This is a genomic window from Actinomycetospora sp. C-140 (assembly GCF_054796175.1).
The window spans coordinates 169,043-213,686 of the sequence record NZ_JBTWNF010000012.1 but is presented as its reverse complement, the minus strand read 5'-3'; the positions used below and the strand labels follow the sequence as shown (position 1 = coordinate 213,686).

Here is a 44,644-nt window from a genome sequence, read left to right as displayed (position 1 = left end):
CGGGTCTTGTGCGCTTTGCGGCCCCCAACCCCCCCCCCCACTGCTCACATGCGCGGAGCGCACCGGGAGAACCGCCATGCCAACGCCCGCCCCCGACGCCGTCTACTCGAAGATCACGCGTCGGCTCGTGCCGTTCCTGTTCATCTGTTACGCCGCGGCCTATCTGGACCGGGTGAACGTCGGGTTCGCGAAACTGCAACTGCAGGACGATCTCGCGTTCTCCGACACCGTCTACGGCATCGGCGCCGGCATCTTCTTCGTCGGCTACATCCTCTTCGAGGTCCCGAGCAACCTGCTGCTGCACCGGGTCGGGGCGAAGTGGTGGATCGCCCGGATCATGGTCACCTGGGCGCTGATCTCGGGCGCCATGGCGTTCACGAGCTCGGCGACGATGTTCTACATCCTGCGGTTCCTGCTGGGCGTCGCCGAGGCGGGCTTCATCCCGGGCATCCTGCTGTACCTGACCTTCTGGTTCCCGGCCCACCGCCGCGGCCGGGTGACCGCGATCTTCCTGGCCGCGATCCCCGTCGCCACGATCGTCGGCGGTCCGCTGTCGGGCTGGATCCTCGGCGCCCTCGACGAGGTCGGCGGGCTCGGCGGCTGGCAGTGGATGTTCCTCGTCGAGGCCGTTCCCTCGCTGATCCTGGGTCTGCTGGTGCTGAAGTTCCTCGACAACTCCGTCGACGCCGCGCGCTGGCTCTCCGACGACGAGAAGGAGGTCGTCCGGGCGGACCTCGCCGCCGAGGAGTCCACCCGCGTGGAGGGCCACGGCAGCATCCGCGCGGCGATGACGAGCGGGCGGGTGTGGCTGCTCTGCGGCATCTACTTCACGATCGCGCTGGGCATCTACCTGGTCAGCTTCTGGCTGCCGACGATCATCAAGGGCAGCGGCGTCTCCGACACGCTCACGATCGGCCTACTGACCGCCGTGCCCTACGTCGTCGCGGTCGTGGTGATGATCGCCTGGTCCGCCCACGGCGACCGCACCGGCGAACGCCGCTGGCACACGGTGATCCCCTGCCTGGTCACGGCGCTCGGCCTCGTGCTCACGGCCGTGTTCCTGCAGAGCACCGCGCTCGCGGTGGGCGCGATGGTGCTGGTCGCGGCCGGCGTCTCCACCGCCCAGGCGGCGTTCTGGAGCATCCCGTCGGCCCTGCTCTCCGGCGCCGGGGCCGCGGCGGGCATCGCCCTGGTCAACTCGATCGGCAACATCGGCGGCGCCGTCGCCACCTCGCTCGTCGGCTGGCTCTCCGACCTCACCGGGTCGACGGCGTCGAGCCTCTACCCGTTCGGCGCCGTGCTCCTCGTGGGCGGGCTGCTCGTGCTGCTCCTGCCACGGTCGGTCGACGACGCCCCGGTGCCCGCGCCGCGCCCCGCCGACGACCTACGATCGGCGGGATGAGGTACGAGGTCACCGACGACGACACCGCGGTCGCGTTGAGCACCGGGGACGTGCCCGTCCTGGCCACGCCCCGGCTCATCGCCTGGCTCGAGGCGGCGACCGTGGCCGAGGCGTCCGCGAGCCTGGAGCCGGGGCAGACGACGGTCGGCGCCGCCATCCGGGTCCGGCACCGCCGGCCCACCCCGGTGGGCGGCACCGTCGACGTGTACGCCTCGCTGACCACCGAGGGCGACCGGTTGACGTTCGACGTCAGCGCGATCGACGGCGACGGGCACTACGTCGCCGACGGCGAGATCGACCGCGTCGTCGTCGACCGGGCCGCGTTCACGGGATGATCGAGTCGACGTAGCCGCCGTCGACGCGCACGGCCGCACCCGTGGTGGCCGAGGCCAGCGGCGAGGCCAGGTACGTCACGAGGTGCGCGATCTCCTCGGGCTCGATGAGGCGCTGTAGCAGCGACTGCGGTCGATACTCGATCATGAACTTGCGCTGCGCCTCCTCCCACGGCAGGTCGTCGCCGACGAGCTCCCGCACGAACCCCTCGACCCCGCCGGTGTGGGTCGGGCCGGCGATCACGGAGTTCACGGTGACGCCGGTGCCCGCGGCCTCCTTGGCGAAGCCGCGGGACACGGCGAGCAGGGCCGTCTTCGACATCCCGTAATGGATCATCTCGGCGGGGATGACGACCGCGGAGTCGCTGGCCACGTCGAGCACGCGGCCCCAGCCGCGGGAGGTCATGCCCGGCAGGTAGGTCCGGATCAGGCGGGCCGCGGAGAGCACGTTGACCTCGAAGTAGCGTCGCCAGTCGTCGTCGGCGATCTCCAGGGCCGGCTGCGGGCCGAAGATGCCGAGGTTGTTGACGAGCACGTCGACGTCGGGCTCGGCCGCCGCGAGCGCGTCGGCGCCCTCGGCCGTGGCGACGTCGGCGGCGACACCGACGACCTCGCCGCCGGTCTCCTCGCGGATCCCGGCGGCGGCCTCGTCGACGCGCCCCTGGTCACGCCCGTTGACGACGACCCGGGCGCCGGCGCCGGCGAGATCCGCGGCGATGGCCCGCCCGATGCCGCCGGTCGAGCCGGTGACCAGCGCGGTCCGCCCGGACAGGTCGAGCTGCATGGCATGTCCTCCTCGTCCTCGCTGCGGTGCCGACGGAGCAACCGAGCGATGCGGCTCGAACTTCCCGAGACCCATACCGCGTGGAGCGAAGGACACCCTGGCTGCGTAGGACGCAGCGAGGGACGCCATCGTGCCGACCGGCGACTCCACACCTCGCGGGGGCGAGGGACGCCCTGGGTGCGTGGGTGGCAGCGAGGGACGCCCTCGCTGCCACCCCTGCGCCCCACGCGGCGCCGGCGCAGACCCGTCCCCGACACCCGGGGGGCTGTCCGCGACATCGTGCGGGCCGGACCGGCGCGCGCCGGCAGCGTCCTAGACTGACGGTCATGGCGGGGCGCATCCGGGACGCGGACATCGCGGAGGTCCGCGACCGCAACCGGGTCGACGAGGTGATCGGCGAGTACGTCGCCCTGCGTCGCGCCAGCGCGAGCTCGGTGAAGGGCCTCTGCCCGTTCCACGACGAGAAGACGCCGTCGTTCAACGTCCGCCCGACGCACGGCACGTTCCACTGCTTCGGCTGCGGCGAGGGCGGCAGCGTCATCGACTTCCTCATGAAGATCGAGCAGCTCGGCTTCGTCGAGGCCGTCGAGAAGCTGGCCGACCGCATCGGCTACCGCCTGACCTATGAGGGCGGCGGGTCGAGCGTCCAGAAGGACCGCGGGACGCGCGCGCGGTTGCTGGCGGCCAACAAGCTGGCCGCCGAGTTCTACGCCGAGCAGCTGCGGGCGCCGGGGGAGGCGCAGAAGGCGCGGGAGTTCCTCGCCGAGCGCGGGTTCGACCAGGCGGCCGCCGAGGACTTCGGGTGCGGGTTCGCGCCGAGCGGGTGGGACAAGCTGACCAAGCACCTGGTCGCCCAGGGCTACACGCTCGAGGAGCTGGAGAAGGCGGGCCTGTCGCGGCAGGGGCAGCGCGGGTACATGGACCGCTTCCACCGCCGGCTGCTGTGGCCGATCCGGGATCTCGGCGGCGACGTCGTCGGCTTCGGCGCGCGGCGGCTGTTCGACGACGACCGGATCGAGGCGAAGTACCTCAACACCCCCGAGACGCCCGTCTACCACAAGTCCAAGGTCCTGTTCGGCCTGGACAAGGCCAAGCGGGAGATCGCCAAGAGCCGGCAGGCGGTGATCGTCGAGGGCTACACCGACGTCATGGCCATGCACCTCGCCGGTGTGCACACCGCCGTCGCCAGCTGCGGTACGGCGTTCGGCGACGACCACGTCGCGGTGCTGCGCCGGCTGCTCATGGACGACTCGTTCGACCGCGGCGAGGTGATCTACGTCTTCGACGGCGACGCCGCGGGCCAGTCGGCCGCGCGCAAGGCGTTCGAGGGCGACCAGCAGTTCGCCACCCAGACCTACATCGCCGTCGCGCCCGACGACATGGACCCCTGCGACCTGCGCCAGGCCCGCGGCGAGATGGCGCTGCGCGACCTCGTCGCCCAGCGGGCGCCGCTGTTCACGTTCATCATCCGGGCGATCCTCGACGAGCACGACCTCGGCACCGTCGAGGGCCAGGTGGCGGCGCTCCAGCGCGCCGTCCCCGAGGTGGCCCGCATCCGGCGCGAGGACCTCCGCGACGGCTACGCGCGCCGCCTCGCCGGCTGGGTCGGCTGGACCGACGAGGCCCAGGTCGTGCGCCGCGTGCGGGAGACCGCGGGCGCCCCGACCGAGGCCCCGGCCCGGCGCGCCCAGCAGCGCCGCGCCCCGTCCGGGCAGAACGGCCGCGCCGCCGGCGAGGGGCCCACGTTCCCCGCCCGCGACGACCCGCGGCTACGGGTGCAGCGCGAGGTGCTCAAGGCCGCCCTGCAGGCGCCCGCGCTCGCCGGCCCGGTGTACGACTCGCTGCCCGAGGACGCCTTCTCCGACGACGCCTACCTCGCGATCCACCGGGCCGTGCTCGGCGCGGGCGGCACGTCGGCGGGCTGGTCGGGCTCGGCGTGGATCGCCGCGGTCGGCGAGCAGCTCGCGAGCGGCTACCGGCCGCTGGTCCACGAGCTGGCCGTCGAGCCGCTGCAGACCCGCGAGACCGACGAGCACCGCTACATCACGTCGATGATGAGCGCGCTGCAGGGCACGCTCGTGGAGCGCCAGGTCTCGGAGATCAAGTCACGGCTCCAGCGGCTCTCGCCGATCCAGAACGCCGACGAGTACCACGAGCTCTACGGCGACCTCGTCGCCCTCGAGCAGTACAAGAAGGCGCTGCGCGACCAGGCGACGGGCGCGGTCTCGCTGTGAGCGGGGTGCTCGACCGCCTGCGCGCGCTGCTCACCGGCCGCGAGCCGGTGCCGGAGGGCTTCACCGGCACGCTCGACGAGGGCGAGCGCGTGATCGCCGACGGCCGGGGCCCGCGCGGTTCGATCGTCCTGGCCACCGACCTCGGGCTCTGGTTGCCGCCCGCCGCGTCGGGCGAGGCCGCGCGGCGGATCGCCTGGCACCTCGTCACGAAGGCGACGTGGGCCGGCGGCGCCCTCGAGGTGATCGAGGCGCAGGAGGCCGAGGAGCTCGACGGGGGCGTGGTCCTGCTCGCCGACCTCCCGCCGCGCCGGGTGCCGCTGACCGCCCCGGGCAAGCTCCCAGAGACGGTGCACCGGCGCGTCACCGCCGCGGTGAAGGACAGCCAGCACCACGAGATCTCCGACGGTGGCGCCTGGTTCGTCCAGCGCCGGGTCCCGGGCGCCGGAGTCGTGCTGCACGTGCGTCCCGACGCCGGCACCGATCTCGACGCGGTGCGGTCCGTCGCGGCGGGGGTGGGGGAGAGGCTCCAGGCCGGACGCGAAGCGGAGCGGAGCCGGACCATCGGCGAGGCACGGGGATGAGCGTCAGGTGGGACCCGGAGCTCTACCGGCGTCACGACGACCACCGCGCCCGCCCGTTCCTCGACCTCGTCGCCCGTGTCGGCGCGCCCGCGCCGCGCGAGGTCGTCGACCTCGGCTGCGGGCCGGGCCACCTCACCGCGGTCCTCGCCGCGCGGTGGCCCGGCGCGCGGGTCCGCGCCTCGGACTCCTCGCCGGAGATGGTGGCCGCGGCGCGGGGGGCCGGGGTCGACGCCGAGCTCGCCGACGTCCGGGACTTCCACCCGGGCCCCGAGACCGACGTCGTGGTCACCAACGCGGTGCTGCACTGGGTGCCCGAGCACCGCGAGCTGGTCGCCCGGTGGGCCTCGGCGCTCCCGGCCGGTGGCTGGCTGGCCTTCCAGGTGCCGGGCGCGGAGCAGTCGCCGTCCCACCGGATCGCGCGCGACCTGCTGGCGTCACCCGCCTGGGCGGAGCGCGTCCCCGGGGGCCTGCCCGCGTACGGGGTCGGCACGCCCGAGGAGTACGCCCGCCTGCTCGCCGCGGCGCGCCCCGGCGGCGTCGTCGACTGCTGGGAGACGACCTACCTGCACCCGCTGACCGGCGACGACCCCGTGGGCGACTGGCTCGCGGGGACCACGCTGCGACGGGTCCGGGACGCGCTGGACGACGCCGGCTGGGCGTCGTTGCGCGCCGACCTCGTCCCGCGGTTGCGGGAGGCCTGTCCCCCCGACCGCGCCGGCGTCACCTGGTTCGGGTTCCGCCGGGTGTTCGCGGTGCTCGGGGCTCAGTGATCGGAGCCGTTGGTCGTCGCGCGGCCGGGAGCGCCGGGCGTGCCCGACGCCTCCGACGGGCCGCCGGTCGGTGCCACCTTCTCGCGGGCCATCGACACGCCGGTCTGCACGGCCTCGCCGGCCTTCGCCCGGGCGACGCCGGCGGCACCCTGGACGCTCGGGTGGTCGGCCACCTGGCGGTAGGCACGGGCGATCTGCTCGTAGCGCTCACGACCGGCGCGGGCGCCGAGCACGTACCCGACACCGGCACCCAGCAGGAACGGGATCAACTTCATGCGGTCTCCTCGCCGACGTCTCGGTTCCGTCCATCCTGCCCCACCCGTGCGGCGGGACCGCGGACCCCGTGCGGTAACGTGACACCCGTCCGACGGCGAGATCGGGTCGGGCGCGACGGTCCTCCGTAGCTCAATCGGCAGAGCATTCGGCTGTTAACCGAAGGGTTACTGGTTCGAGTCCAGTCGGAGGAGCCGAGACCCCAGGTCACCACGCTGACCTGGGGTTTTCTCTTTGGCTGATCCCACGGTGACCCGCGCCGCGTCGTTCCCCAGGTCGAGTGAATCCGTGACCGTGTCGAGTGAACCTCGGCGCGGATCCCTGGTGTGGTCGATGTGGCTCGCGGCACTCTTCTCCCCGAGCCGGTGACGCGACCCGGCCTCCGGTGCCCGGGGGCACCGTCCGCGTGGTGGTGGGCCGGATCAGGCAGCTGGGGAGCGGGCCCCGGCCCACCATCATCGCGAGGCCTACGGGCACAGCACCGCCTTGTTCACGATCGCGCTGGGCGTCCCGCTCCAGTTCCCCGCACGCGCCGTGACACGCACGTACATGTCGACCAGGAGCGTCGTCGTCGTGAACGTCGTCGACGTCCCGGTCACCGTCTTCTTCTCGCCCTGGGCGAGGTTCAGGAGGCGGCCCGATTCGACGTAGTACTGCGAGGCACCGGTGACGGATGTCCAGCTCACGTTCACCGTCGCGGTCGTGGTCAGCCCGCTCGTGGTGCAGGTGATCGAACCGATCGTGGCGGTCGGCGCGCCGAGGCTGCCCGCCTTCGCGGTCGCCGTGCCCGCGTTCGACGACCGCCACGCCGCCGTCGCCACACCGCTGCCCGCGAGCAGCAGCGTGACGACGACGGCCGCGACGACCGCGGTCCCCGGACGTCTCACGCGCTGGTGATGGCGACGGTGACGGGGATGGTGAAGGTCGCGTTCTGACACCCGGTCTCCGAGGCGCTCGTCATCGACGCCGCGCCCGCGAGCGTCAGCGTCGTCGAACCGTTCGCGGGGATCGCGGCGCCCGGCGACGCGGTCGTGAGGCTCACGCCGGTCGTCGCGCACGTCCCGCTCCCGCCGGCCGCCGTCGGTGAGCCGCTGGGGCTCACCGACGTGACCGTGACGGGGTAGGTGTTCGGGTTGTTGACGGTGATCTTCACGTCGCCGCTGGACCCGGGGTAGAGCAGGTTCGTGGTGATCGCGGACCCCGCGACCGTCGTGGTCGTCGGGGCCTGCGCCTGCCCGGCCCGGGACGTCGCGGTGCCGCCGCCGCTCGACAGCCAGGCCGCGGACGCGAGGCCCGCGCCGAGCAGCACGGCGACGACGACACCGGTGACCCCGACGGCCGGCAGGCGGCGGATCCACCACCGCCACGAGAGGCGCCGTCCGGATCTCCAGCGGCCGTGACGCGGGGACACCCGCTCAGCCGGCCGCGGAGGCCAGGCTCGCGGTCAGCGGCAGGGAGAAGCTCTGGCCCTGGCAGGAGTTCGCAGGGTCCGCCGCCATCTTGGCCTGGAGGGTGTAGGTCTGCGTGCCGCCCGGGGCGATGGTCCCCGGCGGGTTGGTCAGGCCGGCGGTCGTGACGGTGCCCGCGGGGCAGTTGCCGGCGGTGGCGTCCGAGCTGCCGGGCGAGATCGAGGCGACGACCACGGGGTAGGCGTTCGGGTTGTTGACCGTGACGGTCGCGTTGACGGTCGCGCCCGGGTAGAGCCCGGTCGCGCCGTTCTGCGGTGTGATCGTGGAGTTGATGGCCGTGGTCGAGCTGCCCTCCGCCGTGCCGGCACCGCTCGAGAGCCAGGCCGCGAGCGCGACACCTGCCACGCACGCCAGGGCGATGCCACCGCCGATGGCGCCGAGGCGCCTCTTCGTCGTCGTTTCCACGGTGAACTCTCCTTGTCCGACGCCGGCCGGTGCCGACGCTCGGGGGGAGAAATACGCCAGATGGCCTATTCGCGAATCGGCTAGTGCGTCTCATCCACTCGATCGAGAGGTGTGCCGTTGCCGCGCGACACGGTCGGGCGACGCTGCACCCGGTACAAGCGCTGCGCACCACGGACACCCTTGAACTTGCGCGGTGCCGCGGTGCGGAACCGCAGCGGCGGGTCGTCGCCCGCGACCGCGGCGACCGCGTCGTGCACCGCGGCGGTGACGGTGACCTGTCCGGGACGCGCGGTCTCGGTGACACGGCTGGCGAGGTTGACCGGCGGGCCGAACCAGTCGCCCGCGTGCGGGACGCCGATGCCCTTGGCGATGCCGACGCGCAGCGCCGGGCGGCCGTCCTCCGCGCCCGACCATGCCTCGACCAGCGCGACCGCCGCCCGGACCAGCGCCGTCGGGTCGGGGGACACGAGCATGACCGCGTCGCCGATGGTCTTGGCCAGCCGGACCGGCCAGGCCGAGACCTCGGTGGCGGTGGCCGAGAGCATCTCGGCGACCTCGCTGAGCTCGACCGCCGACACGCTCTCGCCGAGGTCGGTGAAGCCGACGAGGTCGGCGAAGCACACCGTCACGTCCTGGGCGCCCTGCAGCCGTCCGGCGCTCGACTCCTCGACCGCGAGCGCGTGCGACCGGATGCGGTCCGCCAGCCCGGCCGCGACGAGGTGCACCAGGTGCAGCGAGTCCTCCTCGACGATCCGGCGCGCCTCGGTGGCGTAGCGCAGCGCCATCTCCGGCTCGGGCTCGCCGGGGCGGAGCAGCGCCTCGCCGAGCAGCCCGCCCAGCGCGTCGGCGATGTTGAGCACGCCGCGGCCGATCGCGCGGACGACCGGCATCATCTCCTCGTCGGAGAACCCGAGGCTGCGGTAGCGGTGGATCCGCTGCGCGATCTCGACGTCCTCGTCGGTGTAGATCGGCTCCTCGGGGTCCGGCGCGATCGGGCGCCCGAGAGCCTGGAACCAGCGCCGCGCGACCTCGACGTCGACCTCGGCGAGCCGGCAGACGTCGGTGAGCGAGTGCCCGTCCTCGGGACGCAGGGTCCGCTCGAGCAGCAGCAGCCCCAGGCGGTCGCGCGCGATCGCGTCGCGCATGGCGTCGATGTCGACGCCGTCGGCGGCCAGCGACTCCAGCACCGACACCCGCGTGCGCCGTTCGTCGCCCGCGAGGCCGTCGAGGAGCCCGGCGCGGTCGTAGTCGCCCTCCGCCATCACCGACCGGACCCGCGCCGGGATCGGCAGCGATGTGCGGTGGCGGGGCGGCACGGGCTCATGGTGCCAAAGGGGTCTGACATGGACATCTGGAGGGAGACGTGTCACGGCCGGCGCGCCGGTCACCACGGGATCCGTACCGTGAGCCCGAGGAGACAGGGAGGACCCATGAGCGGCGGCCCGCGCCTGCTGGCCACGAGCGACCTGCACGTGAACCGGTCGGAGAACGAGGACCTGGTCCGGGAGCTGCGTCCCACCCACCCCGACGACTGGCTGATCGTCGCCGGCGACGTCGGGGACCGCGTCGCGACCGTCACGTGGGCGCTGGGGGTCCTCGCCGACCGCTTCGCGCGCGTGATCTGGGTGCCGGGCAACCACGAGCTGTGGACCCCGCCGGGCGACGAGGTCGAGCTCGTCGGTCCCGCGCGCTACGACCACCTCGTCGCGGCGGCGCGCGACCTCGGCGTCGTGACCCCCGAGGACCCGTGGCCGGTGTGGGAGGGGGCCGGCGGGCCGGCGCTCGTGTGCCCGCTGTTCGTGCTCTACGACTACAGCGTGCGGCCGCCGTTGATCCCGGCCGAGTGGACCGACGAGCAGGCGCTCGACGCCGCCCGCGAGGCGGGTGTGGTCTGCACCGACGAGATCCTCATGTCGAGCGACCCGTTCGACGGTCCCGCCGCCTGGTGCGCCGATCGTCTCGCCCGCACCGAGGCGCGCCTCGCCGAGCGCCCGGCCGGGATGCCGACCGTGCTGGTGAACCACTGGCCGCTGACCCCGGACCCCACCCGCATCCTGCGGTACCCGGAGTTCGCCCTGTGGTGTGGCACGACCGCGACGGCGGACTGGCACACGCGCCACGACGCCGCCGTCGTCGTCTACGGCCACCTGCACATCCCGCGCACGACGGTCCAGGACGGGGTGCGGTGCGAGGAGGTGTCGGTCGGCTACCCGCGCGAGTGGCAGCGCCACGGGCTCGTCCGCGGCGCCCTGCGCGAGATCCTGCCCGGCGCGGGCGCCGACGGCCCCGATCCCTTCACCGTCTGGGCCGCCGAGCAGCGGGCGTCGTGGGCGCGGTCGTGACCACCGACGTCGCGGCCCTGGACGCCGTCCTGCCCACCGCGGTCGTCACCGCGGCGCGCACCGACGACGATCCCGCGGCCGTGCTCGCGCCGGAGGAGGAGGCGGCGGTCGCGCGCGCTGTCGACACCCGCCGTGCGGAGTTCACGACGGCCCGCGCCTGCGCCCGCGACGCGCTCGCCCGGCTGGGCGCGCCCGCCGTCGGGATCCCGGTCGGAGAGCGGCGTGCGCCGGTGTGGCCAGACGGCGTCGTCGGGGCGATCACCCATTGCACCGGATTCCGCGCGGCGGCGGTGGCCTGGAGCGGGACGGTGCGCACCGTGGGCCTCGACGCCGAGCCCCACGCGGCCCTGCCCGCCGGCGTGCTCGAGGCGGTGTCCGACGCGGGGGAGCGGTCGGTGCTGTCCGCGCTGTTCCGCGACGCTCCCGACGTCCGCTGGGACAAGATCCTGTTCAGTGCCAAGGAGAGCGTCTACAAGGCGTGGTTCCCGCTGACCGCGCGCTGGCTGGGGTTCGAGGACGCCGACCTGCGTCCCGCGGCGGACGGCACCTTCCGGGCGCGGCTGCGCGTCCCGGGGCCGGTCGTCGACGGCGTCGAGGTGACCACGTTCGACGGCCGGTGGGTCGTGCGCGACGGTCTGGTGATCACTGCGATCGCCCTCCCGGCGCGCCCTTCGTAGCCTGGGAGCACCATGCGGGGCGACGGGCAGTGGGAAAGCTACGAGTCGATCGTCGACCGGCGCATCCGCGAGGCGCAGGACGAGGGCAAGTTCGACGGGCTGCGCGGCGCGGGCCGGCCCCTGCGCGGGCTGCACCGGGCCGACGACGAGAACTGGTGGCTGCGCTCCTACCTCGAGCGCGAGAACGTGCCCACCGACGTCCTCCTGCCGACCCCGCTGCGCCTGCGCCGCGAGGTCGAGCGCCTGCCCGGGACCGTTGCCGGGATGGAGACCGAGCTCGAGGTCCGCGCCGCGGTCGCGGAGGTCGCCGCCCGCGTCGCCCAGTGGATGCGCTTCCCGGACGGTCCGCGGGTCGCGGTCCCGATGCCGCGGGCCGACGCGATCGTCGAGGGGTGGCGGGCGGGGCGCGCGGCGGGCGTCGAGGCGCCGCCCGCGGCGCCGGCGTGCGGTGCTCCGCGGGCCCCGTCCCGCTGGAGACGCTGGTGGCGCGCGCTGCGGCGTCGCGCCTGAGCCGGGTCCTCGTGATCAGGGGAGCGTGGTGCACGGCTGGTCGTGGAATCGGGTGGATACCGCGCTCCTGATCTCCGCGCGGTGTGGCACGCGGCGGCAGGTCGGCGTCGTTCCCCGAGATGCTTCGGAAACCGAAGCATCGATGGGGCCTCGTGGGGGTCGGGAGCGCCCGGGGTGGCGCCGGGGGCGGGCGCCCGGCCGGCGCCCCGCGTGTCCGCCCGATCGCCCGGCCGTCGTCGATCAGGAGCGCGTGGTGCACCTCCGCCGGCCACCCGACGTGGATGAGGCGCTCGTGATATCCGCGCGTCAGCCGGCGCGCGGGGCGCGGGGGAGGTCGACGACGGTGCCGGGCGTCGTGGCCGGGGTGCTGTCGGCGGGGTGCGCCGGCTCGTCGCGGGCGTCGGCGCGGTCGGCACCGTCGTCGCCCGGGCGTCTGGACGGGGCGAGCGGGACGACGGTGGCGGCGCCGATGCCGTGGTAGCGCTCGGGGGTGCAGGTCAGCACCACGACCTGCGCGGCGCCCTGGGCGGCGGTGGCCGCGGTGAACACGGCGCCGAGGCGGGCGAGGCGCTCGGGATCGGTGTGTCCCAGGGCGTCGTCGATGACCACGGGCACGCCGTCGGCCGGGTCGACGAGCGCGGCGCAGGCGAGGCGCGCGCACAGCCCGAGCTGCTCCTGGGCGCCGCTGGACAGCGCCCCGAACGCCACCGTGGTGCCGTCGAGCGTGCGGTGGGTGATGCGGAGATCCTCGTCGATCTCCAGGGACAGGGTCGGCCCGAACACGATCCGCGCCAGCCGCTCGACCTGCGCCCGGAACGGCGCGACGTAGGAGCGCCGCACCCGCTCCCGGTGGCGGGCGAGGGTCTCGTGCAGGCGGCGCGCGGCCGCGGCGCGCCCGGCGACGGACTCGTGCACTCGACCCGCGGCCTCGAGCTCGCTGGCCGCGGCGGCGAGCTGGTCGTGCCAGCCCTGCGCACCCGCGGCCTGGAGGCGGCCGGTGGTCTCGGCGTGCTCGCGCTCGAGGCGGGCGACCTCGCCGGTGAGGCGCTCGGCGACCGCGCGGGCGTTGGTGACGAGGAGCTCGACGGTGTCGGGGTCGTCGCCGGCGAGGGCGGCGGACAGGGTCTCGTGCTCGCGCTCGGCCTCGCGGGCCCGGTCGCGCCGCGTCGCCTCGGCCTCGACGAGGGCGGCGTCCGATGCGTCGGCCCGGGCGGCGGCCAGCTCCTCGGCGCGGCGCGCGTGGGCGTGCCGCGCGTCGGCGGCGCGCTCGGTGAGCACCGCCGAGCGCGCCTCGGACTCCCGCACCGTGTCCTCGGCGGTCCGGCACGCCGCATCGGCCTCGTCGGCGCGCCGCGCGGCCGTGCCGGCCTCCTCGCGGGCCGTCGCGGCGGCGGTGCGCAGGGCGGCGACGTCGTCGGTGGTCTCCTCGACCCCCTCGAGCCGTTCACACACCGCGGCGTGGGCGGCGCGCAGGGCGGCGGTGTCGGCGTGCCCCGCCAGCTCACGGGCGAGCGCGGCGCGGTGCTCGTCGGCCCGGCGTGCCGCGTCCTCGGCGGCCCGGCGCGCGGCGCGGGCCGCCTCGAGGTCGGCCACACCGAGGTCGTCGCACGCCCCGGCGAGCGCCCGGGTGGCCTCGCGGACGGCGTCGTCGCGGCCGGCCTCGTCGAGACCGGGACGGACCCGCACGTCGAGGACGCCCGGCAGCGACACCGCGCGGGCGGCGGCGACCGGCAGCGTGCGCCTCTCGCCCGCCGCGAGCGTCAGGGTCTCGCCGTCGACGACGAGGGTCAGCCCGTCGCCGTCGGCGGGCACCGTCAGCTCGACGCGGGCGGCGGCGGCGTCACGGGCGGCCTCGGCGCGCAGCAGGTCGCGGGCGAGGTCCTCGAGCTCGGCGAGGTCGTCGGCGCCCACCGCCGCAGCGGCGAGCGCCCGCTCGGCCGAGGCCAGCCCGGAGGCGGCGTCATCGACCCGGCGCAGACGCTCGGCGAGATCGGCGAGCTCGGCGCGGTCGCGGGCGGCGGACACGGCCCGGTCGGCGGCGTCGGCGGTGTGCCGTGCGCGGGTCGCCTCGGCCCGGGCGTCGGTGTCGTCGGCGCGGCGCCGGTCGCGGTCCTCGCGGGCGGTCGTGTGCTCGGCGTCGTGCGCGTCGCGTGCCGCGGCCGCCCGCGTCGCGGCGTCGGCGTCCGCGGCGACCGCCGTGACCAGGGCGTCGCGGGCCTCGCGCCGTTGCCGCGCCGCGTCGGCGCGCTCGCGGGCGAGCACCGCCTGGTCGCCGGCGGCCTCGACCTCGCGCAGCCGCGACTGCAGCCCGGCCCACCGGTCCTCGAGCTCGGCGACCTCGTCGCCGTAGGCCCGCCGGCGCGCGCGGACCGTGCCGAGGTCGGCGTCGAGCCGGTCGCGGGCGGCGACGTCGCGCTCGGTGGCCTCCAATGCGGCGCGGCAGCGCTCGTGCTCGGCCTCCGCGTCGGCGAGGCGCACCTCGGCGGCCCGGAGCTCGCCGGTCGCCCGCCCGCTCGGGGTGCGGTAGCGGCGCAGCTCCTCCACCGCCCGCTCGACGAGGCCGTCGTCGACCGTGGGGTCGGGCCGCGCCGCCTCGTGCCCGGACGCCGCGCGGTCGAGGGCCCGCGTGAGCGCGTCCTGGCCGCCGAGGTCGGCCTGCCCGACGCCGGTGTGCTGCTCGACGCGCAGCCCGCGCCACAGCACGCGGTCCATCGTCTCGTCGAGGATCGCGGACACGCGGGCGTGCGCGTCGGCGCCGGTCAACTGCTCGGGTGCGGGCGCCGTGACGTGCAGTTCGGTCCGCGGGCGGCGCAGCCACCGCTTGCGGTACGTGAAGCGGTAGGGCCCGGTGGACACCTCGGCCTCCACCTCGGGGCCGGCGTCGACCCCGGCGGGCTGGGCGGCCCGGATCTCCGCGCGCCGCGACGAGTCGGCGGCGTCGAAGAGCAGGTCGAGGGCGGCGAGCGTGGAGGTCTTGCCGACCTCGTTGTCGCCCTGCAGCACGGTGACCCCGTGCTCGGCCAGGGCGACCTCGCGATCGTGCACGCCACGGAAGTCCCGCAGCCGGATGCGGTGCAGCCTCATCGCGACCCCACCAGCCGGTGGAGCAGCCGCAGGGCGTCGCGCGCCTCGGCGTCGTCACCCGTCGCGGCCGCGAACAGCTCGGTGGCCGCGTCGGCGGCGAAGCCGTGCAGGTCGAGGTCGTCGAGGTCGGCGTCGTCGGGCACCGTCGCCAGGTCGGAGTGCTGGTCGAGGATCTCCACCGCGGCGAAGGCGTGGACATGCGCGGCGAGCAGGTCGTCGAGACGGCCGCGCTGTCGCAGCGAGAGCGTGCCGACGAGGGCGAGCCGGACCGCGGTGCGCTCCTTGTCGGGCAGCGCGTCGAGCCGGGCGTCCAGCGTGTCGAGATCGCCGTCGGCGTCGAGCCGTGCGTCGTGGCGCAGGAACCGCCAGCGCCCGACCGGCTCGACCGCGACCCGCGCCGCGTCCCGCTCGAGGTCGACCACCAGGACGTTGCCCGGGTCGACCTCGTCGAAGTCGGTGACCTCCGGGGTGCCGGCGTGCCGGATGCGGTCGTCGACGGCGTCGGCCCAGGTCGAGTGTCGGTCGCCGAGCGCCGCGTAGTGCACGCGGCCGTCGGCGAGCGCCGCCAGCACGCCGTCGCGGCGGATGCGGGCCGGTTCGTCGTCGTCCGGGTCGAGGACGTCGAGCTCGCCGTGCCCGGCCAGCACGCGCAGCGTCCCGGGGGGCGCGGGATCGAGGGCGGCGAGCTGCTCGCCGACCAGGTCGGTGAGCGGGTGCTTCGAGCGCCACGGCGCGGCGACGACCTCGACGCCGGGCGCGACCTCGTGCACCCCCGGTGTGTCCAGCACCGTCACGTGGGACGGGCAGCGGCGCGCGAAGTCGGGCCGCCGCAGCACGCACGCGGCGTCGGCGGGGTCGTGGTTGCCCGGCAGCAGCAGCACCGGCGTGCGGAAGGACGCGAGGGCCTCGCAGGCGCGGGCGACGACGTCGGGACCGACGAGGTTCGACTCGAACACGTCGCCGCACACCACCACGAACGCCGCGTCCCGCTCGTCGGCGAGGCGGCCCAGCTCGGCCACGGCGTCGAGGCGGGCCTGCGCGAAGCGGGCCTGGGCCTCGCCGGTGAGCCCGCCCGCGGCCTCCTTGGGCGGGCGGGCGCCGAGGATCCGGCGCGTCATGCCGAGCTGCCAGTCGGCGGTGTGCACGAACCGCACGCGCGCCTCCCTCCACTGCTCGACCCCCGACCGTAGAACGGCCCCGCCGCCCGGGCGGGCAGCGACACAGGGTTCGACGCAGTGACGCCCCGAACGGTTCCCCGCGTCTCCGGCCCGGATCGAGCGGGTGGATTCTCTGTCGTCGAGCGTCAGCGTGGACGCCACGCCGGCACGACCACGCCGACTCAGGTCAACGGCAGTTCGGCGATCGCCTCGAGGCCGCCGCGCGCCCCGGAGCGCTCGACGCGCAGGCGGGCGTCCGTCCCCGACACCTCGAGCGTCGACACCGCGTTGCCGAACCACGGGCCGCCGACCGTCGACCACGACAGCGGCGGGTCGTCGAGACCGGCGACCTTCGCGACACGCCCCAGCACACCCGAGAGCCGGCGCCACCAGCCCAGCGCGAACACGTACTCCATGAACCAGGGGACGCCGTTGCGCACCGGCGAGCAGGTCAACTGGTAGACCCGCGACCGGGTGGGGGAGGGGTAGCGGGCCTCGGCGGCGTAGCTGTGGTGGACGTCGCCGGAGAGCACGCAGACCGTCGCCGGGGCCGACGGTCCGGACGCGATCCCCCGGACGAGGTCGGCGAGCCGGTCGAACGAGGCGCGGAACGCCGGCCAGTGCTCGAGGTCGACGGCCTGGCGCACGGATTCGGCGAGCCGGCTGCCCTTCGCGGCGGCCAGCTCGTCGAGCGACTGCACGTGGCTGACCGCCGGCGGCATCAGCCAGGGGATCGACGACCCGAGCAGCAGGTGGTCGACGTCCCCCTCGGACCGGGCGTTCTCGGCGATCCAGGCGAACGAGTGATCGTTGATCATCAGGCGGTCCTGGGCGTTCAGCACGCGGGCGCACCGTGAGTCGATCATGAGCAGGCGCGTCCGGCCGAGGTCCCACCGGTAGCTCCACCGCACGCCCGTGGGCTCGCCGACCTCGGCGTCCGCGCGGCCGGCGAAGTCGGCGAGCAGGTCGAAGACGTCGCCGTCGGCCTCGAGGACCTTGCGGTAGAGCGGGTCGGCGTTCCGCGTCTCGAGGTCGAGGTTGCCGAGGTGCTGGTAGACCCAGTACGACGCGAGCCCGGCCCGGATGCGCTGCGGCCACCACGGCTGGGCGGCCATCTCGTCGCGCCAGGTCTGCGAGGTGTTCCAGTCGTCGCGGACGTCATGGTCGTCGAAGATCATGGCGGTCGGCACGGTCGAGAGCAGCCAGCGCAGCTCCCGGTCGGTCCACGATTCGCTGTAGAGGTGCGCGTACTCGCCGTAGTCCGCGATCTCCAGGCCCGGCCCGTCGGGGTCGTCCGGGTCGCGGCGCGAGCGGATCCAGCGCTCGGTGCGCGGGGTGAGCTCGTCGGCGTAGACCTGGTCGCCGAGCAGGCAGACCGTGTCGGGCAGGACGGACGCCGGGTCGTCGGTCTCGGCGACCTCGTCCATGAGCCGGGTGGCGAACGCGTCGAGGGCGTCGATGCCCAGCGAGGCCTCGAGCTCCGGGTCGTCGGTCGGGGGGTAGCGACACGACCCGAAGACCACGCGCAGCCGCTCCTCGTCGCCCGCCTCGCGGCGGGTCCGCAGGTAGCTGGGTGGTGTCGAGGCGCGCTCGAGGGGCCAGGCGACCTCGCCGTCGAGGCGGACCTCGTACGCCCGGCAGGTGCCCGGCTCGAGCCCGTCGACGGTGACGAGCGCGTAGTGCTGGCCGCACACCTCGAAGGTCGGCGCGGAGCTCCCGAGGACCTCGACGGTGCAGCGTGCGCTCGTCTCCACCCAGATCGTCGCCGTCGTGGTGCCGACGTGGCGCAGCAGGGGGCCGAGTTCGAGGGAGGTCACGTCACCTGACTACCCCAGCCGGCCGCGCGCAGGCATGCCGGATCACTCCGAGCGGTGGGTCAGCTGCTCCAGGCGGCTCTGCACCTGGTCGAGCCGTGCCTGCAGCAGCGCCACCTCGGCGGTGAGCAGCGGGACGAGGGTGCCCTCGTCGAGATCGGCGTCGCCCCCGACCCCGTCCAGCGGGGCGAACACCGCGGCCGCCGGGTCGTCCACGGCCTCGTCGCCGCGCACCGGCACCTGCCCGCACAGCACCCCGAACGCCTCGGGCGTCAGGACCGGGCGCGGTCCCGCGCACAGCCCGCAGACCGGGTGCAGCCGTCGCCACCCCACGACGCCCGGGCCGCCGTCGGCGAGCGCCGTCGCCGCCCGTCCGCAGCCGCAGCGCCCCAGACGGACCGACCGGATGGTCTGCCGGGCGTAGCGCAGCCCGAGCTCGTAGCGCACGAACCGTCCCGACGCGGCGATCTCGAGCAGCACGCAGTGCTGGTACTGCGGGTCGCAGGCCAGGTCGCGCGCATCCGCGAGGTCGTGGAAGCAGTAGAACCCGCAGTCGCACCACGACGACGGGGGCCGGTGCCTCGGGCTCTGGATGCAGACCGCGTCGGCCACGCCTCCGTAGACCTGCGTCCGGCCCAGCGCGACGCCGTTGAAGCCGGCGCGGCGCGCGTCGGCCGAGATCATCGGGTACGCGATCTTGTACCCGGTGAGCGGCGCCTCCGCCCGGGGGCGGTGTCTACCGATCGACCAGCTGCTCGGCCGGCTCACGGTGCTCCGCGGTGATCTCGTGGGCCGGGATGGCGATCTCGCCGGTGTCCGCCGCCTCGTCGGGCGCAGGCGTTGGCGGGTCCTCGGCGATACCGGCGGAGAGTCGACGTCCCAGGCGCATGGCGGCCTCCGAGGGTCAGGAGTTGACGTACCCCCAAGGGTCGTCGGCGACCCCGTCGATGTCCAGGGATCCGTGTGAAAGGGATATGCACGCACGAGGGCCCGGGCGGACCCCCGATGGGGAGCGGGTCCGGCCCGGGCCCTCGCGGAAGCTGCTGTGGGGAGCGGCTCTCCTGCGGGTGGTGCGTCGTGCTCGTTCCTACTCGGCGGCCTCGAGGCCCAGGTCGTCGACGACCGCGCCGACCTCGGCCTCGGTGTCCGCCACGTCGTGGTCGAGCTGGTGCGCGTAGGGCGCGAGCTCGACGGCGTTGGCGGCCGGGGCGGCGAAGGCCGTGATGGCCGCGGGCGCGGCGACGGCGGCGAGCGCGAGACGCATGGTGCTCTTCTTCATGGAGGGTCCTTCCCGATCAGGACTGCTGACTGTTCAGGTCCGGATGACCCGAACGGCCGAACCATCGCGGGCGGCCGACGTCCGATTCAAGCCAGAACGGCCCATTCCGGTACTCGGTAACGAGATCATCACGAGGTGTCGTGTCCCCCGGCTGGCCCTGTGCCGCGAACACGCATGTCAAGCAGTTCTCATGGCGCCCTCAGGTGGATCTCGATCATGTCACGGCGAGGTCACGGCGGTTCACGTGATCGTCATGTGCGGGCGGGCTTCGACGGGCAAGATCTGGAGTTGGTGGTCCATGGATCCGGCGGTCGGGCGGCTGCGTCGAAGCCGGTGTGAGCACTGATGCCGAGCGCCGCGCGTTCCGGGCGCTGATCCGCCGCCAGCACGGGGTCGTGAGCCTCGACCAGGCACGGAAGGCGGGCTACACGCGCCAGGCCGTCGCCCGCAAGGTCGAGGCCGAGGCGTGGTTCCCCACCGGCCCCCGGGTCTACCAGGTGGGCGAGCACGACGAGACGCCGACGTCCCGGGCGATCGCCGCGCTCCTGTCGCTCGGCCCCGACGCGACGCTCGTCGGGTCGTCGGCCGCGTGGTGGTGGGGGTTCCGCGACACCGCACCCCTGTTGCACCAGGTCGCCGTGCCCTGGGACCGGCGCACCCGCCCGCGGAAGGACCTCGACATCGCGCTGCGGACCATCGACCCCGCCGACCGCACTCGGGTCGCCGGCGCCGACGTCACCGCGCGGGCGCTGACCGTGCTCGACGCGGTGGTGGTGCTCGGTCTCGACGAGGGCGCACGGGTCGCCGACCGGGCGTTGCAGAAGGGCTCCCTGAGCGTCGAGATGCTGCGGGCGACGCACATGCGGACGTCCGGCCGACATGGCGCGCCGCTCGGTGCCGAACTCATCGCGCTGGCGGACGGCGGCGCGCGGTCGTGGGCCGAGCGCGCGCTGCACACGGGGCTGCACGGAGCAGGGATGACCGGGTGGTCCGCCAACACCGAGATCGTGCTGCCCGGCTTCGGGCGGGCGGTCGGGGACGTCGTGTTCGACGAGGAGAAGGTGATCGTCGAGGTGGACGGCTGGGCCTACCACCGCGATCTCCGCGCCTTCCTCCTCGACGGCCCCCGGCAGTCCGCCCTCGCGGCCGACGGCTGGGTCGTGCTGCGGACCCATTGGTACGAGCTCCGCGACGACCCCGGGGCGTTGCTGGCCCGGTTGCGGTCGACGCTGAAGGCAAGATCCTGAGTTGGTGAGCGCCCGCTCCGCTCAGCGGAGCATCCGCTCACCAGTTCCAGATCTTGCTCGGCACGGGTTCGGCCGAGCCCGGGCGACACACCCGGCGTGTCGTACGCTTCGCCGCCGAGGGGGCAGTAGCTCAGCTGGTCAGAGCAGCGAACTCATAATTCGTCAGGTCGTCGGTTCGAGCCCGACCTGCCCCACCCGTTCGACGGTGTCGCCCCCCGCCGCCCTGGCCGAGATCCCCTGCGCCCGTCACCCTGGGGTCATGGACCACACCGCGATCCCCGCGCTGCGGCGTTGGCTCATGGCCGCGATGCTGCTGATCATCGCGTTGGTCGGGTGGACCTGGGCCGAGGCCATCGACGACCCGTCGCGCCTGGCGCTCTGGTACCCGGTCGCCCTCGCGGTCGCCGCCGGCGTCTGCCTCGGTGTCCTCGGCGCCCGACTGCGCCGTCTGGACCAGGCAGGGAGGCCCGAGGACACGACCGTCGAGCCGAGCACCATGCCCTGACGGTTCAGGGACGTCGGGCCTGCTCCACGGCGCGGCGGATCGCGATCACGGCGCGGTCCCGCTCGGCGACCAGGGTGGCGTAGTCGTGCCCGTTCGCCGTCCCCGCGACCATGGCGTCGCGCAACGACCCGGTCAGCTCCGGCGCGTCCAGCCGGGTCCACGGTGCGCGCAGGGACGGCCCGAAGTGGTCGAGCATGTGGGCCATGCCGCCCTCGCCGCCGGCGAGGTGGAAGGTGAGGCACGGGCCGTGCACCGGCCAGCGCAGCCCCGGGCCCTCGGTGATCGCGGCGTCGATCTGCTCCACCGTCGCGTCCCCGTTGGCGACCATGTGCAGCGCCTCCCGCCAGAGCGCCTCCTGCAGCCGGTTGGCGACGAAGCCGGGCACCTCGCGATCCATCTCGATCACCGTCTTGCCGGTCGCCCGGTAGAACTCGGCGGCCCGCCGCGTCACCGCGGGATCGGTCGACGGCCCGCCGACCACCTCGACGAGCGGGATGAGGTACGGCGGGTTGAAGGGGTGCCCGACGACGAGGCGCGACGGGTCGGCCGCCGCCGTCGCCATCTCGCCCATCGGGAAGCCGGAGGTCGAGGACGCGACCACGGTGTCGTCCCCCGTCGCCGCGACGATCTCGGCGAGCAGGCCGCGCTTGAGGTCGAGGTCCTCGGGCGCGCTCTCCTGGACGACGACGGCATCCGCGCAGGCCTCGCGCAGCGACGCGGCCACGCGCAGCCGGTCCCGGTCGGCGGTGGGGTCGAGTCCCAGCTCGGTGAGGGCGGGCCAGGCGGCGTCGACGGTGCGCCGCAGCCGCTCCTCGGCGTCCGGCGCCGGGTCCCAGGCCACGACGTCGAAGCCCCGGGCGAGGAAGTGCGCGGCCCACCCCCCGCCGATGACGCCGGCCCCGATGCACGCGACCGGACGGGTGGCGGGACGGCTCACCGCGCGCCCAGCCCGAAGATCTCACGGGCCTCGTCCGGGGTGGCGACGGCGGCCCCGAGCGACTCCACGATCGTCACCGCGCGGTCGACCAGCTGCGCGTTCGTCGCCTTCACCCCGCGGGCGAGGTAGAGGTTGTCCTCGAGCCCCACGCGGGCGTGCCCGCCGTGCAGCACCGACTGCGCCACCCACGGCAGCTGGTCGCGGCCGAGCGCGAAGGACGTGAACTGCGCGTCCTCCGGCAGCAGGTTGACCATCGCCTGCAGCAGGCCGGGGTCGGCCGGCGCGCCGTAGGGCACGCCCATGCACAGCTGCATCAGCGCGGGCCGGTCGATGAGCCCTTCGTCGTGCATGACCTTCGCGAACCACAGCTGCCCGGTGTCGAAGATCTCCAGCTCGGGCTTCACGCCGAGCTCCTGGAAGCGCCGCGCGCCGACGCGCAGCATGTCCGTCGTGGACACGTAGAGGGCGCTGCCGTCCCCGAAGTTGTACGAGCCGCAGTCGAGCGTCGCGATCTCGGGCCGGAGCTCCTCGACGTGCGGGAGGCGGTCGATCGCGTTGACGAGGTCGGTGCCGTCGACCGGCTTGAGCGGGTCCTCCTCGTCGATCACGAGGTCGCCGCCCATGCCCGCGGTGAGGTTGAGGACGACGTCGACGTCGGCGGCCCGGATGAGGCGGACCGCCTCGCGGTAGAGGGCGACGTCGCGGGACCGGATGCCCGTCTCGGGATGGCGGACGTGGACGTGGACGACGGCGGCGCCGGCCCGGGCGGCGGCGACCGCGTCGTCGGCGATCTGCGCCGGGGTGACCGGGACGTGGGGGCTCTTGCCGGGGCTGTCGGCGGCCCCGGTCAGCGCCGCCGTGATGACCACGTGGCGGTTCACGGTTCGGGGCATGACGCGTCCTCTCGCAGGATCGTGTGGGCGATGAAGTCGTGGAGCGCCGCGCGCATGTCGGCGGCCCGGGAGGCCTCGGTCATGACGCCGACCCCGAGGCCGTCGACCAGCGCCGTCAGCTGGCGGGCGCGCAGCTCGAGGTCCGTGTCGGCGCGGAAGACCCCGGCCTCGGCACCGTCGCGCAGCGTCATCAGGACCGTCCGGAACCACCGGTCCTGCGCCTGGGCGTACAGCTCGCGGCGGCCCGCGTCGAGCACCGCCTCCACCCAGACCTGCATCCAGATCGACCACTCGGGCTCGAGGACGGGCCCGTCGGGCATCTGCAGGTCGAGCAGGGTGACGAGGCGCGCATGCGGGTCGGTGACGGTGGCCAGCGCGGCGGACTGGCGCGCGAACGCCAGCTCCACGTTGTGGCGCAGGGCCTCGCCGAGCAGGGCCTCCCGCCCGGGGAAGTGGTAGTGGACCGCGGCGCTGCTGGTGCCCGCGCGCTCGGCCACGTCGGCGACGCGGACCCGGTGGTAGCCCGCCGTGGCGATGAGGGTCCACGCGGCGTCGAGGATCCGTTTGCGCGCGCCGTCGGGGTCGGGCGTCGCGTCCTCACGGAGCGACGGACCCGGGGTGGCCGTCACCGGGGGGTCGTCACCGCGGGCGAGCCAGCCGAGCGGCGCGCCGGTGACGTCCGCGATCGCGGCGAGCTCGCCGGCGGTGAACCGGCGGCGCCCGGCGAGGGCCTTCGACAGCTTGATCTCGTCGAGCCCGATCGCGGTCGCGACCTCCCGGCGCGTGCCGCACCGGTCGACGGCCGCCCGCACGCGCTGCCGCAGCTCGCTGTCGGCGGAGCCCTCGGTCACGCCGCCGACCGTAGGTGGAGTCCTGCGGGAATCGCAAGTACTGACTGACGAGTCAGTCAGATGTCGCCGAGTCCTCCCCGCTTGACCAGTTGGGAGGCGATGACGCCCTGCTGGATCTCGTTGGTGCCCTCGCCGACGATCATCAGGGGGGCGTCGCGGAAGTAGCGTTCGACGTCGTACTCGGTGGAGTAGCCGTAGCCGCCGTGGATGCGCACGGCGTTCAGGGCGACCTCCATGGCGGTCTCGGAGGTGAACAGCTTGGCCATGCCGGCTTCCATGTCGGCGCGCTGCCCGGCGTCGAACTTCTCGGCGGCGTGCAGGACCAGCTGACGGGCGGCGGTGATCTTGGTGCCCATGTCGGCGAGGTAGTTCCCGATCGACTGGTGGCGCCAGATCGGCTGCCCGAACGCCTCGCGCTCCTGGGCGTAGCGCAGCGCGTCGTCGAACGCGGCGGTGGCGACCCCGAGCGCGCGGGCCGCGACCTGGATGCGGCCGGTCTCGAGGCCCTTCATCATCTGCGCGAAGCCGCGGCCCTCCTCCCCACCGAGCAGCGCGTCGGCGGGCACCGCCATGTCGGTGAACGTCAGCTCGCAGGCCTCGACGCCTTTGTAGCCCAGCTTGGAGAGGTCCTGGGAGACCTCGAGGCCGGGGCCGTGCTCGACGAGCAGGATCGACACGCCGCGGTGCTTGGGCTCGGCGTCGGGGTCGGTCTTGCACATCAGCGCGATCAGCCCGGACCGGCGGGCGTTGGAGATCCAGGTCTTGGCGCCGTTGACCACGAACCCGTCGCCGGAGCGGCGCGCCGTGGTCGTCATCGCCTGCAGGTCCGACCCGCCGCCGGGCTCGGTGAGCGCCATCGTGGCGCGCAGCTCCCCGGTCGCCATGCGCGGCAGGTAGCGGTCCTGCTGCTCCTTCGTCCCGAACTCGACGAGCAGCTTCGCGACGACGGTGTGCCCGCCCATCGCGCCGGCCAGGCTCATCCAGCCGCGGGCGAGCTCGGCGGTGACGAGCGCGTAGCAGGGCATCGACACCGGCGCCTCGCCCCACGGCTCGGGGATCGCCAACCCGTAGATCCCGAGCTGCTTCATCTGCTCGATGAACTTCTCGGGGTAGGTGTTGGCGTGCTCCATGTCGCGGACCTGCGGGCGCACCTCACGGTCCACGAAGTCCCGGACCGTCTCCACCACGAAGCGTTCCTCGGACGACAGGTCGCTCATGGGGCCATCATGCGGGCCCCGCGTCAGAAGGGCGACCGTTCGCCCGTGGCGTCGTAGAGGCGTGTGTGGTCGGCGACGATGACGTCCCCGATGTCGGGGGCGTGGGCGACGGCCCGCCAGGCGTCGAGCGCCTCCGCCGAGTCCCAGCGCTCGTAGATGTCGATCCGGGCGGGGTCCACCGAGTCGGCCGTGATCGCGACCCCGAGGCAGCCCGGGGCGTCGCGTCCACGGCGAACGAGGTCGGCGAGGGTCGCGACGACGCGATCACGAACGTCGGGCGCCACCTCGACGTGGCCGGCGTCGGTTGAGAATAACAACTGTCCAGTCCTGAACAAGGACTAGGCTGCGGCGCGCATCTCGTCGGGAGCGTCGAGGCCCCGCGTCAGCGTCTCGCTCATGCCCCAGCTGCTCGCGAGCGAGACCAGGGCGAGCAGCACTGTGAAGCCGGCGACGGCCAGGAGGCTGCCGGTCCAGAGCACGAGGAGCCCGCAGATCGCCGGCGAGACCCCGCCGACGATCGACGCGATCTGGTAGGAGAGCGAGGCGCCGCTGTAGCGCAGGTGAGTCGGGAAGAGCTCGGAGAAGTACGCCGACTGCGGCCCGTACACCGCACTGCGGCAGGCCTGGACGACGAGTCCGCCGAGGACGAACAGGCCGATCACGCCGGTGCCGACGAGCAGGAAGTACGGGATCGAGAACACCGCGAGCAGCGCCATCCCGCCGAGGAAGAGCGGCCGGCGCCCGATCCGGTCCGAGAGCAGGCCGAGCAGCAGGATCATGGGGATGTCGGCCGCGGACAGGAACGTGTTCGCGCCGAGGACCTCGCTGCGCTCGTAGTCGAGCTCCGTCGTCGCGTACGAGACGAGCCAGACCGAGCTGATGTAGAAGGTCGCGTTGGTGGCGACGAACGACCCCGCCGCCAGCAGGATGAGCTTCGGGTGCTCCCGGAGCACCTGCAGGACCGGCAGCCGGCTCGCCTCGCGGCGCTCCTGGTCGCGGCGGAACACCGGGCTCTCGGCGACGGTCAGCCGGATCCACAGGCCCACCGCGATGAGGACGGCGCTCGCCAGGAACGGGATCCGCCAGCCCCAGGCGAGGAACGACGCCTCGCTGACGGTCAGGTCGAGCACGAGGAACGAGCCGGTGCCCATGACCAGGCCGAGGGGGACGCCGACCTGGGGCCAGCTCCCGTAGAAGCCGCGCCGGCCCTCCGGGGCGTTCTCGACGGCCATGAGCGCGGCGCCGCCCCACTCGCCCCCGACCCCGAAGCCCTGGGCGAACCGCAGCACCACGAGCAGCACCGGGGCGAGCACGCCGATCGTCGCGTACCCGGGCAGCAGGCCGATGCCGACCGTCGCCGCGCCCATGAGCAGCAGCGAGTACACGAGCATCGGTTTGCGGCCGATGCGGTCGCCGAAGTGCGCGAACACCGCTCCGCCGATCGGGCGGGCGATGAACCCGGTGGCGAACGTGCCGAGCGCGGCGATCGTCCCGACGGCCGGCGCGACGGACGGGAAGAAGACCTTGTTGAAGACGAGCGCCGCGGCCGTGCCGTAGATGAAGAAGTCGAACCACTCGATCGTCGTGCCGACCAGGCTCGCGGCGGCCACCCGGCGCGGGACGCGCAGGGAGGGGCGGCCGGACCCGGACGCGTCGCTCACCATGGGGTGCTCCTCGTCGTCTCGGGGTGCCCGGCCATCGAACGGCCCGTGGTCGAGGAGGTCAAGGAAAGGCAAAGAAGAGGTCAAGTCTCTGGAGGGTCAGCACGACGGCGCCCCGCTCGGACCGGGCGCGGCGCACAGACCTCAGGCGCGCAGGCCGTCGAGCACGAAGCGGGCCAGGCGGTCGGCGCGGGCCGGCCACTCCGGGCCCGCGGGCAGGGTCCACAGTCCCGCGAGGAGGGCGAGGACGTCCTGGGCGTCGCGGTCGGCCTGCAGCGAGCCGTCGGACTCCCCGGCCGCGAGGATGCGGGCGAGGGCGTCGAGGATCGCCTCGCGGACCGGCGGGTGGGTGCCGGCGGGCAGCGCGTGCACGAGCTCGCCGAGGGCACGCTTCGTCCGGGCGTACTCCACGAACCGCGCGAGCCAGCGCGCGAGCGCCTCGGCGGCGGTGCCCTGCTCGAGATCGAGCTCGCCCAGGGCGCGGATCTCGGCGGCGTAGGTCGCGGCGACGAGGTCCTCGCGGCTCGGGAAGTTCCGGTACAGCGTCGCGATGCTGACGCCCGCCTCGCGCGCGACCGCGTCGAGGGGGACGTCCGGACCCTGGTCGGCGAACAGGCGCGCGGCGGCGGCGAGCAGGGCGGACCTGTTCGCGCGGGCGTCGGCTCGCTGGGGCACGGAACAAGCGTAGACGTCCTACGCTTGAGGTGTACGGTGGAGCAGTAAGCGTAGGAAACCTACGTTTCATCGCTCACCGGGAGAACCCATGACCGCGACCGCAGAGCTGATCACCACCCCGTTCGGCGAGTTCTCCACCGCCGAGGAGGTCGCCGCGGGCGTCGACCTCACCGGTCGGCGCGCCGTCGTCACCGGCGCGTCCTCGGGGATCGGCGTCGAGACCGCCCGCACGCTCGCGACCCACGGCGCGGAGGTCACCCTCGCCGTGCGCGACACCGACGCCGGGCGGGAGGTCGCCGACGACATCCGCGCCGGCGCCCCCGACGCCCGCGTCGACGTCCGGCCCCTCGAGCTGGGTGACCGCGGCTCGATCGCCGCGTTCGCCGAGGGCTGGGACGGCCCGCTCGACCTGCTCGTGAACAACGCCGGCGTCATGGCCCTGCCGGAGCTGACGCTGGCCGACGGGCTCGAGACCCAGTTCGCGACCAACCACCTGGGCCACTTCGCGCTGGCGACGGGCCTGCACCGCGCGCTGGCGGCGGCCGACGGTGCCCGTGTCGTGTCCGTGTCGTCGGCGGCGCACCTGCGCTGCCCGGTGCTCTTCGACGACCCGGTGTTCGCGTTCGTGCCGTACGACCCGTTCCTCGCCTACGGCCAGTCGAAGACGGCCAACGTGCTCTTCGCCGTCGAGGCGACGCGGCGGTGGGCCGACGACGGCATCACGGTCAACGCCCTCATGCCCGGCGGCATCGCGACGGGCCTCCAGCGGTACGTCGACATGGAGGCCCTGATCGCGGCGCGGCGCAGTGCCGGAGCGTCGGACGTCCTCAAGACCACCGAGCAGGGCGCGTCGACGTCGGTGCTGCTCGCGGTCTCGCCGCTGCTCGAGGGCGTCGGCGGCCGCTACTTCGAGGACTGCCACGAGGCGGCCGTGATCACGAACCGCGCGCAGTCCGACGGCCGCCACGGCGTCGCACCGTTCGCGCTCGACCCGGAGAACGCGGCCCGGCTGTGGGCCCTGTCCGAGCGCCTGCTCGGGCGGTCCTGACGGGTCAGGGTGGGCGGCGTCGCGCGAGGCGGGCGCCGGCGCGGACCGAGGCGAGCACCTCGTTGGAGCGGCTCTCGGCGCACGGCGCCGTGGAGATCGCCTACCGGGTCGGCGGCCGGATGCCGTTGCACCACACCGGGGTGGGGCTGGTGCTGCTCGCCCACGCCGACGACGAGGAGCGGGCGGCCGTGCTCGACACGCTCGGCCCCGGCGGCCACCACCGCACCGCTGCGTCGGCGGCTCGCGGACATCCGGCGGCGGGGCGTCGTCGTGTTCGACCGCAGCGATCCCGCCCCGGTGGCGTCGGTGGCCGCACCGGTCCGCGACGCGACCTGGGCGACGGTCGCCGCGGTCTCGATCGTCGTGCCGGCCGGCGGCGCGTCCCCCCGGGCCTACGAGCACGTCGTGTCGGCGACCGCCCGCGGCGTCTCCCGGGGGCTCGGCCCCGGGCGGGGCTGATCAGACCCGGCGTGCGGTGAAGTGCCGCCGCTCGCGCTACCTGGGACGTCGGGACGCCTGAGCTCCCACGCCGCCGTCGCGGGATCCCGCATGGCCACGAGAGCCCGGTACGACCGAACGGCAGTGCTCTCCAGTTCGATCTCCCGGGAGTGTCACCAGGGTCGTCCCGAACACGACGCTGGTGACATCCTCGAGAGATCATTCTGGAGAGCGCCGAGCGGTCGGTACGGCCTCCACTCCGGCGCCGCCGTGCTCGCCCGGGTGTCGGGCACGCGCATCGCGGAGCTCGGTCAGACCCCGAGGTGACGCCGGAGGAAAGCGGCCGCGTCGTCGAACGCCGCGGCGGCGACGACGGGGCTCCCGCGCCAGAGGTGGTCGGCGCCGGGGACGAGGTCCAGCGTCACCTCGGCGCCGACGGACTCCAGCGCCGCCACGAGGCGCTCGGACTGGCGCGACGGGACCAGGGTGTCGCCCGTGCCGTGCCGGAGCAGGAACGGCGGGGCACCGGAGCGGACGTGGGCCACGGGGCTCGCGGCGCGGGCGCGGTCGGGGTCCGCGGCCGGGGTCACGCCGAGCATCAGCGCCTCCCGGGAGTCGGCGGCCGCCGGGTCGACGGCGCTGATCCCGCCGGCCGCGGCGTCCTCGGCGAGGGTGGTGAGGTCGGCCGGGCCGTACCAGTCGACGACGGCGCGCACGTCGGGGTCGGTGAGCCCGAGCAGGGCGGCGAGGTGGCCGCCCGCCGACTCGCCCCACAGCGCGACCCGGGTGGCGTCGACGTCGACGGCCTCGGCGTGCTCGCGCACCCAGTGCAGGCCGGCCATCACGTCCTCGAGCGGCGCCGGGAACCGCGCCTCCCCGGAGAGCCGGTAGTCCAGCGACGCCACCGCGACCCCGGACGCCGCGAGCCGGGCGAACGGGGACGGGCACCAGTCGGCGTACATCGGCCCGACCAGCGCGCGGGTGCCGACGCGCCAGCCGCCGCCGTGCACGAACACGACCAGCGGGGGCGGGGGCCCGTCGTGGGGCCGGTACAGGTCCAGCAGGAGCGGCCGGTAGCCCGGGACCGCGGCGTACTCGACGGCCCGCCACACGGCGACGCCGTCGACCCCGTCGACGCGGACCGACTCCGGGATCTCAGTCGATGAGACGGACATCGTGGAAGAACTCGTTGCGGTAGCGGCGCGCGGCGTCGCCCAGCTGCTCGGGGGAGGGGATCACGGGGACCGGTGGTGGCGCCGTCGCGTCGGTGCGCTCGCCGGCGGCGGCGAAGAAGCGCTCGAAGCCTCCGGTCGAGACGCCGAGGGTCCGCGCGCGCAGCGACTCGACCCGGAACGTGTGCTTGCGCCCGGCCGGGACGTAGCCGAAGTCGCCGGTGGTCAGCACACGGTCGAGGACCTCGCCGTCGGTGCCCTCGATCGCGACGCGCACCTGCCCGTCGAGGACGTAGAAGTTCTCGTGGACGTCGTCGTGGGCGTGCACCGGGATCGCCCGGCCGCGCGGCGCCTCCATCGTGAACACCCCGAACTGCCCCTCGGTCTCGTCACCGGAGAGCAGCACGGTGAACAGCTGGTCGAACAGGTGCGCCCGCTCGCCCTCGCCGGCGGCCAGCACGAACGGCTCGGGACGGCCCGGCAGGCTGCTCCGCGGCGTCTCGGCCGCCGTCACGAACTCCGCGGTCATCGAGGCTCCTCGCACGGGGATGGGGGTCGCTGGCGCGAGCACTCTGCGGCACCCGCGACCCGCCGGTCACTCGGCATTCCGTCCAATGGCACGGCGGGCTCACCGCAGCCGGGGGAGGACGTCGTCCGCGACGAGGTCGATCATGCGCTCGCGTCCCTCGCCGCCCACCGCCGCCGCGATCACCACCGACTCCGCACCCGCGTCGCGGTACTCGGCCAGCCGGGCCGCGACCTGCTCGGGCGTGCCGTGCGGGACGCAGGCGTCGACGATCCGCTCCATGTCCTGGCCGTAGGTCGCGGCGAGGGCGTCGAGGGCGCTGCGGCGGGCGACGGCCGGGTCGGGGTCGACGCAGGACCACGCGAAGTACGCGCCGGTGACCTCGCCCGGGTCCCGGCCGTGGCGCTCGGCCTCCTCGCGGGCGGTGCGCAGGCCGCGGGCGACGCGGTCCGGGCTCCCGAGGTAGGGCATCCAGACGTCGCCCGCGCGCCCGGCGCGGCGCATCGACGCCTCCGAGCGCCCGCCGACCCACACCGGCGGGCGGGGACGCTGCACCGGGAGCGGGTCGAGGACGGCCGGGGTGCCGTCGACGTCGATCTCCTCGCCGGCGAAGAGCCGCGCGAGCGTGTCGATCCCGGCGTCGGTGCGCCGCCCGCGCTCGCGCACCGGCACCCCGCACGCGGCGAACTCCACCGGGTTCTCGCCGCCGACCCCGATCCCGAGCTCGAAGCGCCCACCGGAGAGCCGGTCGAGCGTCGCGGCCATCTTGGCGGCGAGCGGCGCGGGGTAGAGCGGCAGCAGCGTCACCGCGCTGAGCAGGCGCACGCGGGTGGTCACCGGGGCCGCGGCGGCCAGGCTGACGAAGGCGTTCGCCGTCGGGCTGCCGAAGAGGACGTGCTCGCCGGCCGCGACGATGTCGAAGCCATGCTCCTCGGCCCGCTGCGCGTCGCCCGGCGCCATCGTCGGCGACATCATGAGCCCGACCCTCACGCGTCCACCCCGGCCCGGCCCAGCACGGCGCGCGCCATCCTCAGGTGCACGTCGTCGACCATCTCACCGTCGACGACCCCGACCCCCGACCGCCCCGCCTCGATGACCTCCCGGGCGTGGGCGACCTCGTCGTCGGTCGGCGTGAACGCCTCGTGGGCGAGCGCGACCTGCGACGGGTGGATGCAGATCTTGCCGTCGTACCCGAGGTCGCGGCCGGCGGCGGCGTCGCCCCGGAACGCCTCGGCGTCGTGGGCGGCGACGACGGTCTGGTCGAGCGCGCCGACGCCGGCGACGGCCGCGGCGAGCACGACCTCGCTGCGGGCGTACAGCACCTCGCGGCTGCCCGGGGTGCGGCGCCCGCCGATCGAGGCGATGAAGTCCTCGGCGCCGAAGTACGCCGCGAGGAGGCCCTCGCCGCCCAGCAGCTCCCGGCAGCGTGCCACGCCCCGCACGGTCTCCAGGCCGCCGATCACCGGGAGGCCGAGGCGCCCGTGCAGGTCGGCGAGCTGCCCGGGGGTCTCGAGCTTGGGCAGGACGACGCCGTGCACCGCGGGCCCGGCCGAGGCGACCGCGGCGACGTCGTCGGCGTACCAGGACGTCGACGGGGCGTTGACCCGCACGAACACCTGCAGCCCGGTGTCCCGCGGCAGGTCCCCGACCGCCCGGACGGTGGCCTCGCGGGCGGTGTCCTTGTCGGCGGGGGCGACGGCGTCCTCGAGGTCGACGGCGACCGCGTCGGGCGCCCAGCGCGGGACCTTGGCGACCATGTCCGGGCGTGCGCCGGGCACGAAGAGCAGGCTGCGGGGGACCGTCATGCCGGCTTTCTGTACATGAGCCCCGTGCGCCGGCAGGTGCACACCACGTCGTTGCGCTGGTTCAGCGCCCGGTGCGCGAACACCACGATCCCGGCGTCGGGCCTGCTGCTCGACGCCCGCGCCGACGCGACCTCGGTCTCGACGCGCACCGTGTCGCCGTGGAACACCGGCGACGGGAACAGCACGTCGTCGATCCCGAGCTGGGCGACGATCGTGCCCAGCGTCAGCTCCGGCACCGAGAGCCCGACGACCAGGGCGAGCGTGAACATGCTGTTGACCAGCGGGCGCCCGAACTCGGTGCTCGCCGCGTACTCGTGGTCGAGGTGCAGCGGCGCCGGGTTCATGGTCATCGTCGTGAACATGACGTTGTCGGTCTCGGTGACCGTGCGCCGGGTCGCGTGGTGGACGACGCGACCGACCTCGAGCTCCTCGAACCACAGGCCGCTCACACCCGCACCGCCCCGGCCAGGGTGTCCAGGCTGCCCGGGTCCTCGAGCGCGCTGGTGTCGCTGCGGGCCTCGCCGTGCAGGAGGACCTCGCGCATCAGCCGCCGCATGATCTTGCCGGTACGGGTCTTGGGCATGGCCGGGGTGACGATGACGCGCTCCGGGCGGGCGAGCCCGCCGATGGTGTCCGCCACCAGCGTGCGCACCTCCTCGGGCACGCCGTCGGGTTCGCCCGTGACCGTCACGAACGCGACCGGCACCGTCCCCTTCGTCGCGTCGGGAATGCCGACGACGGCCGCCTCGACGACCTGCGGGTGCGTGCCGACGACGGCCTCGATCTCCATGGTCGAGAGCCGGTGGGCCGCGACGTTGATGACGTCGTCGGCGCGCCCGAGGACCCACAGGTGCCCGTCGGTGTCGACGACGGCCTCGTCGTTGGTGGCGTAGCGGCCCGGGAAGCGCCCGAAGTACGTCGACAGGTAGCGCTCGTGGTCGTCCCACACCGTGCGGGCCAGCGTCGGGAACGGCCGGGTCATGACGAGGTTGCCCTTCACCCCGGCCGGGACGGGCTCGCCCTCGTCGTCGACGACCGCGAACGCGTGCCCCGGCACCGGCGTGCCCGTCGAGCCGGCCTTGAGGTCCTCGACCCCGGTGACCGGGTAGGTCCACGTCGACCCGGTCTCGGTCTGGCCGTAGGCGTTGACGATCGGCACCCCGAACGTCTCGTACCCCCAGGTGAACGTCTCGCCGTCGAGCGGCTCGCCCTGCACGGTGATCAGCTGGAGGCGGGGGAGGGGATGCGACGCGGCGAGGTCGTCTCCGAACTTGCGCAGCAGCCGCAGCACGGTCGGGGCGCACAGCACCTGGGTGACCCCGTGGCGGGCGCAGACGTCGTAGAACCGCGACGGGCCCGGGGTGTCCAGCGCGCCCTCGTAGCAGGCGATCGTCGACCCGTGGGCGAGCCCGCCGATGACCGCCTGGATGGGGAAGGTCAGCCAGCCGACGTCGGCGGCGACCCAGTAGACGTCGCCCTCGACGGGCCCGGCCTGCCAGTGCACGTTGGCCCAGGTGCCGAGCAGGAAGCCGCCGACGGAGTGCACGACGCCCTTGGGGCGTGACTCGGTGCCGCTCGTGAAGATCAGGAAGGCGGCCTCGTTGGGGTCGAGGGCGACGGTCGGGGCGCCCTCGGGGTGCTCGGCGAGCAGGGTCGCGTAGGAGACCTCGTCCCCGGAGAGCGGCACGCCGCGTCCGGTGCGGTCGACCACGACGACGTGCTCGACGGTCGGGGCGTCCGCCCGTGCCGCCCGCAGCGTCTCCAGCAGCTCGACGGGCTTCCCGCGCCGGTAGATCGCGTCGGCGACGATCACGGCCTTCGCCCGCGCCGCGGACAGCCGCGAGGCGACGGCGTCGCGGCCGAAGCCGGAGAACAGCACCGTGTAGATCGCGCCGATCTTGTTGCAGGCGTGGATCGCGGTGAACGCCTCGACGAGGTTGGGCATGTAGACGGCGACGACGTCGCCCCGACCGATGCCGAGGGCGCGCAGCCCGCCCGCGAGGCGGTCGGTCTCGTCGGCCAGCTCGGCGTAGGTCAGCGTGCGGGTGTCGCCCGGCTCGCCCTCCCACACGATCGCGGGGCGCTGCGCGGTCGCCGGGTCGTCGGCCCAGCGGTCGACACAGTTGTCGGCGACGTTGATGCGCCCGCCCTCGAAGTACCGGAAGTCGCCCAGCTCGCCGGAGCGCACGGTCTCCCACGGCGTCAGCCAGCGGTGCTGTGCCGCGACCCAGGCCCAGTAGTCGTCGGGGTCCGCGTCGTGGCGGGCGCGGCACGCGGCCAGCTCGTCGGCGCGCTCGGGGGAGCGCCAGCGCTCGGGCAGCGGGATCAGCGGCGCGGAGATCAGGGCGCCGAGGGTGTCGGACGAGTCCATGAACGATCCTCCGGTCACACGGGACTGACGGGGTGGTGACGGCGCCCGCTCGTGCGGGTCCAGCCGTCGGCGTGGCGCAGCCGCGCGACGAGCTCGCCGCGCAGCTCCTCGCCGGGCACGACGGCGTCGACGACGAGCTCGTCGCCCATGCGCAGGAGGTTGACCTCCGCGCGGTGCTCCTCGACGCGAGCGGCGACGAAGGCCGCGCGCTCGTCGTCGTCCTCGATCGCGGCGATCTTGCCGGCGTAGACGGCGTTCACCGAGGCCTCCGGGCCCATCGCGCCGATGAAGGCGCTGGGCAGGGCGAGCGTGGCCCGGGGCTCGAAGCCCGGCGCGCACATCGCGTAGTAGCCCGCCGCGTAGGCCTTGCGCAGGACGACCGTGAACTTCGGGACCTCGGCCGAGGACATCGCCGCGATCATCTTCGCGCCGTGGCGGATGATGCCCTGGCGCTCGACGGCGACGCCGACCATGAAGCCGGGCACGTCCTGCAGGAAGACCAGCGGCACGTCGAACGCGTCGCAGAGCGCGATGAAGCGGGTGGCCTTGTCGGCGGAGTCGACGTGGATCGCCCCGCTGCGCACCCGCGGCTGGTTGGCGACGAGCCCGACCACACGGCCCTCGAGGCGCGCGAACCCGACGACGATCTCCTGCGCCCAGTCCGGCTTGATCTCGAAGAAGGAGCCGCCGTCGACGAGGCGGTCGATCACGGCGAGGACGTCGTAGCCGACGGTCGGGTCCTCGGGCACCAGGCCTTCCCAGCCGCTCGCCTCGGGCTCGCGGGACTCCGCGGCCGGCGGGGCCTGGTCGAAGCGGGTCGGGAGGTACGAGAACAGCAGGCGCGCCGCGGCGATCGCCTGCCAGTCCTCGTCGAACACCGCGTCGCCGCATCCCGAGACCTCGGCGTGCATGCGAGCCCCGCCCATCTCCTCGGCGGTGGTGCGCTCGCCGGTGACCTTCTCCGCCACCCGGGGCGACGCGAGGTACATCGAGGCCTGGCCGTCGACCATGCCGACCCAGTCGGTGAACGCCGGCATGTAGGCCCCGCCGGCCGCCGACGGCCCGTGCAGGCAGCAGATCTGGGGCACGCGCCCGGACAGGGCGACCTGCAGGTGGAAGATCCGCGAGGCGCCGCGGCGACCGGGGAAGAAGCCCATCTGTTCGGTGAGCCGCCCGCCCGCGGAGTCGACGAGGTAGAAGACCGGGAGCAGGTCGCGGTCGGCGCGCTCGAGGATGCGGATCTGCTTCTCGCAGGTCCGTTCGCCCCAGGACCCCGCCTTGACCCCGAAGTCGTGGGCGATCACCGCGACGGGGCGGCCGTCGACCGTCCCGACGCCGGTGACGACGCCGTCGCCGGGCATGCCCGGGTCGTTCGCCGCGGCGAGCACGCCGTCCTCGACGAAGCTCCCGGGGTCGAGCAGCACGTCGAGGCGCCGGCGCACGGGGAGCTTCTGCGGCCAGCGCGCGGTGTCGCCGCCGAGGCGGGCCCGGTCGGCGGCCGCGAGGACGTCGCCGCCCGAGGGAGGTGCCGGCGGCCCGGGGGGATGGGCCGCCGACACCTCCCACGGGGGACGCGCGCCGTTCGCGGTGCCGGTGGTGTCGGTGGTGTCGGTCGTGTCCGTCACGGCACGAGCCGCTTCGCGAGGATCTCGAGCTGGATCTCGTCGGTGCCGCCGCCGATGCGCAGGATCCGCACGTCGCGGTGGTGGCGCGCGACGGGCGTCTCCTCCAGGTAGCCCGCGCCGCCGAAGAGCTGCACGGCCTCGTCGACGATCCACGCGGCGGCCTTGGCCGCGAAGTACTTGGCGGCGGCCACCGAGCGGTCGGCCTCGGGGTGGCCGCGGTCGAGGCGGTCGGCGGCCTTGTAGGTCATCACCCGCGCGGCCTCGAGCTCGATCTCCATCGCGGCGAGACGGTGGCGGATCGCCTGCCGGTCGGTCAGCGGCGCACCGGCGACCTCGCGGCCGCGGACGTACTCGGTGACCGTGTCCAGGGCCTCGGCGGCGTGGCCGAGGCCCATCGCCGCGAGCGCGACCCGCTCGAGCTGGAAGGCGCTCATGATCTGGTGGAAGCCGCGGCCCTCGACGCCGAGCACGGCGTCCTCGCCGAGCACCACGCCGTCGAGCACGACCTCGCGGGTGTCCGACGAGTGCCAGCCCATCTTCTGCAGGGGCGCGCCGAAGGAGAGCCCGGGCGTCCCGGCGGGGACGACGAACGTGGTGATGCCGCGGTGGCCGCCGTCCGGGTCGGTCTTCGCGCCGACGACCAGCACGTCGGCGAGGCCCGCGTTGGTGATGTACATCTTCCGGCCGTCGAGCACCCAGCCCGCGTCGGTGCGCCGGGCGCGCGTGGTGATGCCGGCGACGTCCGAGCCCGCGCCGGGCTCGGTGACGGCGATGGCGGCGATCGCCTCGCCGGCGGCCAGCGCCGCGACCCAGCGCTCCCGCTGGTCGGTGGTGCCGTGGCGGACGATGTGCGGGGCGGCCATGTAGGCGCTGACCAGGGCGCCGACCGCGATGCCGCCGCACGCACGGGTGATCTCCTCGGCGAGCACGGCGACCGCTGTCGCCTCGCCGCCCTCGCCGGCCGACCCGCCGAACTCGGGCGGCGTGAGCAGGCCGAGCAGGCCGGCGTCGCCCATCTCCTTCCAGAGCCGCTCGGGCGGGTGACCGTGGCGCTCGGCCTCGGCGACGAGGGGACGCACCCGCTCGTCGGTGAAGGCGCGACAGGTCGCCCGGAAGTCCTCGTGGACCTCGTCGAGGTCGTAGGACACGCGTACTCCCTTGCTGTCGACCGACCGGTCGGGCGAAAGTACCCCACGTCACAGACGTTCGGTCAAGGCGTACGAGGGGAACCGGGGCAGCGATGGCGACACGGGGGGCCGGGACGGCGGGATCGGCACGGGGCAGCCGCGCCGACGAGCAGCGGCAGCGCATCCTCGCGGCCGCCGTGGCCGTCTTCAGCCGCCGCGGGTACCGCGCGGCATCGATGAACGACGTCGCCGCGACCGTCGGGCTCTCGAAGCCCACGCTCTACCACTACGTGCGCACCAAGCAGGACCTCCTCGTCGCGATCTACGAGGAGGTGCTCGACGAGAGCCTGGCCAGCGGGCGCTCGATCGTCGCCGCGGCACCCTCGACGCGCGAGGCGGTGCGCCGGCTGATCGCCGACCGGGCCGCGTACACCTGCGAGCACCGCGACCTGCTGACGATCTGCTTCGAGGAGGAGTCGGAGCTCCCGCCGGAGCTCGCCGAGCCCATCCTCGAGCGCCGGCGCACCTACGAGCGTCTGCTGCGCGACGCGGTGGAGGCGCACCTCGCCGCGACCGGGCGGACGCTGCCGATGGCGACCGGGACCTACGTCAACGCCTGCCTCGGCGCCGCGAACTGGACCTACAAGTGGTTCGACCCCGCCGGCCCGCGCACCCCGCGCGACCTCGGCGAGGACGTCGCCGCCGTCCTGATGCCCCTGCTGGACGGACCCATGTGAGCGAACTTGGGCCTATAGGCCCAAAGTTCGCTCACATGGGGTCGGTGAAGACGGGGTCGCGCTTCTCGAAGCCGGCGGTGACCGCCTCGACCTGGTTGGGGCTGCCGATCAGCGCGCCGATCTCGGTCTGCTCGGCGGCGAAGCCGGTCTCGAGGTCCACCCGGCCGGCGAGGTCGAGCAGGCGCTTCGCGGCCCGGACGGCGTGCGGGCTCCGCCCGGCGATCTGGCGGGCCAGCTCCAGCGCGGCCGCGAGCGGGTCGTCGTCGGTGCGCGTGCAGAGACCGAGCGCCGCCGCCTCGGTGCCGCCGACCACGCGGGCGGTCAGCGTCAGCTCCTTCGCGACGTCGCGGCCCACGAGCTCGGGGAGCACCTGGGTCCCGGTCATGTCCGGGATGAGGCCCCACTGGGCCTCGAGCACGGAGAGCCGGGCGTCCGGGGCGACGATGCGGATGTCGGCGCCGAGGGCGATCTGCAGCCCGCCGCCCAGCGCGTTGCCCCGGATCGCGGCGATCACCGGCACCTCCAGCTCGGCCCACACCCACGCCGCGCGCTGGCCCGTCGCGCGCGCCGGCCCGGACGACGCCGGCAGCTGCGCCGACGCCGAGAGCCGCTCGCCGGAGCGCATCGCCCGGAACGAGGCGAAGTCGAGCCCGGCGCAGAAGTCGGGGCCCTCGCCGGAGAGCACCACCGCGCGCACACCCGGGTCCTTCTTCAGCTGCTCCCCGGCCTCGACCAGGCCCTCGAACATCGCCGGGTCCAGCGCGTTGCGCTTCTCGGGACGGGACAGCCGCACGTCGGCGACCCCGTCGGTGACCTCGACCCGCACCCGCTCCTGCTCGGTCATGCGCGCCAGTCTCGCAGCGAACGTGGCGTTCGCTGCTTCTATGCGTCCGAACTCCCCGTTGATCAACGGCGCGACGCCCTTCCGTCGCCGCTCCCGGCGCTGTCATGCTCCCTGAACGGTCGTTCAGGAGGAGGTCGGTGTGGACTTCGCGCTCCCGACGGAGCTGACGGCGCGGCTGGAGGCGCTCGACGACTTCATCGAGCGGGAGATCCGCCCGCTCGAGGAGCAGGACGACAACCAGCGCTTCTTCGACCACCGCCGCGAGTGGGCCCGCACGGACTTCGAGCACGGCGGCGTGCCGCGGGCGGAGTGGGAGGAGCTGCTCGGCGAGATGTTTCGCCGGGCCGACACCGCGGGATGGCTGCGCTACGGGCTCCCGGCGTCGGTGGGCGGGGGCGACGGCACGAACCTCGACATGGCGGTGATCCGCGAGCACCTCGCGCACCGCGGCCTCGGGCTGCACAACGACCTGCAGAACGAGTCGTCGGTGGTCGGCAACTTCCCCTTCGTGCACATGCTGCTCGAGTTCGGCTCCGACGAGCAGCGCGCCGAGTTCCTCGAGCCCGTGCTCACGCGCACCGCGCGCCTCGGGTTCGGGCTCAGCGAGCCCGACCACGGCAGCGACGCCACGTGGATGGAGACGACGGCCGCCCGCGACGGCGGCGACTGGGTGATCAACGGCGCGAAGCGCTGGAACTCCGGGATGCACTCCGCGACTCACGACGTCGTGTTCGCCCGCACGGCCGGGAACGACGGCGACGCGCGCGGCATCACCGCCTTCTTCGTGCCGGTGGCGACGCCCGGCTTCTCCGTCGACTTCCACTGGTGGACGCTGAACATGCCCACCGACCACGCCGAGGTGACCCTGCACGACGTGCGGGTCCCGGACGCGGCGATCTTCGGGTCCGAGGGCGAGGGCCTGGCGGTGGCGCAGACGTTCGTGCACGAGAACCGCATCCGCCAGGCGGCCTCCGGGGTGGGCGCCGGCCAGTTCTGCGTCGACCGCAGCGTCGAGTACGCGCGGCAGCGACACACGTTCGGCGCCCCGCTCGCGACCCGCCAGGCGATCCAGTGGCCGCTCGTCGAACTGCAGACCGAGGCCGAGATGCTGCGCGGGCTGGTGCGCAAGACCGCGTGGGAGCTCGACCGCGTCCCGCACGCCGAGATCAGCGACCGGGTCTCGATGTGCAACTACCGCGCCAACCGCTTCGTGTGCGATGCCGCCGACCGCGCGATGCAGGTCCACGGCGGGCTGGGCTACTCCCGGCACACGCCCTTCGAGCACATCTACCGTCACCACCGCCGCTACCGGATCACCGAGGGCGCCGAGGAGGTCCAGATGCGCCGGGTCGCGGGCTACCTCTTCGGCTTCGCGGGACCCCGGAAGAGCCGATGACCCTGGCGGACCAGCTCGCGCGCCGGCTCACCGACGTCACCGGCGCCGCGGTCACCGTCGAGGACCTGCGCCGGCTCACCGCCGGCGCGAGCCGCGAGACGTGGTCCTTCACCGCGCGCACCGACGGGCGGCGACGCGACCTGGTCCTGCGCCGCGACCCGCCGGGCGCCGACCGTCCCGACGGCATGGCCCTCGAGGCCGCCTCGATCGCGGCCGCCGAGGCCGCGGGCGTGCGGGTGCCGCCGCTGGTCGACAGCGGCACCGACCCCGCGACCGTCGGCGCGCCGTACCTGGTCACCGCGCACGTCGACGGCGAGACCCTCGGGCCGCGGCTGCTGCGCGACGACCGCTACGCCGACGCGCGGACCGGTCTCGCCGCCGAGCTGGGCCGCACGCTCGCGCGCATCCACGCGATCCCCCTCGACGCGGTCCCCGGCCTCGCGGCCGCCGACCCCGTCGACGCCCTGCGCGCGACCCTCGACGGCCTCGGCGAACCGCTGCCGGCCGTCGAGATCGCGCTGCGGTGGCTCGACCGACACCGGCCCGATCCCGTCCCCGACGCCGTCGTCCACGGCGACTTCCGGCTCGGCAACCTCATCGTCGACGCGACCGGCCTGCGCGCCGTGCTCGACTGGGAGCTGGTGCACCGCGGCGACCCCCGCGAGGACCTCGGCTGGCTGTGCGTCAAGTGCTGGCGCTTCGGGGCCCCGCTGCCCGTCGCGGGCCTGGGCACCGTCGACGAGCTGCTCGACGGGTACGCGGAGGTCGCCGGGCAGCGCCCCGACCCCGAGGCCGTGCGCTGGTGGCAGATCCACCGGACGGCCTGGTGGGCGCTGCACTGCCGGGAGATGGCCGAGCGGCACCTCTCCGGCGCCGTCCCGTCGGTGGAGCTCGCCGCGATCGGGCGCCGGGTCGCCGAGCAGGAGCACGACCTGCTCCTGGCGCTGGGGCTCCAGCCGTCGGGGGACGCCGGTGTCGAGGCCACGGCGCCTCGCTCTGACCTCCTCGGACGCCCCTCGGCGGCCGACCTCGTCGACGCCGTGACGACGTTCCTGCGCGAGGACGTCATGGCGGTCGACGACGAGCGCGTCGCGTTCCTCGCCCGGGTCGCGGCGAACGTCCTCGCGGGGGCGGGACGGGAGCTCACCCTCGGCCCGGAGACCGACCGGCGCCACGCCGCGCGGCTCGCCGCGCTCGGGTACCGCGACCAGGCCGGCCTCGCCGCCGCGATCCGGTCCGGCGCGGTCGACGACACCGATCCCGCGCTGCTCGCCGCGGTCCGCGCGGCGGTGACCGACAAGCTCGCGGTGGCCAACCCCCGCTACCTGACCCAGCCCGGATGACGGACGGAGGACCGATGCGCACGGTGACGACGGGGCTCGGGTTCCCGGAGGGCCCGATCGCCCTGACGAGCGGCGACGTCCTCGTCGTGGAGATCCGGCGCGGCACGCTCACCCGCGTCGGACCCGACGGGCGGACCACCGTCGTCGCCGAGCTCGGAGGCGGCCCCAACGGCGCCGCGATCGGCCCCGACGGCGCGGTCTACGTCTGCAACAACGGCGGCTTCGCGTGGCACGACCGCCCCGGCGGCGTCACCGCGCCGGGCCACCAGCCCGAGGACTACATCGGGGGCCGGATTCAGCGGGTCGAGCTCGACACGGGCCACGTCACCGACCTCTACACGGCGTGCGACGGCCGCCCGCTGCGCGGGCCGAACGACATCGTCTTCGACGCCGACGGCGGCTTCTGGTTCACCGATCTCGGCAAGAAGCGCGAGCGGGACCAGGACACGGGCGCGCTGTACCACGCGCAGCCCGACGGGTCGTCGATCACCGAGGTCGTCCACCCGCTCGTCGAGCCCAACGGGGTCGGCCTCGCCCCCGACGGCTCGCGGGTCTACGTCGCCGAGACGGGACCGGGCCGGCTGTGGGCCTGGGACGTCACCGGGCCCGGGCAGCTCGGCCCCCGGCAGCTCCTGCACGGCTTCGACGGTTTCCAGCCGCTCGACTCGCTCGCGGTCGACGGCGAGGGCAACGTCTGCGTCGCGACGCTGATGACCGGGGCCGTCAGCGTCGTGGCCCCGGGCGGGCAGCTGCTGCGCCAGGTGCCGGTGCCCGAGCACGATCCGTACGTGACCAACATCTGCTTCGCGGGCTCGGGGAGCCGCACGGCCTGGGTGACGTCCTCGGGCCGCGGCGTCCTCTACGTCACGGAGTGGGACACCGTGGGTCTCGACCTCGCGTTCACGGCATGAAGGGATGACGGCATGGCCTGGGACTTCTCCACCGACCCGGAGTTCGAGCAGCAGCTCGCGTGGATGCGGACGTTCGTCCGCGAGGAGATCGAGCCGCTCGAGACCCTCGACCTCGACGGGGCGACGCTGAAGCGCGCGACGGCGCCGCTGCAGGAGGAGGTCAAGGAGCGCGGGCTGTGGGCCGCGCACCTGCCCCCGGAGCTGGGCGGCGGCGGCTTCGGCCAGGTCAAGCTCGGGCTGATGCACGAGATCCTCGGGCGCTGCGTGTACGCCCCGTCGGTGTTCGGCAACAACGCCCCCGACTCGGGCAACGCCGAGCTCCTCGCCCTCGGGGCGAACGACGACCAGAAGAAGAAGTGGATGGAGCCGCTGCTCGACGGGACGCTGCGCAGCGCGTTCTCGATGACCGAGCCGAACGCCGGCGCCGACCCGACGCTGCTGACCACCCGGGCCGAGCGCGTCGGGGACGAGTACGTCGTCAACGGGCACAAGTGGTTCACGTCGAACGGGTCGGTCGCCGACTTCCTCATCCTCATGGCCGTCACCGACCCGGACGCGGCCCCGCGGCGCCGGGCGTCGATGTTCGTCGTCCCGGCCGACGCCCCCGGCGTGGAGGTCCTGCGCGACATCCCGACGATGGAGCACCCGGAGGAGCGCACCGGGCAGCCGGGCGGGCACGCCGAGGTGATCTACCGCGACGTGCGCGTGCCCGTCGAGAACCTGGTCGGCAACGAGGGCGACGGCTTCCTGCTCGCCCAGCAGCGGCTGGGGCCGGGGCGCATCCACCACTGCATGCGCTGGCTGGGGCAGTCGCAGCGCGCCTTCGACATGCTCTGCGAGCGGGCCGTCTCGCGGTACACCCACGGCTCGCTGCTCTCCGAGAAGCAGATGGTCCAGGACTGGATCGCCACCTCGACCGCCGAGATGACCGCGGCGCGGCTGATGACGCTGCAGGCCGCCTGGAAGATGGACCAGGGCGGCACCGAGGCGGCGCTCACCGACATCGCGATGATCAAGTTCTACGGCGCGACGGTGCTCTACAACGTCATCGACCGCGCCATCCAGGTCCACGGCTCGCTCGGCTTCACCACCGACCTGCCGCTGGAGGGGATGTACCGCCACGCCCGCGCCGCGCGGATCTACGACGGCCCCGACGAGGTCCACAAGGTCACCGTCGCCCGCCGCGTGCTGCGCGGCTACGAGGCCCGCGAGGTGCCCTCGGAGCACGTGCCGACCCGCCGCGAGGAGGCGCGGCGGAAGTTCGCGCATCTGCTGGATTCCGCATCGATCGGCCACAACTGACCTAGGCTGCCGCTCAGTTCCGTCCGCGCGAAGGAGATCGAACGATGATCGCAGTGGGAGACAAGCTCCCCGACGTGCCCCTGACCACCGTCGACGCCGGGGGCAACACGTCGCCCGTGCGCTCGGGGGAGCTGTTCGGGAAGGGCCGGACCGTCCTGTTCGGGGTGCCCGCCGCGTTCAGCCCGACCTGCAGCGACGCGCACCTGCCCGGGTTCGTCGCGAAGGCCGACGAGATCACCGGCAAGGGCGTCGACCGCATCGTGTGCGTGTCGGTGAACGACCCGTTCGTCATGACGGCGTGGGCGAAGGACCAGCAGGTCTCCGGCGTGACCATGCTCGCCGACGGCTCCGCGCTGTTCGCCAAGGCGATGGGCCTGGACATGGACGGCACGGACTTCGGGCTGGGCGTCCGCTCCCAGCGCTACGCGGCGATCGTCGACGACGGCACGCTGACCTGGATCGACGTCGAGGCGGCGCCGCCGGACCACGAGGTCTCGACCGCGGACGCGGTGCTCGCGCACCTGTAGCGGTGGCGCGCTACCGGTGGTCGACGATCCGCAGCGCGATCGCCGTGTAGCGCTCCACGAGATCGGTGACGTCCAGTCCGCCGTGCGGGTGCGGCTCGTACCACTGCGCGATCGCGTTGCAGGCCGCGATCACCGCACGGCGGGCGTCGCCGGGGTGGGCGCAGCGGAAGACGCCCCGGGCGACGCCGTCGTCGATGAGGTCGGCCCACAGCCGGGTGGCGGCGGCGCGCATCCCGTCGAGGCGCTCGCGGTGCTGCGGCTCGAGGTTGCGCCACTCCGAGGTGGCGATCGTGCTCTCGACCCGCCGGCTCACCCGGTACTCCACGGTGGCCCGGACGAGCGCGGCGAGGCGCCCGGCCGGGTCGTCGCCGGC

Annotated in this window: 47 protein-coding genes and 2 tRNA genes (1 of these 49 only partly in view); 20 read left to right on the top strand and 29 right to left on the bottom strand. The window is 74.4% G+C overall.

Annotation, left to right across the window (positions count from 1 at the left end):
* Positions 1-76: 76 nt before the first annotated feature.
* Positions 77-1,402 (top strand): MFS transporter, encoded by a 1,326-nt coding sequence (locus tag ACR9E3_RS20735; protein ID WP_460382420.1) that lies wholly within the window; start codon positions 77-79, stop codon positions 1,400-1,402.
* Positions 1,399-1,737 carry a thioesterase family protein gene (locus tag ACR9E3_RS20730; RefSeq protein ID WP_460382419.1) on the top strand — a complete coding sequence of 113 codons (339 nt, stop codon included), beginning with the start codon at positions 1,399-1,401 and terminating at the stop codon, positions 1,735-1,737. The genes ACR9E3_RS20735 and ACR9E3_RS20730 overlap by 4 nt, the downstream gene beginning before the upstream one ends.
* Here ACR9E3_RS20730 and ACR9E3_RS20725 read toward each other — a convergent pair.
* Positions 1,727-2,518 (bottom strand): SDR family NAD(P)-dependent oxidoreductase, encoded by a 792-nt coding sequence (locus tag ACR9E3_RS20725; protein WP_460382418.1) that lies wholly within the window; start codon positions 2,516-2,518, stop codon positions 1,727-1,729. The two genes, ACR9E3_RS20730 and ACR9E3_RS20725, sit on opposite strands and share 11 nt — an antisense overlap.
* A gap of 326 nt (positions 2,519-2,844) precedes the next feature.
* Between ACR9E3_RS20725 and dnaG the strand changes: the two genes are divergently transcribed.
* Genes dnaG through ACR9E3_RS20710 form a run of 3 tightly spaced genes read left to right on the top strand, consistent with a single transcriptional unit; the run spans position 2,845 to position 6,103 of the window.
* On the top strand, positions 2,845-4,752 hold the full coding sequence (gene dnaG, locus ACR9E3_RS20720; RefSeq protein WP_460382417.1) for a DNA primase: 1,908 nt from the start codon (positions 2,845-2,847) through the stop codon (positions 4,750-4,752).
* Positions 4,749-5,333 (top strand): hypothetical protein, encoded by a 585-nt coding sequence (locus tag ACR9E3_RS20715; protein WP_460382416.1) that lies wholly within the window; start codon positions 4,749-4,751, stop codon positions 5,331-5,333. The genes dnaG and ACR9E3_RS20715 overlap by 4 nt, the downstream gene beginning before the upstream one ends.
* Complete coding sequence (locus ACR9E3_RS20710; RefSeq protein ID WP_460382414.1) at positions 5,330-6,103, top strand: trans-aconitate 2-methyltransferase; 774 nt, start codon at positions 5,330-5,332, stop codon at positions 6,101-6,103. Before ACR9E3_RS20715 ends, ACR9E3_RS20710 begins: the two co-directional genes overlap by 4 nt.
* Here the strand turns inward: ACR9E3_RS20710 and ACR9E3_RS20705 are convergent.
* Positions 6,097-6,378, bottom strand: a complete 282-nt coding sequence (locus tag ACR9E3_RS20705) for a hypothetical protein (protein WP_285654020.1) — start codon at positions 6,376-6,378, stop codon at positions 6,097-6,099. The genes ACR9E3_RS20710 and ACR9E3_RS20705 overlap by 7 nt on opposite strands.
* A 119-nt stretch (positions 6,379-6,497) precedes the next feature.
* Between ACR9E3_RS20705 and ACR9E3_RS20700 the strand changes: the two genes are divergently transcribed.
* Positions 6,498-6,570, top strand: a tRNA-Asn gene (locus ACR9E3_RS20700).
* 273 nt (positions 6,571-6,843) lie between these two features.
* Here the strand turns inward: ACR9E3_RS20700 and ACR9E3_RS20695 are convergent.
* The 4 genes from ACR9E3_RS20695 to ACR9E3_RS20680 all read right to left on the bottom strand — a co-directional run bounded on the left by ACR9E3_RS20695 (position 6,844) and on the right by ACR9E3_RS20680 (position 9,566).
* Positions 6,844-7,263 (bottom strand): hypothetical protein, encoded by a 420-nt coding sequence (locus ACR9E3_RS20695; RefSeq protein WP_460382413.1) that lies wholly within the window; start codon positions 7,261-7,263, stop codon positions 6,844-6,846.
* The gene (locus ACR9E3_RS20690; protein WP_460382412.1) at positions 7,260-7,787 is read right to left on the bottom strand and encodes a hypothetical protein; all 528 of its coding nucleotides are present in this window, start codon (positions 7,785-7,787) and stop codon (positions 7,260-7,262) included. Before ACR9E3_RS20690 ends, ACR9E3_RS20695 begins: the two co-directional genes overlap by 4 nt.
* A gap of 4 nt (positions 7,788-7,791) precedes the next feature.
* Entirely contained in the window at positions 7,792-8,250 is a 459-nt protein-coding gene (locus tag ACR9E3_RS20685) for a hypothetical protein (protein ID WP_460382411.1), read from the bottom strand.
* Between the two features lie 80 nt (positions 8,251-8,330).
* Positions 8,331-9,566, bottom strand: a complete 1,236-nt coding sequence (locus tag ACR9E3_RS20680) for an adenylate/guanylate cyclase domain-containing protein (protein WP_460382410.1) — start codon at positions 9,564-9,566, stop codon at positions 8,331-8,333.
* 114 nt (positions 9,567-9,680) lie between these two features.
* On the opposite strand from ACR9E3_RS20680, the gene ACR9E3_RS20675 reads away from it, so the two are divergent.
* The 3 genes from ACR9E3_RS20675 to ACR9E3_RS20665 are packed head-to-tail and all read left to right on the top strand — an operon-like array spanning position 9,681 to position 11,779.
* Positions 9,681-10,592, top strand: a complete 912-nt coding sequence (locus tag ACR9E3_RS20675; RefSeq protein WP_460382409.1) for a metallophosphoesterase family protein — start codon at positions 9,681-9,683, stop codon at positions 10,590-10,592.
* Complete coding sequence (locus ACR9E3_RS20670) at positions 10,577-11,269, top strand: 4'-phosphopantetheinyl transferase family protein (protein WP_460382408.1); 693 nt, start codon at positions 10,577-10,579, stop codon at positions 11,267-11,269. The genes ACR9E3_RS20675 and ACR9E3_RS20670 overlap by 16 nt, the downstream gene beginning before the upstream one ends.
* A gap of 12 nt (positions 11,270-11,281) precedes the next feature.
* A complete protein-coding gene (locus tag ACR9E3_RS20665) occupies positions 11,282-11,779 on the top strand; it encodes a DnaJ family domain-containing protein (RefSeq protein WP_460382407.1) in 498 nt (165 codons plus the stop codon).
* Between the two features lie 306 nt (positions 11,780-12,085).
* Here the strand turns inward: ACR9E3_RS20665 and ACR9E3_RS20660 are convergent, their stop codons facing one another.
* From ACR9E3_RS20660 to ACR9E3_RS20635, 6 genes are all read right to left on the bottom strand, one after another.
* A complete protein-coding gene (locus tag ACR9E3_RS20660) occupies positions 12,086-14,863 on the bottom strand; it encodes an AAA family ATPase (protein WP_460382406.1) in 2,778 nt (925 codons plus the stop codon).
* Positions 14,860-16,017, bottom strand: coding sequence for a metallophosphoesterase family protein (locus ACR9E3_RS20655; protein WP_460382405.1), 1,158 nt, complete (start codon positions 16,015-16,017; stop codon positions 14,860-14,862). The genes ACR9E3_RS20660 and ACR9E3_RS20655 overlap by 4 nt, the downstream gene beginning before the upstream one ends.
* Before the next feature lie 185 nt (positions 16,018-16,202).
* The gene (locus ACR9E3_RS20650) at positions 16,203-17,837 is read right to left on the bottom strand and encodes an alkaline phosphatase D family protein (RefSeq protein WP_460382404.1); all 1,635 of its coding nucleotides are present in this window, start codon (positions 17,835-17,837) and stop codon (positions 16,203-16,205) included.
* 42 nt (positions 17,838-17,879) lie between these two features.
* A complete protein-coding gene (locus tag ACR9E3_RS20645) occupies positions 17,880-18,518 on the bottom strand; it encodes a hypothetical protein (RefSeq protein WP_460382403.1) in 639 nt (212 codons plus the stop codon).
* Between the two features lie 52 nt (positions 18,519-18,570).
* A complete protein-coding gene (locus ACR9E3_RS20640; RefSeq protein ID WP_460382402.1) occupies positions 18,571-18,723 on the bottom strand; it encodes a hypothetical protein in 153 nt (50 codons plus the stop codon).
* Between the two features lie 198 nt (positions 18,724-18,921).
* A complete protein-coding gene (locus tag ACR9E3_RS20635; protein WP_460382401.1) occupies positions 18,922-19,113 on the bottom strand; it encodes a hypothetical protein in 192 nt (63 codons plus the stop codon).
* Positions 19,114-19,448: 335 nt separating this feature from the next.
* Between ACR9E3_RS20635 and ACR9E3_RS20630 the strand changes: the two genes are divergently transcribed.
* The 3 genes from ACR9E3_RS20630 (at position 19,449) to ACR9E3_RS20620 (ending at position 20,865) form a co-directional block, all read left to right on the top strand.
* Positions 19,449-20,360 carry a DUF559 domain-containing protein gene (locus ACR9E3_RS20630; RefSeq protein WP_460382400.1) on the top strand — a complete coding sequence of 304 codons (912 nt, stop codon included), beginning with the start codon at positions 19,449-19,451 and terminating at the stop codon, positions 20,358-20,360.
* A gap of 119 nt (positions 20,361-20,479) precedes the next feature.
* A tRNA-Ile gene (locus tag ACR9E3_RS20625) sits at positions 20,480-20,554 on the top strand.
* A 65-nt stretch (positions 20,555-20,619) separates the two neighbouring features.
* Positions 20,620-20,865, top strand: coding sequence for a hypothetical protein (locus ACR9E3_RS20620; protein ID WP_460382399.1), 246 nt, complete (start codon positions 20,620-20,622; stop codon positions 20,863-20,865).
* A gap of 4 nt (positions 20,866-20,869) precedes the next feature.
* Here the strand turns inward: ACR9E3_RS20620 and ACR9E3_RS20615 are convergent, their stop codons facing one another.
* From ACR9E3_RS20615 to ACR9E3_RS20585, 7 genes are all read right to left on the bottom strand, one after another.
* Positions 20,870-21,802, bottom strand: a complete 933-nt coding sequence (locus tag ACR9E3_RS20615) for a 3-hydroxyacyl-CoA dehydrogenase NAD-binding domain-containing protein (protein WP_460382398.1) — start codon at positions 21,800-21,802, stop codon at positions 20,870-20,872.
* Entirely contained in the window at positions 21,799-22,695 is an 897-nt protein-coding gene (locus tag ACR9E3_RS20610; RefSeq protein ID WP_460382397.1) for a beta-keto acid cleavage family enzyme, read from the bottom strand. The genes ACR9E3_RS20615 and ACR9E3_RS20610 overlap by 4 nt, the downstream gene beginning before the upstream one ends.
* Complete coding sequence (locus ACR9E3_RS20605; RefSeq protein ID WP_460382396.1) at positions 22,680-23,546, bottom strand: TetR family transcriptional regulator C-terminal domain-containing protein; 867 nt, start codon at positions 23,544-23,546, stop codon at positions 22,680-22,682. The genes ACR9E3_RS20610 and ACR9E3_RS20605 overlap by 16 nt, the downstream gene beginning before the upstream one ends.
* Positions 23,547-23,602: 56 nt before the next feature.
* Positions 23,603-24,763 (bottom strand): acyl-CoA dehydrogenase family protein, encoded by a 1,161-nt coding sequence (locus ACR9E3_RS20600; RefSeq protein ID WP_460382395.1) that lies wholly within the window; start codon positions 24,761-24,763, stop codon positions 23,603-23,605.
* 23 nt (positions 24,764-24,786) lie between these two features.
* Positions 24,787-25,080, bottom strand: coding sequence for a putative quinol monooxygenase (locus ACR9E3_RS20595; RefSeq protein ID WP_460382394.1), 294 nt, complete (start codon positions 25,078-25,080; stop codon positions 24,787-24,789).
* 21 nt (positions 25,081-25,101) lie between these two features.
* Entirely contained in the window at positions 25,102-26,427 is a 1,326-nt protein-coding gene (locus ACR9E3_RS20590; RefSeq protein WP_460382392.1) for an MFS transporter, read from the bottom strand.
* Between the two features lie 141 nt (positions 26,428-26,568).
* A complete protein-coding gene (locus ACR9E3_RS20585) occupies positions 26,569-27,099 on the bottom strand; it encodes a TetR/AcrR family transcriptional regulator (RefSeq protein WP_460382391.1) in 531 nt (176 codons plus the stop codon).
* A gap of 88 nt (positions 27,100-27,187) precedes the next feature.
* On the opposite strand from ACR9E3_RS20585, the gene ACR9E3_RS20580 reads away from it, so the two are divergent.
* Entirely contained in the window at positions 27,188-28,147 is a 960-nt protein-coding gene (locus tag ACR9E3_RS20580) for an SDR family NAD(P)-dependent oxidoreductase (protein ID WP_460382390.1), read from the top strand.
* 9 nt (positions 28,148-28,156) lie between these two features.
* Complete coding sequence (locus ACR9E3_RS20575; RefSeq protein ID WP_460382389.1) at positions 28,157-28,606, top strand: IclR family transcriptional regulator domain-containing protein; 450 nt, start codon at positions 28,157-28,159, stop codon at positions 28,604-28,606.
* 290 nt (positions 28,607-28,896) lie between these two features.
* On the opposite strand, the gene ACR9E3_RS20570 is transcribed toward ACR9E3_RS20575, so the two are convergent.
* The 8 genes from ACR9E3_RS20570 to ACR9E3_RS20535 form a co-directional block, all read right to left on the bottom strand.
* Positions 28,897-29,760: an alpha/beta hydrolase fold domain-containing protein gene (locus ACR9E3_RS20570; RefSeq protein WP_460382388.1), complete on the bottom strand. Its 864-nt coding sequence runs from the start codon at positions 29,758-29,760 to the stop codon at positions 28,897-28,899.
* On the bottom strand, positions 29,741-30,286 hold the full coding sequence (locus ACR9E3_RS20565; protein ID WP_460382387.1) for a quercetin 2,3-dioxygenase: 546 nt from the start codon (positions 30,284-30,286) through the stop codon (positions 29,741-29,743). The genes ACR9E3_RS20570 and ACR9E3_RS20565 overlap by 20 nt, the downstream gene beginning before the upstream one ends.
* A gap of 99 nt (positions 30,287-30,385) precedes the next feature.
* Positions 30,386-31,273 (bottom strand): LLM class flavin-dependent oxidoreductase, encoded by an 888-nt coding sequence (locus tag ACR9E3_RS20560; protein WP_460382385.1) that lies wholly within the window; start codon positions 31,271-31,273, stop codon positions 30,386-30,388.
* Positions 31,270-32,088: an HpcH/HpaI aldolase/citrate lyase family protein gene (locus tag ACR9E3_RS20555; protein WP_460382384.1), complete on the bottom strand. Its 819-nt coding sequence runs from the start codon at positions 32,086-32,088 to the stop codon at positions 31,270-31,272. Before ACR9E3_RS20555 ends, ACR9E3_RS20560 begins: the two co-directional genes overlap by 4 nt.
* The gene (locus ACR9E3_RS20550) at positions 32,085-32,537 is read right to left on the bottom strand and encodes a MaoC family dehydratase (protein ID WP_460382383.1); all 453 of its coding nucleotides are present in this window, start codon (positions 32,535-32,537) and stop codon (positions 32,085-32,087) included. The genes ACR9E3_RS20555 and ACR9E3_RS20550 overlap by 4 nt, the downstream gene beginning before the upstream one ends.
* The gene (locus tag ACR9E3_RS20545; protein WP_460382382.1) at positions 32,534-34,459 is read right to left on the bottom strand and encodes an AMP-binding protein; all 1,926 of its coding nucleotides are present in this window, start codon (positions 34,457-34,459) and stop codon (positions 32,534-32,536) included. The genes ACR9E3_RS20550 and ACR9E3_RS20545 overlap by 4 nt, the downstream gene beginning before the upstream one ends.
* 14 nt (positions 34,460-34,473) lie before the next feature.
* Positions 34,474-36,084: an acyl-CoA carboxylase subunit beta gene (locus tag ACR9E3_RS20540; RefSeq protein WP_460382381.1), complete on the bottom strand. Its 1,611-nt coding sequence runs from the start codon at positions 36,082-36,084 to the stop codon at positions 34,474-34,476.
* The gene (locus ACR9E3_RS20535; protein WP_460382380.1) at positions 36,081-37,232 is read right to left on the bottom strand and encodes an acyl-CoA dehydrogenase family protein; all 1,152 of its coding nucleotides are present in this window, start codon (positions 37,230-37,232) and stop codon (positions 36,081-36,083) included. The genes ACR9E3_RS20540 and ACR9E3_RS20535 overlap by 4 nt, the downstream gene beginning before the upstream one ends.
* Positions 37,233-37,324: 92 nt before the next feature.
* Between ACR9E3_RS20535 and ACR9E3_RS20530 the strand changes: the two genes are divergently transcribed.
* Positions 37,325-37,948: a TetR/AcrR family transcriptional regulator gene (locus ACR9E3_RS20530; protein WP_460382379.1), complete on the top strand. Its 624-nt coding sequence runs from the start codon at positions 37,325-37,327 to the stop codon at positions 37,946-37,948.
* A 31-nt stretch (positions 37,949-37,979) separates the two neighbouring features.
* Here ACR9E3_RS20530 and ACR9E3_RS20525 read toward each other — a convergent pair whose 3' ends face one another.
* Positions 37,980-38,792: a crotonase/enoyl-CoA hydratase family protein gene (locus ACR9E3_RS20525; RefSeq protein ID WP_460382378.1), complete on the bottom strand. Its 813-nt coding sequence runs from the start codon at positions 38,790-38,792 to the stop codon at positions 37,980-37,982.
* A 139-nt stretch (positions 38,793-38,931) separates the two neighbouring features.
* On the opposite strand from ACR9E3_RS20525, the gene ACR9E3_RS20520 reads away from it, so the two are divergent.
* From ACR9E3_RS20520 to ACR9E3_RS20500, 5 genes are read left to right on the top strand one after another with little or no spacing between them, the layout of a single operon-like run.
* The gene (locus ACR9E3_RS20520) at positions 38,932-40,188 is read left to right on the top strand and encodes an acyl-CoA dehydrogenase family protein (RefSeq protein ID WP_460382377.1); all 1,257 of its coding nucleotides are present in this window, start codon (positions 38,932-38,934) and stop codon (positions 40,186-40,188) included.
* Complete coding sequence (locus ACR9E3_RS20515) at positions 40,185-41,531, top strand: phosphotransferase family protein (RefSeq protein WP_460382376.1); 1,347 nt, start codon at positions 40,185-40,187, stop codon at positions 41,529-41,531. Before ACR9E3_RS20520 ends, ACR9E3_RS20515 begins: the two co-directional genes overlap by 4 nt.
* A gap of 14 nt (positions 41,532-41,545) precedes the next feature.
* Positions 41,546-42,442, top strand: a complete 897-nt coding sequence (locus ACR9E3_RS20510) for an SMP-30/gluconolactonase/LRE family protein (protein ID WP_460382375.1) — start codon at positions 41,546-41,548, stop codon at positions 42,440-42,442.
* 12 nt (positions 42,443-42,454) lie between these two features.
* Complete coding sequence (locus ACR9E3_RS20505; protein ID WP_460382374.1) at positions 42,455-43,744, top strand: acyl-CoA dehydrogenase family protein; 1,290 nt, start codon at positions 42,455-42,457, stop codon at positions 43,742-43,744.
* A gap of 44 nt (positions 43,745-43,788) precedes the next feature.
* Entirely contained in the window at positions 43,789-44,271 is a 483-nt protein-coding gene (locus tag ACR9E3_RS20500) for a redoxin family protein (RefSeq protein WP_460382373.1), read from the top strand.
* Positions 44,272-44,281: 10 nt separating this feature from the next.
* Here ACR9E3_RS20500 and ACR9E3_RS20495 read toward each other — a convergent pair whose 3' ends face one another.
* Positions 44,282-44,644, bottom strand: the 3' portion of a protein-coding gene (locus tag ACR9E3_RS20495) for a TetR/AcrR family transcriptional regulator (RefSeq protein ID WP_460382371.1). The gene runs 282 nt beyond the window's last position; 363 of the gene's 645 nt are visible here — the last part of the coding sequence; its start codon lies beyond the right edge, outside the window; its stop codon occupies positions 44,282-44,284.

Excerpts from the sequence above, each read along its gene's own strand:
- ACR9E3_RS20735 (WP_460382420.1), top strand. The coding sequence starts at position 77 with ATGCCAACGCCCGCCCCCGACGCCGTCTACTCGAAGATCACGCGTCGG.
- ACR9E3_RS20730 (WP_460382419.1), top strand. The coding sequence starts at position 1,399 with ATGAGGTACGAGGTCACCGACGACGACACCGCGGTCGCGTTGAGCACC.
- ACR9E3_RS20725 (WP_460382418.1), bottom strand. The coding sequence starts at position 2,518 with ATGCAGCTCGACCTGTCCGGGCGGACCGCGCTGGTCACCGGCTCGACC.
- dnaG (WP_460382417.1), top strand. The coding sequence starts at position 2,845 with ATGGCGGGGCGCATCCGGGACGCGGACATCGCGGAGGTCCGCGACCGC.
- ACR9E3_RS20710 (WP_460382414.1), top strand. The coding sequence starts at position 5,330 with ATGAGCGTCAGGTGGGACCCGGAGCTCTACCGGCGTCACGACGACCAC.
- ACR9E3_RS20705 (WP_285654020.1), bottom strand. The coding sequence starts at position 6,378 with ATGAAGTTGATCCCGTTCCTGCTGGGTGCCGGTGTCGGGTACGTGCTC.
- ACR9E3_RS20675 (WP_460382409.1), top strand. The coding sequence starts at position 9,681 with ATGAGCGGCGGCCCGCGCCTGCTGGCCACGAGCGACCTGCACGTGAAC.
- ACR9E3_RS20665 (WP_460382407.1), top strand. The coding sequence starts at position 11,282 with ATGCGGGGCGACGGGCAGTGGGAAAGCTACGAGTCGATCGTCGACCGG.
- ACR9E3_RS20660 (WP_460382406.1), bottom strand. The coding sequence starts at position 14,863 with ATGAGGCTGCACCGCATCCGGCTGCGGGACTTCCGTGGCGTGCACGAT.
- ACR9E3_RS20645 (WP_460382403.1), bottom strand. The coding sequence starts at position 18,518 with ATGATCTCGGCCGACGCGCGCCGCGCCGGCTTCAACGGCGTCGCGCTG.
- ACR9E3_RS20640 (WP_460382402.1), bottom strand. The coding sequence starts at position 18,723 with ATGCGCCTGGGACGTCGACTCTCCGCCGGTATCGCCGAGGACCCGCCA.
- ACR9E3_RS20635 (WP_460382401.1), bottom strand. The coding sequence starts at position 19,113 with ATGAAGAAGAGCACCATGCGTCTCGCGCTCGCCGCCGTCGCCGCGCCC.
- ACR9E3_RS20620 (WP_460382399.1), top strand. The coding sequence starts at position 20,620 with ATGGACCACACCGCGATCCCCGCGCTGCGGCGTTGGCTCATGGCCGCG.
- ACR9E3_RS20610 (WP_460382397.1), bottom strand. The coding sequence starts at position 22,695 with ATGCCCCGAACCGTGAACCGCCACGTGGTCATCACGGCGGCGCTGACC.
- ACR9E3_RS20600 (WP_460382395.1), bottom strand. The coding sequence starts at position 24,763 with ATGAGCGACCTGTCGTCCGAGGAACGCTTCGTGGTGGAGACGGTCCGG.
- ACR9E3_RS20590 (WP_460382392.1), bottom strand. The coding sequence starts at position 26,427 with ATGGTGAGCGACGCGTCCGGGTCCGGCCGCCCCTCCCTGCGCGTCCCG.
- ACR9E3_RS20580 (WP_460382390.1), top strand. The coding sequence starts at position 27,188 with ATGACCGCGACCGCAGAGCTGATCACCACCCCGTTCGGCGAGTTCTCC.
- ACR9E3_RS20570 (WP_460382388.1), bottom strand. The coding sequence starts at position 29,760 with ATGTCCGTCTCATCGACTGAGATCCCGGAGTCGGTCCGCGTCGACGGG.
- ACR9E3_RS20565 (WP_460382387.1), bottom strand. The coding sequence starts at position 30,286 with ATGACCGCGGAGTTCGTGACGGCGGCCGAGACGCCGCGGAGCAGCCTG.
- ACR9E3_RS20555 (WP_460382384.1), bottom strand. The coding sequence starts at position 32,088 with ATGACGGTCCCCCGCAGCCTGCTCTTCGTGCCCGGCGCACGCCCGGAC.
- ACR9E3_RS20545 (WP_460382382.1), bottom strand. The coding sequence starts at position 34,459 with ATGGACTCGTCCGACACCCTCGGCGCCCTGATCTCCGCGCCGCTGATC.
- ACR9E3_RS20530 (WP_460382379.1), top strand. The coding sequence starts at position 37,325 with ATGGCGACACGGGGGGCCGGGACGGCGGGATCGGCACGGGGCAGCCGC.
- ACR9E3_RS20525 (WP_460382378.1), bottom strand. The coding sequence starts at position 38,792 with ATGACCGAGCAGGAGCGGGTGCGGGTCGAGGTCACCGACGGGGTCGCC.
- ACR9E3_RS20515 (WP_460382376.1), top strand. The coding sequence starts at position 40,185 with ATGACCCTGGCGGACCAGCTCGCGCGCCGGCTCACCGACGTCACCGGC.
- ACR9E3_RS20510 (WP_460382375.1), top strand. The coding sequence starts at position 41,546 with ATGCGCACGGTGACGACGGGGCTCGGGTTCCCGGAGGGCCCGATCGCC.
- ACR9E3_RS20505 (WP_460382374.1), top strand. The coding sequence starts at position 42,455 with ATGGCCTGGGACTTCTCCACCGACCCGGAGTTCGAGCAGCAGCTCGCG.
- ACR9E3_RS20500 (WP_460382373.1), top strand. The coding sequence starts at position 43,789 with ATGATCGCAGTGGGAGACAAGCTCCCCGACGTGCCCCTGACCACCGTC.